Origin of the sequence: [Clostridium] scindens, from assembly GCF_019597925.1 — a bacterium.
In the GTDB taxonomy this organism is placed as follows: domain Bacteria; phylum Bacillota; class Clostridia; order Lachnospirales; family Lachnospiraceae; genus Clostridium_AP.
Genome location: NZ_CP080442.1, coordinates 1145416 through 1203086 on the forward strand (window position 1 = coordinate 1145416; position 57671 = coordinate 1203086).

Sequence of the window (57671 nt, forward strand, 5' to 3'; positions counted from 1 at the left end):
AGGAAGAAACCGTTACATAGGCTACCTGATCTCCCTGGCTACCCGGTCATTTGAAGATAAGAAGGTGGGCCTGGACTGTTCCAATGGAAGCGCGTTTGCCATTGCAAAGAGCGTTTACGATGCATTGGGGGCAAAGACTTTTGTGATCAACTGCGAGCCGGATGGCACCAATATTAATACGAACTGCGGCTCCACCCATATCGAGGTGCTGAGGGAGTATGTAAAGGAGAATCATCTGGATGTGGGATTCGCCTTTGATGGAGACGCGGACCGCTGCATCGCGGTGGATGAGAACGGCAATGTGATAGACGGAGATTTGATCTTATATGTATGCGGCAAGTATATGAAGGAGAACGGACGTCTCAACGGAGATACCATTGTCACTACGATCATGTCCAACCTGGGGTTATACAAAGCCTGTGACAAGGTAGGCCTGAAATATGAGAAGACTGCGGTGGGCGATAAGTACGTCTATGAAAATATGGTTCAGAATAACTTCTCTCTTGGAGGGGAACAGTCTGGACATATCATTTTCAGCAAGCATGCAACCACGGGAGACGGCATCCTCACCTCCCTTATGATCATGGAAGTCATGCTGGAGAAGAAGTTAAGCCTCTCCAAGCTTGCCGAGGATGTGAAGATCTATCCGCAATTGCTTCAGAACGTGCGGGTGGCAGATAAGAAGACGGCACGGGAGAATCCAGAGGTCATGAAAGCAGTTGACGCAGTGGCAGAGGCACTGGGAGATGACGGACGCATCCTGGTAAGGGAGAGCGGAACCGAGCCGGTGATCCGGGTAATGGTAGAAGCGGCCACGGATGAACTTTGCGCCAAATATGTGGGCCAGGTCGTCGATGTGATCAAATCGCAAGGCCTTGTTGCTGAGTAGGATATGAAAGCATAAAAAGTGAACAAATAAGTGAACAAATAAGGGTTCCGCTCTAGATAGAGTGGAACCCTTTTCCTATGATCTCGCTGGTATTGGAGATAAGAAGGAACGCGTCCGGCGCATTTTCCTTAATAAAATTCCTGAGTTTGACGGCCTCGATCCGATTAAGCGCCGTAAAGATGATATATTTGTCCTCGCCGGAGAACGCGCCTTGGGCCAGGACAATGGTGGCGCTTCGATGCAAGTCATCCTTGATAAAGTCGCAGATCGGCTTGGGACTTGTGCACACTACGTTAAAATACTTGGATAGATTCAAACTTTCAATAAAGCCGTCAATCATAAAGGAGCGGACGGCTAGTCCCAGAAAAGAATAAAGCCCGGTCTCGATATCGAATACGAAGCAGCCTGCAAGGGTAATAATAAAGTCAGTGATCAAAAGCGCCTTTCCAATATCCGTGCTGGTATATTTTTTCATGATCATGGCAATGATATCCGTTCCCCCGCTGGACGCGCCGATATTAAAGAGCACGGCAGAGCCAAGGGAAGGAAGCGCGATGGCAAAAGCCAGTTCCAGCACCGGCTGATCGGTAAGCGGCTGGTTCAGTGGATACAGCCGTTCCAATACGGATAAGGTGACAGACAAAAGGATGCTGCAGTAGGCTGTCTTTTCCGCAAATTTCTTGCCAAGGACCACGAAGCCGATGGCAAGAAGCACCATGTTGGCAATGAACGTAAAGTCGCTGGCGGAGATTCGGCCTGTCTTCGCTACCAGGACCGCAAGTCCTGTGATTCCGCCAAACGTAAAGTTGTTGGCGAATTTAAAGAAGTAGATGCCTACTGCCATTATTATGGTACTGAAGGTTAATAAGAAGAAACTTTTTAATTTCGTTTTCATAATTCCCTCCTTTGTCTGCATTGTAAATCTGCCGTGTAGAAATGTCAACGGATTCATGCTATATTGGAAGAAGAATAATGTAAGCAAGGAGATGCGAAGAGATGAAAATATTTCAGCAGAAATCAAGAATTCAGAAGTTTGAAGATGTACGGCAATTTGTGGAAGAGTATCAGTTAGGAAAGGATGATTTCATTCTGGCGAGCAAAAGCATTTACGAACGGTATTTTGCGCCGCTTTCGCTGGAGGCGCATGTAGTATACAAAAGCCAGTATGGAAAAGGCGAACCCACGGATGCCATGGTAGACGGGCTGATGGAAGATTTCGCGAAGACACAGTGTAAGAGGATTGTAGCCATCGGAGGCGGCGCGGTCATCGATATGGCAAAGATCCTGGTGCTTGAGGGGACATATAAGACGGAAGATATTTTTCTTAGGAAAGTGCCGCTTAAGAAGGCGCGCCCGCTGATCGCGGTTCCAACTACCTGCGGCGCTGGATCAGAGGTATCCAATGTATCCATTGCAGAACTGACGAATCTACATACCAAGCTTGGGCTGGCAGTGGATGAGATCTATGCGGATGAGGCAGTGCTGATCCCGGAACTTTTGCGGGAACTTCCATACTCGTTCTTTGCCACAAGCGCGATTGACGCTTTCATCCATGCGATAGAGTCTTACGTTTCTCCGAAGGCGAATCTGTATACGGAGATGTTCAGCATGAAGGCCATGGAGATGATCGTGGGAGGCTTTCGCAAGATGGCCGAACACGGGAAGGAATACCGCATGGAACTGCTGGATGATTTCCTGACGGCCAGCAACCTGGCGGGAATCGCATTTGGGAATGCGGGTACTGGCGCGGTCCACGCTATGTCCTATCCGCTGAGCGGCGTCTACCATGTGACGCATGGGGAGGCCAATTATCAGTTCCTGGTGGCCGTGTTCGAGACCTATCAGCAGTTGAATCCGGATGGGAAGATCAGGCAGTTAAACCATTTCCTTGGAGGCCTGCTTGGCTGCGATGAGAGCCTGGCATACCAGGAACTGGAAAAATTATTGAATGTGATCATCGCCCGCAGGCAGCTCCGTGAATATGGAATGAAAGAAGGAGAGATAGAAGAATTCGCGAAAAGCGTGGAAAAGAGCCAGACCAGGCTTCTGAACCAGAGTTATGTCAAGTTTTCCTGGCAGCAGATGGCAGAAATATACAGAAGGCTATATTAGTCCATTATTGCATTAGAAAAACATTAATTACACATAATATCCTCCACGAAGGAGGAGATAAGCGATGTATAAGTATTTACCGATTACGGATGTATACGCAAGAGAAATCTTAGATTCCCGTGGGAATCCGACTATAGAAGTGGAAGTGCTGGCAGGGGACGAATACCTAGGGAGGGCCAGCGTGCCGTCCGGCGCCTCTACCGGACAGTATGAGGCAGTAGAACTCAGGGATAAGGAAGAGCGGTATGGCGGCCTTGGAGTGGAGAGGGCGGTAGACCATGTGAATGCCAAGATCGCACCGGCAGTGATTGGCGTGAACGTATTTGAACAGCCGGCCCTTGACGCCATCCTGCTGCAGCTGGATGGTACCCAGAATAAGTCTCATCTCGGTGCCAATGCCATGCTGGGAGTGTCCATGGCAGCGGCCAGGGCGGCAGCAGGCGCGCTGCATATGCCGCTGTATGCTTATCTGGGCGGTACCAATGCCAAGAAGATGCCGGTGCCAATGATGAACATCATGAATGGCGGCAAGCATGCGGATAATACCATTGATATCCAGGAATTCATGATCATGCCCACTGGCGCCTGCTGCTTCAAGGAAGGCCTTAGAATGTGCGCAGAGATATACCACGTGTTGAAGAAACTCTTAAAAGACCAGGGATACGGCACGGCGGTGGGAGATGAGGGCGGATTCGCGCCGAATCTTCCGGATGCCAAGGAAGCCCTGCGATTCATCACGGAAGCCATCACAAAGGCCGGATATAAGCCGGGAGAAGACATCGTCATTGCGCTGGACGTAGCAGCCACGGAATTATACGATAAGAGTTTCAAGAAATACGTGTTTGAAGGCGAAGGCAGGATGCACGGCCATAAAGTTATCCGATCAGTGGAAGAACTGATCGATTATTATGAAGAACTTGCGGAAGAATTCCCGATTGCCTCCATCGAAGATCCTTTGGATGAAGAGGACTGGGAAGGATGGGAACTACTGACCACCAGGATGGGCTTGGATACGCAGCTGGTGGGGGATGACCTGTTTGTCACCAACACCAGAAGGCTTAAGAAGGGAATTGAACGGGAAGTGGCCAATGCCATCCTGATCAAGGTCAATCAGATTGGAACGCTCACAGAAGCTTTCGATGCGATTGAGATGGCTCAGAAGGCAGGCTACAAAACGATCATATCCCACCGTTCCGGCGAGACCGCTGATCCTATCATAGCGGATATCGCGGTCGCGTTTAATGCCGGACAGATCAAGACCGGGGCTCCGTGCCGTTCGGAGCGGGTGTCCAAATACAACCAGCTGCTCAGGATTGAAGAGCGTCTGGGAGATATCGCAGTATATGAAGATCCTTTTGGAACTTTGGATGCGCTGTAAGATTTTCAGCTTTCTTTAGAAATCTAAAGAAATATTTTGTTTATCATAAAGAGAATCTTAAGATTTAAGGCGTAAGATGAGAACCAGGAGGTGGTAATATGCATACGATTTCGGTTATCATACCATGTTTTAATGAAGAAGAGGCGCTGCCGGTCTATTATGAAGCCATGACCAAGGTTATGGAGCAGATGGATATGGCAGAATTCGAATTGCTATTTGTAGATGACGGTTCTACCGACCGCACGCTTGGAATATTAAAGAGTTTGAATGAAAGGGATGAACGGTGCAGGTATCTGTCCTTTTCCAGAAATTTTGGAAAAGAGGCGGCTATCTATGCCGGCCTTGGCAATGCGAAGGGGGACTATGTGGCCATCATGGATGTGGACTTGCAGGACCCTCCGTCGCTGCTGCCCAAGATGTACGGGATTCTGGAAAATGAAGAATATGACAGTGTGGCAACGAAGCGTTCCACTCGGACAGGAGAGCCAAAGATCCGGTCTTTCCTGTCCGAAAGTTTTTATAAGTTTATCAACCGGATCTCCAAGACGGAGATTGTAAATGGCGCGCGGGATTATCGGCTGATGAAGCGCAAGATGGTGGATGCGGTGTTGGAAATGAGCGAGTACAACCGTTTTTCGAAAGGCATCTTCCAATGGGTAGGATTTCGTACCAAGTGGCTGGAATATGAGAATGTCGAACGGGCGGCAGGGGAGACTAAATGGTCCGTGCGCAAGCTGTTCCTGTATTCGCTGGAAGGAATTACCGGGTTCTCGGTGGCGCCGCTCTCCCTGGCCTCGATCGCGGGAGTGCTGTTCTGCCTGATATCATTTTTGATGATCGTAGTAATAGTTGTCCGGACGCTGATCTGGGGAGACCCTGTATCAGGCTGGCCGTCCTTGGTGTGCATTATTTTTATGGTAGGCGGCATCCAGTTATTCTGCACAGGCATCGTAGGGCAGTATCTGTCCAAGACGTATCTGGAGACGAAGCGCCGCCCTATATTCATTTTAAAGGATTCCAGCGATGACAAGGATGGAGGGGAGTTATGATCCGCTCCAGGCTGAAATGGTACGTGCTGTTCGCGGGAATCTCGCTGCTTCTGTGCTGGCTGTTTGTAGGGCAGTATGGGATATTCGGCTCGAAAGTAGACTGGATCAGCCAGCACAGCGTAATACCGGACTATTTCCGCCAGCAGTTTTATGAGACCGGCAGTCTATTTCCGGAATTTGCCATGAACCTTGGCGGAGGCCAGAACATATACAATTTTGCGTATTATGGGCTGTACAATCCTGTAATACTTCTATCTTATGCGCTTCCCTTTGTGAAGATGGGCGATTATGTGATGGCAGCCAGCATTATCAGCCTGATGGCGGCAGTCTGCCTTCTCTATGAATGGCTGGATAAAAGAGGATTTCAAAAAAGCGTCTGTGTTACGGTATCGATGTTGTATCTGCTTGCTTCCCCTATGATATTTCATTCTTACAGCCAGGTAATGTTCGTCAGTTATATGCCCTTTTTATGCATGGCATTTCTGGGGGTTGATGCTTATTTTGAGAAGAAAAGATGCGGGCTTTATATTGCAGGGGTATTCCTGATGATTATGAACAGTTTCTACTTTAGCATCGGGGGAATGCTCTCTCTGGCAATCTATGGGATGCATAGATATTTTGAGACAAAGAGATTTGGATTACGGACGTTCCTTACGGACGGCATCCGGTTCCTCATGCCGATGCTGTCAGCCGTGCTTCTGGGCGGCCTCCTTTTGGTTCCGGCGGCGATGGCCCTTGGCGGAGGCAGGGGAGGAAAGGAAAGCATGAGTCTGGCATCCCTGCTGATACCACAGGCTCCGATATTCCGTTTCGTATATACGCCTTATGGCATGGGCCTTGCAACCATTGCCATAACCATGCTGATAACCAGCCTGACCTATAGGAAAACCAGCGAGCGAGTGCTCTCTTATGGATGCGCCCTGGTGTTTGCCATACCAATGTTCGCGTATCTGCTGAACGGTGGCCTGTATATACGGGACAAAGTATTCATTCCGTTTCTTCCGCTGATCTGCTATATGATGGCTGTCTACCTGAAGAAACTTGGAAATAGAGAGATTTCTTTTCTCAAAGGGATGGCTCCTTACCTGATCACAATCCTGCTTTTATATCTGGGAAGAGGACAGGAAGAATACGAAGGATACTGGCAGTTTGTCATGGCGGATGGAATACTTATGGCGGTCCTGTTCGCTTTTTATTATTACAAGGACAGGAGGCTGCCGCCAGTATTAATCCTGATACCGTCGCTTGCGTTCCTGATCCTGTTTAACGGAGTATTTCATAAGATATCCAGGCAGATTGAAGATGGGGATTTCTATCAGAAGGTTACGGATTCTAAGATTGCCCGGGAGATCGAGGAGATCCAAAAGGATGATCCGGGCTTTTACCGGATTGAGCAGGCGGGAGATGAAGAGGAGAATGCGGCGGACCTTAACCGGATCCAAAGTATGGGGCAGAACATTTCCTCCATCTATTCTTCGGCATATAACGCCGCTTATGATGAATTCCGTAAGAAGACGTATCAGGTGGAGCAGCCCTATAGGAACAGCCTGATGCAGTCTGTTTCCCGGAATCCGCTATATCGTTCCTTTATGGGCGTCAGATATGTAATCGGGGATCAGGCGCCGTTAGGATATGAACTGGCGAAGTCATCGGAAGGAGTGAAGATTTACCGGAACACCAAGGTCTCGCCTGTTGCCTATGCTACGAACCGCTATATATCCAGGAAGGAGTATGATAAGCTGGCATTTCCGTATAACCAGACGGCGCTTGCAGAATATGCAGTGGTGGAACAAGGCATAGGAGAGCAGGAAGCCAGGGAGGCGGGACAGATGGCAGAAGGGGCCAATGAGAAAGAATTTGCCATACCGGAACTGAAAAGAGAATATCTAAAGATTAAGAAAAATGCCAGCGGCTACCACATAGAGGCGGATCAGGCAGCCACGATAAAGGTTCCCATATCCGGGCTGGAAGGGGGAGATAACATCCTCTTTCTCCAATTCAAAGTAAACAATGGCCGACCCAATAAGGACGTGGCGATCTGGCTGGAAGGCGTAAGGAATAAGTTGTCTTCCAGAGAGCATGTCTACTATAATGGAAATACGACCTTTACCTACACGGTAGAACTGGCCCAAGGGCAGCAGGAAGCCTCTTTGAAATTAGGAAAAGGGGATTACGATATCTCAGATATTTCCTGCTATGGAACAAACTGGGATGAAGGGGCCGGGGAGACTCTGTATCAGTCTGTGTTCGAGGCTGACAAGAAACAGACGAAAGGGAATCAGATTGCGGGAACGATCCAGGTGAAGGAAGATGGATATTTCATCACTACGATTCCATATGACAAGAACTTCGATATTACGGTGGACGGGAAGAAGACCAGGGCCAGGAAGGTCAATACGGCATTTCTCGGATTTCCCATAAGCGAAGGACGCCATCAGGTTGAGATTGTCTATCATGCCCCAGGCGCTGGCTTTGGAAAACTCCTGTCCCTTTTGGGGGCTTTCATGGCAGCAGCCCTGGTGATCGCATCCAGAAAAAGGAGCGCCCAGGGCATCCAGAATCTTCCTTAAATAGCCTAGATTTTCCTTGCTATATCTTGTCTCCTGTGCTAGAATAAATATGGTTTATCCGCAGGAGGTGTAAAAAGTGGAGATATTAAAGACGATTTTAATGATCATATTTGCAATAGACTGCATCGCGTTAACGGCAATCGTGTTAATGCAGGAAGGTAAGTCAGCGGGGCTTGGTACCATCAGCGGTATGGCTGATACTTACTGGGGGCAGAACAAAGGCCGTTCTATGGAGGGCGCGCTGGTGAAGTCAACGAAGTTCCTGGCGATTCTGTTTATTGTACTGGCAGCAGTGTTGAATTTAAAAGTATTTGCATAAGATAAAGCATATTTTTATGAGAATGGTGGGACACTCCTGTATGGGAGTGTCTCTTTGTGTATAAGATGGAGGACTTGTAAGAGATGGACAAGACAATTGAAAAAAGAAAAAAGGTCATCTATGACTTGATCTGTGATGATTTATACGTGCCAATGAAGTTCAAAGAACTTGCCATGCTTCTGCAGGTTCCAAAAGATCAGAGGAATGAACTCAGGGAGATCCTTGAGGCGCTGGAGGCAGAGGGCAAGATCTATCTTTCGCAGAAAGGAAAGTACTTAAAAGGCGAGGCTAAGAGGATTCAAGGCGTTTATCGCGCCAGCCTGAAAGGGTTTGGATTCGTTACGGTTCCCGGCGAGGCTTCGGATATATTCGTGGCGGAAGAAGATGCGGGCGGAGCTTTTGAAGGCGACCAGGTAGAACTCGTCATAACAAAGGAGCCTCAGGGCAGAAGCCGGGAAGGCAAGATCGTAAGAATCCTATCGAGAGGAATCACCCATCTGGTTGGACTGTATCAGGGGAACCCGAATAAGAGTTTTGGATTCGTCAAGCCTGATAACCAGAAGTTTCCGCATGATATCTTTGTGCCAGTGGAAAAGGCCAATGGCGCTGTGCAAGGGCATAAAGTCGTGGTGGAATTGACTTCCTACGGCGGACCGCAAAAGAAGCCTGAGGGGAAAGTAGTAGAAATCATCGGCCATATCAATGATCCTGGCACAGACATCCTGTCGATCGTGAAGGGATATGATCTGCCGGTGGAATTCTCGGAAAAGATATTAAACCAGGCGCAGCGTGCGGCCAGAGACGTATCCGATGCCGACAGGGCAGGGAGAAAGGATATCCGGGACTGGCAGATGGTGACGATCGACGGAGAGGATGCCAAGGATCTGGATGACGCAGTATCCGTGGTTAAGAATGGGGAGAACTATATCCTGGGGGTTCATATCGCAGATGTGACCAACTATGTCCAGGAGAACAGCGCAATCGACCGGGAGGCGCTTGAGCGGGGCACCAGCGTGTATCTGGTAGACCGGGTAATCCCGATGCTGCCCCATGCCCTTTCCAATGGCATCTGCTCTTTGAACGCAGGAGAGGACAGGCTGGCCCTCAGTTGCATCATGACGGTAAATCCCAAGGGCATGGTGATAGCCCATGAGATAGCGGAGACCGTCATTCATGTGGACGAAAGAATGAGTTATACAAGCGTCAAGAAGATTCTGGAAGACCGGGACGCAAACGAGATAAAAAGGTATGAGAAGCTGGTGCCTATGTTTGAACAGATGCAGGAACTTTCTGGCATCCTGCGGGAACAGAGGAAAAGGCGGGGATCGATTGATTTCGACTTCCCGGAGACGAAGATGGTGCTGGATGAGAATGGAAAGCCGGTAGAAATCCGTCCATACGAGCGTAATGTAGCAACCAAGATGATTGAGGATTTCATGCTTCTTGCCAACGAGACGGTGGCGGAAGATTATTTCTGGCAGGAACTTCCTTTCGTTTACCGTACCCATGAGGCGCCGGATGATGATAAGATCCGCACGCTGGCGACATTTATCAATAATTTTGGATATTCCATGCATGTGGGAGCCAACGAAGTAAAGCCTAAGGAAGTGCAGAAACTGCTGGGCAAGGTGGAGGGGACTCCAGAGGAGGCCCTGATCAGCAGGCTGGCGCTTCGTTCTATGAAGCAGGCCAGATATACGCCGGAGAATACCGGGCATTTTGGCCTTGCTGCTAATTATTATACGCATTTCACCTCGCCCATCAGGCGTTATCCGGATCTTCAGATCCACCGGATCATCAAGGATAATCTGCGGGGGCGGATGGACGCAAAGAGAATAGAGCATTACCAGGGGATACTCCCGGAAGTGACCAAGCACTCCAGCGAGATGGAGCGCAGGGCAGACGAGGCCGAGCGTGAAACCATCAAGCTTAAAAAGGTAGAGTATATGCAGGCGCATATCGGAGAAGTGTTTGAAGGCGTGATATCCAGCATTACGAAATGGGGAATGTATGTAGAACTCCCTAATACGGTCGAAGGCCTGGTTCATGTCATCAACATGGTGGATGACCATTACGAGTATCAGCAGGAACGGTACGAGATGGTGGGAACCCGCAGGCATAAGGTATATAAGCTGGGCCAGAAGATATCCGTCCGCGTAATGGATGCGGACAGGCTTCTTAGGACCATTGATTTTGAGATTGCAGATGAAGGAGAGTTGGAAGATGGCGAAGACGAATGGTAAGATGATAGCCAATAATAAGAAGGCATACCATGATTATTTCATTCTGGAGAACTATGAGGCCGGCATTGCCCTGCATGGGACTGAAGTAAAGTCCCTCCGCATGGGCAAATGCAGCATCAAAGAGGCATTTATCCGCGTTGAGAATGGCGAGGTATATATCTATGGAATGCATATCAGCCCTTATGAAAAGGGAAATATATTCAATAAAGATCCTTTGCGGGTACGCAAGCTTCTCTTACATAAGTCTGAGATCAATAAACTTCTTGGCAAGACTAAGGAGAAGGGTATTGCAATTGTGCCTCTTAAGGTGTACTTTAAAGGAAGCCTGGTAAAAGTCGAGATCGGGCTTGCAAAAGGCAAGAAATTATATGACAAGAGACAAGATATTGCCAGGAAGGACCAGCAAAGGGAAGCACAGAGAGACTTCAAGGTCCGGAATCTGGGTTAGGAGGAAGAAGATGGTACCAAGAAGCAAGGAAGAATTAAGAAATATGGTTTCTCAGACGACAATAGAGACTTACGAAGAACTGACTCCCCAGCTGATACAATTGATCGACCAGACCAAGCATGATGAATCATTGACGGAGGCCCAGAAGCAGGACGAGATATCCCTGCACATGATGGGATATATAAAGTCATGCACCAATGAAATCATAATCGAAGTTCTTGCTGAGATATTGGGATTGGAAGATTCACAATAAATATACTAGAAGAAAAAGGAGAAATAGAAATGGCTTATTGTGTAAAATGTGGAGCGAAAGTGAACGACGGTGTGCAATACTGCCCGCAGTGCGGCGCAAAGATTCCGGTGATGCCGGGGGCAGGCCAGCAGCAGGACAGCCAGCAAGGCTATACATACCAGCAGAACGGCCAGCAGGATTATACATACCAGCAGAATAGCCAGCAGGGCTATACATACCAGCAGAACAATCAGCAAGGTTATTCGGGCCAGCAGCAGAACGGAAGGGCAGGAGAATTCTTCCAGCAGGACGATGTAAGCCAGAATAAGGTAATGGGGGTCTTGTCATATCTAGGGATTCTGGTATTCGTACCACTTATTGCGGGAAACAAGCAGTCTCCCTATGTAAAGTTCCATACCAATCAAGGGCTGGTGCTTTTTATAGCATCCATACTCGTAGATCTGCTGGACGGCAGATGGCTCTGGGGCTTCCATTCTATGATTAATTTTGGAGGCAGCTGGTTCTCATGGATCTTTGATATCTGCAGCCTGGTGCTGTTTGTGTTTATGATCGTCGGGATCGTGTATGCATGCAAAGGGGAAAGAAAAGAATTGCCGGTGATCGGCCAGATAAAAATATTAAAGAATTAAGGCTTGAAAATCAAGGCAGCCGCCATCAATCAGATGATGCGCGGCTGCCTTTTTATATTAATATTCAGGATGTTTATATGAAAAAGGGGAAATTCCCCTGAGAGCGTGGGACCTGGTCCCTCTATATTAAAAGTTATTCAATCGTAATTAATTTTGGCTGCTCTTCCTGCTTCTGAATCTCTTTTGGGAACTGAAGCCTGAGGATTCCATCTTTAAATGCTGCTTTAATGTCCTCCTGAGTCAGGGCATCGCCTACATAGAAACTTCTGTTGCAAGTTCCGGTATAGCGTTCCTTGTGGATGCAATTACCTTTGGCATCCTTTTCTTCCTTGGACTCGCTCTTATTAGCGGTGATTGTAAGATAACCGTCCTTTAAGTCTGCCTTGATGTCTTCTTTGGCATATCCCGGAAGTTCCATTTCAATAATGTAATTGCCGTCCTTGTCATGAATGTCCGTCTTCATAATCTGTGAAGATGAGTTGTCGTATGGACGGGTAAAGAATGGATCCTTGAACATATCATCGAATAAATTGTTAAAACCTCTGTTTGCAAGTAACATAAGTCATTCCTCCTTGATTTATCTTTATTTTTGATTTGTTTTATTTGTTATAGTTATTATATAACACAAATTATTAGCACTGTCAATAGGTGAGTGCTAATAATTTTAAAATTATTAGACAGGCGCATCTCTCTTAGATATTCTATAAATTTATATTATTCATCCTGTATTCCTTTAATTAAAAATAGCATATGTCGTTTTGACATATGCCTTTAATCTGTACATTTTATTGCTATCAATAAAATGGAATTTGTAGGTTACGTAAATTCAACGATTACTACTTCGTTTTCGTCAGGATCCTTTAAGCGGACTTCATAGGTTCCCCAATCATATCTAATGGGATCAGATAGCGTAACTCCTTTTTCTTTTAAGCATACCATCGTGGAATCGAGATTTTCTGCTTGAAAAACAAATGATTGATATCCAGTTGGCGGCGCATTAAATGCTTTACAATCCCATATACAAAGAGTGGGCGCGTTTTCTATAAAGCCAAGATAAACCCCATTTGTACTGTCCACATCAGTCCTGATAAAAGGTATTTCTAATATATCCCTATAGAATTCAATAAGTTCTTGTGCCTGCTCAGAAAAAATATTTGTACAATAGTATCCCGTTATCATCTTCTCACCTCTTCAAATTAACCTCAACAGTTTCTTTCTCTTTTATCTATTAACTATATTCTAGCATAAGTATAATGTATAGTCATTTCTTTCCATGTGCACGATAGTAACTATTATTTTCCATATTTATATAGCAATCTAAGTCAAGACATTTTTTCCATAAAGTGATAAACTCAATAAAAACTGTACATATTATGCTGTGGAATACAGGAGGAAAATCATGGAAAACTGGGAACAAATCAATGCCGTTCAACAAATGCAAAGTTATATTGAAGAACATCTAGACGAGCCTATCACGCTGCATGCGCTTGCCAAAAACGCAGGCTACTCGCCATGGCATTGCGCGAAGATTTTTAAGGAACTTACGGGCAAGACTCCGTTTGAGTACATCCGCATGTACAGACTCTCGAAAGCAGCAATGGAACTGCGTGATAAAGATCTGAAAGTTGTAGATGTTGCAATGGATTTCGTCTTTGACAGTCACGAAGGATTTACCAGAGCATTTCGCAAGCAGTTTGGCATGACTCCCAACGAATATAAGAAGGCCACGCCGCCCATTTATCTTTTTCATCCATGGCCTATACGAGATTATTATTATTGGCTAAGAGATGTTCAAGAGGAAGCAAAGCCACTTGCTAAAGAACTTTTTATTCAGGTCCGCAACTTCCCAAAACGAAAACTACTGTTGAGACGGAGCGTAAGCGGTCATGATTATTTTTCCTACTGCGAAGAAGTTGGCTGCGATATCTGGGGGCTGCTTTGCAGCGTGAAGGAAGCATTGTATGAACCGATCGGCTTATGGCTCCCGGAGTCTTTGCGTCTGCCGGGCACGTCAAGTTATGCCCAGGGAGTTGAAGTGCCTGCGGATTACAAAGGCCAAATACCGGAGGGCTTTGATCTCATTGATCTGCCAGAATGTATGATGATGATATTCCAAAGCGCGCCTTATGATGACATTCACTTTCAAGAGGTGATCACCGGGATGTCAGAAGCCATAGATCATTATGACCCGGGACAGTCAGGCTATGAGTGGGCTGATGAAGCTGCGCCGCGTTTTCAGCTGGATCCCCAAGGATGGAGAGGATATATCGAGGCCAGGCCTGTCAGGGAGATTTAATCACGCCGCAAGGAAAGTCAAGCGCTGCTTTATTCCTTTTGTTATGATGGTGACAACAATAAAACAGGAGGATGTGAATATGGAGATGAAAAAAAGAATGGAAGGGCACTTACGAATGCTTTGTGAAGAAATCGGCGCTCGCCCGACCGGATCAGAGGCGAATCGTGCGGCAGTAGAATATGCCTGTGGGGAATTCGAGCGATTTGGACTTAGTGTCTCAAAACAGGAATTTGACTGCATGGATTGGAGAGAAGATGGAGGGACTCTTACGGTGGAAGGACAGGATATCCCTATGGCCCCTGCCCCATATTCCCTTAACTGTGACTTGCAGGGAGAATTGATCCGTATCCATTCTCTGGAAGAACTTCGGACGGCGGAAATCAAAGGGAAAATCGTCTTGCTGTGCGATGCCTTGGCTTCGGAGCCGCTTATGCCAAAGAGTTTTGTGTTCTGGAACCCGGATGAGCATAAAGAAACAATATCCCTGCTGGAAAATGGAAGGGCGCTGGCAGTACTTACGGTCAGCCTTTTTCCGGAACGCTTTGTGCCGATGATTGAGGATGGAGATTTTGAAGTCCCATGCGCGGTCGTTCTGCCAGAGAGCCTGCCCGAACTTCGCAGCGGTGATTATGCTGCCCTTACGCTAAAAACAAAAAGATGTCCGGCAAAAGCGGCCAACGTTATTGCCACCTATGGAAACGGGGAACATAAAGTCTGCATTTCGGCGCATATTGATACCAAGCCGGGAACGCCAGGCGCTCTGGACAATGCTTCAGGCGTAGCCGTATTGCTTGCACTGGCGGAGAAATTGTCAGGAAGAGAGTTTCCGTATCGCATCGAATTTGTTTTATTTAACGGAGAAGATTATTATTCCAATCCAGGAGAGATGCTGTATCTGAGCACTCATCTTTCCAATCCGGAGGAATACGTCTGCGCTTATAATATTGACGGCGTAGGCATCAAGGAAAATAATATCACATACTCCTTTTATGAATGTCCTGAAAAACTGGCAGACAATATATCATCGCTTGCCGAAAAAACAGGAGGTTTTGAACAGATAGAGCCATGGCCTCAAGGGGATCATACGTTGTTTGCCTTTTCTGGAGTCCCGGCAATTGCTGTTACCTCCAGTGGAATATTTGAATTGACAGACCATGTGCTCCATACGGAAAATGACACATTAAAATGGATTGATATAGAAAAACTTGAGATACTGGTAAATTTTCTATTCGATTCACTTTAAGAAAGATTCCATGCTCTCTGCTTTGTGCGGCAGAAGATGACAAGCCATAGCCGGCGGATGCAGCCCACACAGTGTGCCTGGGCTGCATCCGCCGCTCATCTTATTATTGCTCTATGAGTCCATATAAAAACAATCTGTGGATATACTTGATTTTTTTCAGGCATATCATCATCCGGCTTCCACCTTTTCCCAGTATTATTAAATAGATCTCATTTTTGCTTTCATTTAGCCTGGTATTGTAAAGTGGAAGTAAAAGCAAGTTATAACTATATCGCATTTATTTGTACCAAATAGTTTTACAATTAAGAGTCTGCATATCATAATCAAAAATTTCTGGTTTTATTGATTACAGACATTAAAAGTTTGACAATAATAATTGATTTAGATATATTATTGAAAAATTAGCAGATAATATTGTGAATAAATAGAAAATATATTATAATATAAAAGCAAAATACTGCTACAGTATTTTAAATAGTGGATGTTTTAAGAAAGGAGGAACGGGAAATGAAACGATGCATATATATCAATATTCTTCTTTGGTCCGCAATTCTTTTATGCGGCTGTGCAGGAAAGGCTCAGGAGAAAAAAACGTCGGACGCGCCAGAATGGATCATGGAAGAAATAAACCGGTACAATAACGAAGACATGAGGCAGATAGATATTAAGGAAGACACAACGGTTTCAGAAGGAAAACTGGTTAAGGATGAGACTGTCATCATGGACAAAAAGAATCATTTAGCCAGCAATATTGGAACGAAGGAGGGACCAGGAGATAACAGGGACGAGTATTCTATGTTTTTTGGAATGGAAGGCGCAAAGGCTTTTGAGATTTACAAATATAAAGAACAGGATCAATTTTATAAAGAAACTGTTTCAGAGGATCTGGCAAATCTATATATAGACGGCAGAAAACTGGAAATCTCGGATAAGGCCAAAATCAAAGAGGAGGGAGAAGAGACCCTGGATGGGCAAAAGGCGATCAAAGTAAAAGTAACGGACCCAGGCTTTGAAAGGCTAACAGACCGAGCGGACTATAAGGAAATGATAGATGACGCGAAAGTGGCGGACGCGGATACATACCAGGAAGAACTGGATAAATATATGGAACTAAAAGAAAAGGAATGGACTTTATGGTTTGACGCGGAGTCCCACCTGCTTAAAAAAGTCTTTTTTTGACAGTTCCGTAGAAGACAATTTTACCTTATATCTACTATCAGCCCAGGATCCTGAATCCGACTTTGCAAAGCAGCGGCCAAAAAAGGGCACCACAATATGGAATATCAAGATGGGCGACGAATGTGATACCATAAATCTGCCGGAAGAATATAAAGAATTCTAAGCGATATAGGATCCTGCATGCAGGCAGGAAGAAGAATATGCGTCATTGGGCTAGGCGAAGGCGGAGGAGTATGATAGAATGCAAGCAGTATCATCTTTGCCGGAGGGAAATAGAATGTTTAACACGATTCCATTTTTGACGTATGTAGTCGTTGCCAATATATCGCCGGGGCCCAATGCAATTTTATCCTTATCCAATGCCAGCCGATATCCGTTAAGAAAGGCGATCCGCTTTAATTTGGGTATTGCGGTGGGCGTGTTTGCGGTAATGCTGCTTTGCGGCATATTTGGCCTGGCTGTGCTGGAAGTGTTTCCGCCGATACAGAAGATCCTGGTATGGGTAGGCGCGGCTTATATCCTTTGGCTTGCTTTCCAGACGCTGAAAGATGAAGGAAAAGAAGAGGAAGCGGGAGAAAAGGAGCCCGGGAACCTTTTTGTGAAGGGGATAGTACTCCAGTTTGTCAATCCAAACACCATCTTATATGGCGTAACGGCGTTCACGACGTTTATTCTTCCTTACTATAAAAAACCGATGTATCTAATCGCCTTTTCTGTCTTTTTGTCATGGATGGCATTTGTGGAGAATGGATGCTGGACGGTGTTCGGCTCTTTGTTCCAGAAGATCATCGTGCGCTACAGGCGTGCGGTGAACGTGTTTCTTGCGCTGCTTCTTGCATATTGCGCGGTTTCGCTGGTGATATAAGGAAATTGGGATTAAGATTTGACATTTGGGGCAATGCTATATATAATGATAACGACAAGAGATGTCTGCGAGCCAGTAGTACAGCGAATGATCAGGGCTTGTACTGGTTTCGACGGGGGTCTGGAAGTTGGAGAAGCCATCCGTAGCGGGACACTACGTTAAAAGTTCCAATTAAATATAAACGCAGACAATAGAGAATTAGCGTACGCTGCCTAATTAGGCGGCAGTCGGCCCCGGATCTTCCGCCGTCTGGGTCACCGGCTTCAAACAGGCGGAGCACTTCGTTTCCAAAGCTTTGAGGGAATGGAAGAACTTATGAAGCTACTAAAGTCGGCAGCCTGTCATTAGGCGGCTGATGGAGGGAATGTCAATATAATGACTGTGATGGGAGATGCTTTGATGGATGGGCTTTCGGACGCGGGTTCAACTCCCGCCAGGTCCACTAAAAAAACGCCGTAGTTACGGCGCTTTTTTTATGTAATAATATAAGCATTAAATCTGTGCCAAGAAATCGCTAAAGATCTTGCAATGCAGTTCCTCATCAAGCGACAGCCTGGCAAGCATCTTCGATACAAGCGGATCCTTGATTTCTTGTGCCTGGTCTGCATACGCCTTAGCGGCAAATCGTTCGGACTCGGCATTTATTGATAGCAGCGTCCGAACGTCGCAGCTATAGTTTACCATATCGCCACACCAGTACGATTCAGGTTCTGAAGAGCGGCATTCCGGCTGGGCCCCAAGCAGGGTGATGAGTTGGCCGAGTATGGAGAAATGATGCTGTTCCACTACGGCCATCCGTTGGATCAGCCGCCGGATGCCTTGATAATCGTTGCTGATCGTCCAGGACTGGAACAGGTATTGGTGCACGGTCGTCATCTCGCTGGCAGCAGAGGCAAAGTCAGGCATAAGAATATGCGCATAACGCAGGTTCTTTTCCGAGACAGCGACGTTAGGATACCAATTGGAGTGAATGACTGGAATAGAGTTGGGATTTGCGTGGATATTGTATCGAATATTGCTCATAATACATCCTCCTAAAAATCTATTGATATAATTACCACTTTATGAAATATGGCGTGAGTATAGAACCGGCCGGCCAACACCATTAGAAAAGGTATAAGAGGGCTTTCGGTTGAAGAATGTCGGAATAAGGGATATTATGATAATAAGTTTATCAATGTTGGTCTTGGGGAATGGGATGGAGGAATTATGAAAAAAAACGAAATCAAATTCGGAAAGAATCGCTATGTTAAGTATTTATATGGAAGAATGGAAGTATAGGGATCAGACAATGCTGGCAACGCTGTATAAGACATCATTTATATCATTTGTGATTATTATGCTGCCTTATCTGAAGACGTATTTTGGAATCAGCCAGGAACTACCATTTAAGGATTGGATGTTTTCACTTTGCGGCATTATATTGGCACTGATATTTGTCCCTGTAAATATAGGAAATCTGGCCAGGCAAAAGAAGAGTTCGGAAACGATAAGGAAGATTATAGATTTGTTGCCCGAAGAACTTCAAAGAGAAGGAATAGATGGTTTTTCCTTAGCTCATATGCGGGTTGCGCAATATCTCGTATTTGTATTGCAGTTAGCGGTATTTGTGCTGGGAATCGTTGTTATCCATGTAAGAGTTTAATATATAAGGCACCCTTCGGGTTGCTTTTCTAATATGGGTGTAACATTATAGATATTGATACGTTAATAGTACAAAGGGGGTGGCAGAAGATCTGATACAGGAGACATTTCTGAAAGCCTTATGTTCAATGGAACTGTCACAGGATGCAGTGCTTCCCTGGCTCTTAAGGGTGGCAAAAAATCTGTATATCGATGCATGGCGAAGGCAGAGGCATCATACAGAAGCAAAGGGCGGTCGTGCTGTATTACTTTGCGGGGCTTTCCCAGGCAGATATCGCAAGGCAGCTGGGAATGAGTCATGGAAATGTGCGGGTCATGCTGCACCGTGCGAAACAGAGACTAAGGAACCTATTAGAGGATTGATAAAGAAGGTGGGCCTATGAAGTATGAAGAAAGATTTCAAAGATATCTGGACGGAGACGCAGATGAACATGAGAGTGTCCAGATAGAAGAAGACCTGGAAAAAATGCGGATATTGTCATCCTATCTTGACAGCAGGCTGGATGCCCAACTGTTCGCGGAGGAAGAAGGAGGAGACCAGGCAGGCAAAGATGACGGGCTGAGCCGGCAGGTATCCAGGGCGGTAGGGCGGAAGCTTAGGAGATATGCGATAGCCGCCAGCATTATTATCGTGCTGGTCATCGTGCCTCTCATCATTTATGGCCTATCGCCCCTGATGGACAGAGTATTCTATAATCCATCAAAACAAGTGACGGTGGAGGCGCCTGATGGTAACAGCGCGGTAGTCTATTCCGTATTTCCGCTAGCAATGAGAACCTATATGGAATTGTTCTGTGCAGATAAGGGAAGGGCTGATGTAGCAGTCCGGCCGGAAGGGTATGGACGATATTCGCTGGATGTACGGACCCAGGTCAATGGAGAGATTACCCATCATTCTCTGGAACTGACGAGAAATCATCTGTATCGATTGGATATGAACTGGAATCAGCCAGATGTTCCGGGAAACGCGTTTACTTACTGTGTGGAGGAGGAAGAGATGTACTGCGGGGACAGTCTGGAGGAAACGGCAAGCAAATTGAAAGATGTGCCGGAGGCATTGAAGATCCGCGCGGCAGTTTCCTTTAAGAAGCCGAAAAACGCAGAAGAATTGTCCGCATTTATGAAAGCCTACGATTCCCAATATCTTTCTATTCCATTTATATCCTGTGAGAAACAGGAAGGGATCATGACGGATGGCTTTGGATTCTGTCCGGAGATTATCGGTACGGATCTTACAGATTGTTATGATCAGGCGAAATATCCATATCTTGGGCTTGAAGAGTATCAGGAAGGAGAGATTCCGGCAGAAGTCTATACGAGTCATGTGGAATCGATGCTTCAATACATGCTTGACAGTCCTGACTTCTTGAGAATCTTTGATTCGGGGGCGCCCGGGGTCAATCTGCTGAATGATGCGAAGTACAAGACGGCTCTTGCATATGTCAGGGAGCATGGGGTGTACGGATATGGGGCTGTTGTCAATGCGACGAAGCAGGAACTTCTGGCTATGCTTGAGGATCCATCTGTAGACGGCGCATATATGATGGACAGTTTTCTGGATCTTAGGTTCTGACGGTGCGGCGATTACATTTAGATTGGAATTTTATGGGATTCAGGGTATACTATAGATAGGAACAATAAACGGTGTAGCAGGATTGAGGAAGGGAGTGGGCAGTATGACAGAAAATGTAATTATTACGATTGGACGCCAGTACGGAAGCGGAGGACGGGAGATTGGAATCCGGCTTGCCAAGAAACTGGAGATTCCTCTCTACGACCACAATCTGGTGGCAATGGCGGCAAAAGAGCTGGGTATCAGCGAGAAGGAAGCCAAAGAAGCGGATGAGACGGCACTGGAAGGATTTCTGTCATCCTATATTGTAGGCCCTGGCGACTATGCAGTCTATATGAATGCAGAAGACGACATGCGCCCCTTGACAGACCGGGTTTATCGGGCCCAGTCTGAGATCATAAAGAGGCTGGCAGATAGAAGCCCTTGCGTCATCGTCGGACGGTGTGCGGATTATATCTTAAGTGACTGCCCCAAATGCATCAGCGTATTTATCTGCGCGGATAAAGAAGACAGAATCCACAGAATAGCGGCCCTCAGAGATCTGCCTGAGAGAAAGGCGGCAGAGAAGATTAAGAAGGTTGACAGGGAGAGAAGATATTATTACGAGTCCAATACCGGAGAAGAGTGGGGCAAATCGGGAACATACCAGGTGATATTGAATGTAAGCCGGACCGGTATCGAAAAAGCAGTGGATATGCTGGCTGCCCTGTTTAATGGGCTATGTGATTAGAAGATATAAAATGGCGCCTGCCGCTTGCTTAAGGCGGATGTCATGCAAAAAGGAACTGCTGCTTATTCTGCGGCAGTTCCTTTTGCAGTTGTGAATGGAATGCTAACCAAAAAGTTTCTTATCGAACTCCGGATTTGCATAATAATAATTCTTTGCATCCAGTTTGTCTTTGGTCTTTTCCAATGCTTCTCCGAAACGCTGGAAGTGAACCACCTCTCTTGCGCGTAAGAACCGGATGGGATCTTTGATCTCCGGGTCATCAACGACTCTTAAGATGTTGTCATAAGTGGTCCTTGCCTTCTGCTCGGCAGCCAGGTCTTCGAACAAGTCAGTGATTGCATCGCCTTTGGATTGGAATTCACAGGCATTAAATGGAATTCCGCCTGCAGCCTGCGGCCATAATCCGGAAGTGTGGTCGATGTAATAAGCATCAAATCCAGCTGTCTTTGCATCTTCCGGAGACATATCCTTGGTCAGCTGATAGATGATCGCGCAGACAATCTCCAGATGTGCCAGTTCCTCCGTACCAATATCGGTCAGAAGTCCGGCTACTTCCTTGCATGGCATGGTGTAACGTTGGGAAAGATATCTCATAGAGGCGGCCAATTCGCCGTCAGGCCCGCCAAACTGGCTGATGATCAATTGTGCTGTCTTAGGGCAGGTCTTTGATATCTTAACCGGGTATTGCAGTCGTTTTTCATAAGTCCACATTAAATATGCCCTCCTTCCCAAGGAGTCGGCCCTTCCGCCCAGGAATGATATTCACATGAGCAGTCCAGAGTCAGAGGTCCGAATTCCTTCGCGTATTTCTGCATCAGTTCCTTCCTCTTGGATGCGGCCTGCTGGAAATCAGACTTGGCGATTGAATCCATCGGATGGGTATCCAGATACAGGGTCAGATCATTGAATACGAAGCTGATCTCGTTGATCTTCTGCAGTAATGCATGTCTATCTTCCATCAGTGCCACCTCCCATAAAGAAAGGAAGGTCCAGTTCCTTGAAGACCGTTCCTCTTGCTAAAGCCTCTTCAGGTTCATACAGCTGTCCATATATCTGCATGGGAATAGCAGCCATTGCCAGGACGCAAGTACATTCCTGACGGGTGTTCTGCTGGTTTTTGTCCATATAGATCGACTCCTTTCTAGCCAAAGTGGCTTGTATATTGCTATACACTACTATTATCCCCGACGCAAGGCATGATTTATGTTATAATATAAATGGTAATTTCACAAAGACGACATATTTCTTTGGTATGATTTAAGAAAAGTATTGGAACATCTTTGGATGGAGGTTATGTCATATGGAAAAAATTAAAATTTTGATCGTAGATGATGAGAGCAGGATGCGCAAGCTGGTAAAAGATTTCCTTGGGCGGGAAGGCTATCTCGTCCGGGAGGCGGGAGATGGCATGGAGGCCTTGGAAATCTTCTACGAGGAGAAGGATATTGCGCTGATCATCCTGGATGTCATGATGCCAAGGATGGACGGATGGCAGACTTGCAGGGAGATCCGGCAGTCTTCCCAAGTGCCGATCATCATGCTGACGGCCAGATCAGAGGAGCATGACGAATTGCAAGGATTCGAGCTGGGTGTGGATGAATATATCTCTAAGCCTTTCAGCCCGAAGATTCTGGTTGCCAGGGTAGAAGCAATCCTAAGGAGGTCCCACGCGATTGGAACCGGGGATGTGATCGATGCGGGTGGAATCATGATAGACAAGGCGGCCCATCAGGTTAAGATTGACGACACAGAGATTGATTTAAGTTTTAAAGAATTCGAGCTTCTGGCCTACTTTGTGGAAAACCAGGGAATCGCCCTGTCCCGGGAGAAGATATTGAACAATGTGTGGAATTATGACTATTTCGGGGATGCAAGGACGATCGACACCCATGTGAAGAAGTTAAGAAGCAAGCTGGGCGACAAGGGAAACTATATCAAGACAATCTGGGGCATGGGCTATAAATTCGAGGTAGAGGCATGATGAAGCATTCAATCAAGCGGCAGATGATCACGGTCTTTATAGGCCTGCTGGCATCCATGGTCCTGCTGCTTCTGATCATTAACGTCAGTTTTCTGGAACCATATTATATCAGCAACAAAGAGACGCAATTTATAGATATGTATGAAAAACTAAGCCAGTGTATGGACAAAGGCACGATGGAGGACAAGGAAGTGTCTGTGAAAATGATCCATTTGGCGGAGAAGAATAATATCTCATTCCTGATCGTAAATGATGCCACAGGAAAAGGATATACCAATGTCTATGACTCGGATATGCTGGTAAACCAGCTGCGAGGATATTCGCTGAACCAGGCGCAGAAGGGGAGCAAGATTCTGGAAAGCACAAAGGAGTATCAGATCAGCCAGTCTTTCGACCCGTGGAACCAGACGGACTATATAGAGATGTGGGGAAGTTTTGACGACGGAAGCAGATTCCTGCTGCGCAGCCCGCTGGAAAGCATCAAAGAAAGCGCCGCCGTCTCCAACCGGTTCCTGATCTATATTGGCAGCCTTCTGATTCTGATATCCGTGGTTCTTGTATGGTACTTTTCAAAGCGGCTTACAGATCCGATTCTGGAACTGGCGGTCCTGTCCGAGAAGATGGCAGATCTGGATTTTGACGCCAAGTATGCCAGTGGAGGCAGCAATGAGATTGGGGAATTAGGAGCCAATTTTAACAGAATGTCAGAGCGGCTTGAGAGCACGATATCTGAACTGAAAAAGGCAAATAACCGTTTGCTGGAAGATATTGAGCAGAAGGACAAACTGGAGAAGATGCGTAACGAGTTCCTGGGAAATGTCTCCCATGAATTAAAGACGCCTATCGCCCTGATCCAGGGATATGCGGAAGGACTGAAGGAAGGAGTCAATGAAGACGCGGCAGGCAGGGAATTCTACTGCGACGTCATCATGGATGAGGCAGCCAAGATGAACCAGATGGTAAAGAATCTGCTGACGCTGAACCAGCTGGAGTTTGGCGACGAAGACATCGTGTTCGAGCGGTTTAACCTGACGGAACTTGTAAGAGGCGTGATTCAGAGTATGGAGATCCTTGCCCAGCAGGCGGAGGCGAAGGTCATCTTCCGACAGCAGGAGCCAGTATATGTGTGGGCGGATGAATTCAAGGCAGAGCAGGTGGTGCGCAACTATATGAGCAATGCCTTCCATCATGTGGGAGGGGAGAAGGTAGTAGAGGTCAAGATCCTCTCGGATGGAGAGAAGGCAAGAGTGAGCGTATTTAATACAGGAGCTCCGATCCCGGAGGAAGATGTGGCGCATATCTGGGACAAGTTTTATAAAGTAGATAAGGCGCATACCAGGGAATATGGGGGGAATGGCATCGGCTTGTCAATCGTAAAGGCAATTATGGAGTCTCTTCATCAGAAGTATGGATTGAATAATTATGACAATGGTGTTGAATTCTGGTTCGAACTTGATGTAAAATAAAACGATACACTATACCGTACCAAAGAAAGGCAGGTCAGTACATTGATAGCAATAATAGATTATGATGCCGGCAATATTAAGAGCGTGGAAAAAGCGCTGCAGCTTTTGAACCAGGAAGTAGTCATCACCAGGGACAGGGATGCGATTTTAAAGGCAGACAAGGTAATTCTTCCGGGAGTGGGCTCCTTTGGAGACGCGATGGGGAAACTGCGCCAGTATGGGCTGGTGGAAGTGATAGAGGAAGTAGTAAGGCGCGGGACGCCGTTTCTCGGCATCTGCCTGGGGCTCCAGCTGTTATTTGAGAGAAGCGACGAGGCGCCGCAGATAGAAGGCCTTGGCATTCTGAAGGGGGAGATTCTTCGCATTCCGGATGGCGATGGGCTTAAGATTCCGCATATGGGATGGAATTCCCTGAGATTCCCGAATCAGGGAAGGCTATTCAAAGGCCTGACCGAAGAGCCGTACGTATATTTCGTACATTCTTACTATCTTAAGGCAAAAGAGGAGGAGATCGTGACGGCTACCACCGAGTATGGAACTTTGATTCACGCTTCTGTGGAGAAGGGCAATATATTCGCCTGCCAGTTCCATCCGGAGAAAAGCAGCGATACAGGAATCCAGATACTTAAGAATTTTGTGGAACTATAGACGGAGGAGAGAGTATGCATACAAAAAGAATCATTCCCTGCCTGGACGTGAATAACGGACGCGTAGTAAAGGGCGTAAATTTTGTGGATTTGAAGGATGCCGGAGACCCGGTGGAGATTGGAAAAGCCTATGATAAGGCGGGGGCGGATGAACTGGTATTTTTGGATATCACGGCAACTTCCGATGCAAGGGGAACGGTCGTGGACATGGTACGCAAAGTGGCGGAGACGGTGTTTATACCTTTTACCGTAGGAGGGGGAATCCGTACGGTCGAGGATTTCAAGATGCTGCTCAGGGAAGGAGCAGATAAGATTTCTATCAATTCTTCAGCCATCAATACTCCAAGGCTTATCTCGGACGCGGCAGACAAGTTCGGCAGCCAGTGCGTGGTGGTGGCGATCGATGCCAAGAAAAGACCCGATAACAGCGGCTGGAACATCTATAAAAATGGGGGACGTATTGATGTGGGCATCGATGCGCTGGAATGGGCAAGGAAGGTCGAGAGCCTGGGAGCCGGAGAGATTCTTCTTACCAGTATGGACTGTGACGGGACTAAGGCTGGATACGATCTGGAACTGACCAGAGCCATTGCCGAGGCGGTTTCCATCCCGGTTATCGCGTCCGGCGGCGCAGGAACCATGGAACACTTTTATGAGGCTCTGACGCAAGGGAAAGCAGATGCGGCTCTTGCCGCTTCCCTGTTCCATTATAAAGAACTGGAGATCCGGGAGGTGAAAGAATATCTGCGGAATAAGGGCGTATCCGTACGCCTGTAGCATGGAAGGAATTAGAATATGGCAGCGATTAATAATGACTGGCTCGAGGCTCTGAATGATGAGTTTAAGAAGCCGTATTACAAGAAGTTATTTGCGACAGTAAACCAGGAGTATAAGACCAGGCTGATTTTCCCGCCGGCAGACGATGTCTTCAATGCATTTCATCTGACGCCGCTACATAAAGTAAAGGTAGTGATTCTGGGACAGGATCCCTACCATAACAATGGACAGGCCCATGGGCTGTGCTTTTCCGTGAAAAAAGGTGTGGAGACCCCGCCATCCCTGGTGAATATCTATCAGGAACTTCATGATGATCTTGGATGCGCCATCCCAGAACATGGATGCCTGACGAAGTGGGCCGAGCAGGGCGTCCTTATGCTGAATACGGTGCTGACCGTACGCGCCCATCAGGCCAATTCACACAGGGGAATCGGCTGGGAAGAATTTACAGATGCCGCGATCATGGCTTTAAATGGCCAGGACAGGCCTATCGTATTTATTCTATGGGGGAGCCCGGCTCAGCAGAAGGCAAGAATGCTTAATAATCCGAAACATTTGATCCTAAAAGCGCCCCATCCAAGCCCATTATCCGCATTCAGAGGATTCTTTGGAAGCAGGCCATTCAGCAAGACCAACGCATTCCTTGAAGAACATGGGATAGAACCAATTGACTGGCAGATTGATTAGTAAAAAGGGAGGTATGTCATGGGAAAGCAATTTGATCTGATCATTATCGGAGCCGGCCCAGGCGGGTATGTTGCCGCGAAGAAGGCGGCGAAGCTTGGAATGTCGGTAGTAATTATTGACAAAGGGGATGTGGGGGGAACCTGTATCAACAGAGGATGCATTCCCACGAAAGCCCTGGTGCACGCGGCGATGCTGTACCGGGAGATGACAGAATGCGAAAAGTTCGGGCTGTCAGCAGAAAAGGTCGGGTTCGACCTGCAGAAGATATATGAGTATAAGGATCTTTCCGCGGCCCGGATGCGGGAGGAACTGGAAAAAGAGTTTAAAGAGCTTGGGGTAGTCAGCGTAAGGGGAACCGCAACGATCCAGAGCGACAAAAAGGTCAGGGTAGTTACGCCGAATAAGGAAGAAGAGTACTATTATGGCAAGCATATCCTGATTGCTACCGGGGCTAGGGCCCGCACGATCGATATTCCGGGTCTGGACCTTCCCGGAGTCATGACCAGCGAAGAATTGCTGACGTCCAATGAGAGTCAGTATCGCAGGCTGCTGATACTGGGCGGAGGCGTTATCGGAATCGAGCTGGCGACCGTATTCAATGCGCTTGGAAGCGATGTGACGATCGTAGAAGTATCAGACAGGCTGCTTCCCAATATGGACAGCGAATTTTCATCTGCTTTGGAGGAAATCCTTACGAACCGCGGAATCAGCATTTATAGGGAAAGCATACTGGAAAGAGTGACGCAGCAGGAGGATGGCGTAGGATGCCATTTCGTGTATAAGGGGGAAAATCAGCAGGTTGATGTGGATGCTGTCCTGGTATCCGTAGGAAGGGTTGCGAATACGGAAGGGCTCTTCGATCCGGATGTCCGCGTCAAGATGGAGAATGGAAGGATTATCGTAGATGATTTTTACATGACCAATATTCCGGGGATCTATGCCATCGGCGATGTCACCGGAGGAATCCAGCTGGCCCATGTGGCTTCGGCTCAGGCAACCTATGTAGTGGAACGGATGAACGATGTAGAGCCGTCCGTTATTATCGAGATGGTACCTAGCTGCCTGTTTACCTCTATTTCTATCGTGCCCAGCTGTCTGTATACGGATCCGGAGATCGCGTCTGTGGGGATTACGGAAGAAGAGGCCCGGAGAAAGGGGATTTCTCTACGCTGTGGCAAATATATCATGAATGTAAATGGACAGTCTATTATTTCCAAGGAAGAGCAGGGATTCATAAAAGTACTGTTCGCAGCCGACAGCGATGTGCTTTTGGGCGCCCAGCTGATGTGCCAGAGGGCGACCGACATGATTGGAGAATTGGCTACGGCCATAGCGAACGGCCTGACTTCTTCCCAGTTAATGTATGCGATGCGCGCCCATCCGACGTTCAACGAGGCCATTTCCTGCGCAGTTGAGAACAGCAGGGAGCAGGCTCCCAGATGGTAACGGACTTGGGACGGGGTCCGTTTTAATAGCGTTTTTAAGATTGGCGCCATGGATGAAAATCCATGGTGCTTTTTCATTTCTTTTTTCAAGATTATATATTGACAATCCATAACGGAGTGCATATAATATAAATGAACATATGAATAACTGTTCATATGTTCAGGCGAAATCACAACATTCATTCAGGAGGATTTGAGATATGAAAGAAGCAGAAAGAGTGAGGGTAGCACATGAGCACGAAGCGTGTGGATGCGGCCACGACCATCATCATGAGCACGTGCATGAAGAGCATGAGCACCATCATCATGAGCACGAAGCGTGTGGATGCGGCCATGAGCACCATCATGAACATGGGCATGAAGAGCATGAACACCATCACCATGAGCATGAAGCAGCGGCATCCCGGGAGACGCTTCCAATGCCGGAGGGTGTTGAAAAGAGAGTGTATATACTTGAGAATCTGGGCTGTGCCAACTGTGCCGCCAAGATGGAGCGCATGATCGGGGAACTTCCAGGGGTAAAGATGGCTACCATTACATATGCCACAAAGCAGCTGGCAGTAGCGGCAGACCACCAGGAGGCATTGCTTCCGGAATTCAGAAGGATATGCGCATCCATCGAGGAGGATGTTACGGTAACGCCCAGGGACAGCGCACCAGTAAAAAAGCAGGAAAAGACCAGCACTGTCCAGGATAAAAAGGCGGATATCCTGGCCATAGCCGTGGGGGCGGTGATGTTTGTGGCTGGAGAGGTGATCGAGCATCTTTATCCGGCATCTTTGATTAGCACGGTACTGTTTATAGCGGCATATGTGATTCTGGGTCTTGGCATTGTGTGGACGGCAGTTAAGAATCTGGCAAAGGGGCATGTGTTTGATGAGAATTTTCTAATGAGCGTGGCAACGCTGGCGGCATTTGCCATTGGTGACTTTGCGGAAGCGGTAGGCGTCATGCTGTTCTACCGGGTTGGAGAATTGTTTGAAGACATTGCAGTAAGCCGCAGCAGATCCCAGATCATGGAAGCAGTTGATCTGAGGCCGGAAGTTGTAAACCTTGTCCGTGGAGACGAAACGAAGAGCATCCCGGCCCAGGAGGCAAAGGTGGGGGATATGATCCTGATCCGTCCGGGCGACCGAATTCCACTAGATGGCGTCATCGTTGAAGGAAGAAGTCAGATCGATACCTCGCCGGTCACCGGGGAGCCAGTTCCGGTAAACGTATACCCGGGAACCGAAGTCTACTCCGGATGTGTAAATGACCAGGGGGTTCTGAAGATGGAGGTAAGAAAGCCGCTCAGCGAGTCTATGGTAACCCGGATATTGGATTCCGTAGAAAATGCGGCTGCCAGCAAGCCGAAGATCGACCGCTTCATTACCAAGTTTGCCAGGATCTATACTCCGGTGGTCGTAGCAGTCGCAGCTGCTACGGCAGTGATTCCTTCCCTGGTTACCGGCGAATGGAATCACTGGATCTATACGGCGATTACGTTTCTGGTAATCAGCTGTCCATGCGCTCTGGTACTCAGCGTTCCTCTGGCTTTCTTCTCTGGAATCGGCGCAGGCTCTAAGAGGGGAATCCTATTTAAAGGAGGAGTAGCCATTGAAGCGCTTAAGGATGTAAAGGCCATCGTTATGGATAAGACAGGAACCATAACGAAGGGAAACTTTGTCGTACAGCAGGTGGTTTCTTTGAAACGATTGACGCAGAAGCAGATCCTCACAATCGCTGCGGACTGCGAGCTTAGTTCGACGCACCCTATCGGCACCAGCATCGTGTCGGCGGCAAGGGAAAAGAATCTGGAACTATCCAGTCCGAAAGAAGCGGAGGAAATCTCAGGCAAAGGGATTCGTGCCGTGTTCCCGGAAGGAACCGTGCTGTGCGGAAGCAAGGGACTTCTGGAAAAATACGGAGTGGATGTCAGCGGATATCAGTCGGATCTGTATGGCACAGAAGTGCTGATAGCGGTAGATGGCGAACTGGAAGGCTATCTGGTGGTCGCAGATGTAATCAAGCCGGAAGCAGGAGCGTCCGTGAAGCGTATGAAGTCACAGAACCTGATCACGGCTATGCTGACGGGAGATGCCAGGGACAATGCGATGGCGGTTGCAAAAGAGACCGGAATTGACGAAGTCCATGCCCAGCTTCTGCCGGAAGATAAATTAAGCCATTTAAAGCAGATCCGTAAGAAGCATGGCTCCGTCATGTTCGTAGGCGATGGCATCAATGATGCGCCGGTTCTTGCCGGGGCAGATGTAGGCGCTGCCATGGGGAACGGGGCGGATGCCGCGATCGAGGCGGCGGATGTGGTATTCATGACATCCTCGGTGGACGCCATACCGGAAGCAGTTTCCATTGCAAGGAAGACCGGGAAAATCGCCATGCAGAATGTAGTATTCGCGCTGGCCATCAAATTCCTTGTCATGATTCTTGGATTCACAGGCTATGCCAATATGTGGATGGCGGTATTTGCCGACACAGGCGTTGCAATGCTTTGCGTGCTGAATTCAATCCGGATACTGTATGCCGGTCAAAATAGTGGCAATGCATAAGAAAATGCATAAGAAATAGTTACGAAAATATTAATTTTAATTCATTTAATGCCAAATGGTTGAAATAACAATCACCATTTGGCATAATTAATAAATGAGTGAATATTCATACCTATTGGGGCATGCCGCGATAGGGTTTATCATGCTGAAAGGAAGGAATGTATGAAGAAGACAGAAGTAGAGTGCTGCGATATTACATGCATTCATGATGATAAAGTCCGTGCGGTCCGGCAGAGGATGCCGGAGGAAGAACGGTTAAAAGAACTGGCGGATTTTTACAAAGTGTTTGCGGATGCTACCAGAATCAAGATTTTGTGGATTCTGCTGGAATCAGAGATGTGCGTCTGCGACCTGGCAGAGATTCTGGGGATGACCCAGTCGGCCATCTCGCATCAGCTTAGAGTCTTAAAGCAGATGAAACTGGTAAAGAACAGAAGAGAAGGGAAGACGGTATACTATTCATTGGCCGATGGCCATATCCAGACGATAATCAGTCAGGGAATGGAGCATATCGCGGAATAGTTTTCATATAGTTATCAAAAAGGACAATATTATGACCGAGGAATTGAAGAAAAGGTGTATCATTTATGCGGTGGGGGTGTTTGTGTACGTATGCGGGATAGCGGTGACCATCCAGTATACGATGTCCGACCGGGCAAAGTTCATATGGTTTCTGGCAGCATACCTGATTATAGGCTTTGATGCCTTTAAGGTGCTGGAAGAGAAGCTGGCGCAGAAGAAGTTCCTGACAGAGTATACGCTGATTATACTTGCTACGATAGGGGCTTTTGGCGTGGCGAGATATGTAGAGGGCGTACTTGTTATGCTCTTATTTGAATTGGGGATGATGTTTGAAGCCTATTCCACGGACAGCGCCAAGCGTTCCATCAAAGAACTGATCGATATCCGGCCGGAATACGCGACCCGCAAGGTACACGGAAAAGAATTCAAGGTGGATCCTTCCGCGCTGAAACTAGGACATATTATTGTAATCAAGCCGGGAGAGCGCATCCCTGTGGATGCGGTTGTCGTCTCCGGCACTACAAGCATTGATACAAAGGCTTTGACAGGAGAAGCCATGCCCCAGTCCGCATGGCCGGGAGACCGGATATATAGCGGATGCATCAACCTCAATGGGGTGATCGAGGCAAAGGTCACGGCGCTGTATGTTGACTCCACCGTAACCAAGATTATGGAGATGGTAGAAGAGGCTCAGGAGAAAAGGGCGGAAAGCGAAGATTTTATTACGAGGTTCTCAAGAATCTATACGCCGGTTATGCTGGTGTGCGCCTTGCTCGTCATGATCTATCCGCCCCTTACATTTTCCTATGGGAATTGGGATACCTGGATCTACAGAGGATTGATCTTCCTCGTAGTAGCGTGCCCCTGCGGACTGGTCATGTCCATTCCGATTGCTTTCCTTGGCGGCATTGCGTCAGCAGCCAGACAGGGGATCGTGATCAAGGGCGGCAACTATCTGGAGGACCTTTCCAAGGCAGATACCTTCGTGTTTGACAAGACTGGAACGCTGACGGAAGGCATATTCAAGGTAAAGGAAGTAAAAGCGGTGGGGATGGACAATGACGAGCTGCTTCGTATCGCAGCCCATGTGGAGAGTTATTCCAACCACCCGATCGCCCAGTCCCTGTCAGAAGCCTACGGGAAAGAGATCCATAAGAACAAGGTATACCGGATGCGGGAACTGCCGGGCTATGGCGTCAATGCGACTTTTGAAGGCGAGCGGGTCTATGTGGGTAATAAGCGGCTGATGGATCGGCAGAAGGTTCTCTGCGATGAAGTGAGCCGTGATGGAACGGTCGTCTATGTTGCCATCGGCAAGAAATATGCCGGCTATATCGTGATCGCCGATTCTGTCAAGGAAGATGCAAAGACGACACTCCAATACTTGAAGGAAAAGTGCAAGGCAGTACTGGTAATGCTTACCGGAGATACCAAGAGCAGCAGCCTGGAAGTAGCCAGGAAGCTGAAGATAGACTATGCGTACGCAGAACTGATGCCAGAGGATAAATTAGAGCAGCTGGAGGACTTTTTAGATCTTCAGGATTCTACGGAGCGTCTGGTATGCGTTGGAGACGGAATCAATGACGCGCCGGTCCTTGCAAGAGCTGACGTAGGAATCGCTATGGGCGCGCTGGGCTCGGCGGCAGCAATTGAGGCGGCTGATATTATATTGATGGAAGATGAATTGCCAAGAATCGTGGACGCGATCAAGATTGCGAAGGAGACCTTAAGAGTAGTCAGCCAGAATATTTCTTTTGCATTGATTGTGAAGGTGCTGATCCTGATACTTGCCACAATTGGCTATTTTGGAATGTGGGAAGCAATTCTGGCTGAAGTCGGCGTAATGTTCGCGGCAATCCTGAATGCCGTCTGGGTTGTCCGTTATACTGTTTAGGAGGATATATGAAGTATAGGAAGATAGCCCTGTCTGTGATGGCTGCTGCCATTGTATTGACAGGCTGTGTAAAAAATCCATCTGAAAAAGGAGTAGAATACCTGGAAGATGGAAAATATAAAGAAGCGATCGAACAGTTCCAGGATGCAATCGATTCGGAGGTGAATATAGGAGATGCCTACAGAGGAATCGGGATTGCAAAATGGGAGCAGGAAGATTATGAGGGAGCAAAAGAAGCGTTTCAGAACGCGCTTGATAATGGTGCCAAGAAGACTGGCACCATCTATAATTTTATGGGAAACTGCGATATGAAGCTCTCCAGGCCGGAATCTGCCCTTAACTATTACCGCCTTGGCGTCGGCCAGGAGGATAGCAGCGAGGAACTCAAAAAAGAGATGCACTTTAACATGATCGTAGCATATGAACAGATGAAGGATTGGGAAAGTGCGAAGGCCAAACTAAAGGAATACCTGGCAGAGTATCCGGACGATGAAGCAGCAAAAAAAGAATTGGAATTTCTGGAGACAAGATAATATATGGGAAATATGATTGATTTGGAAAAAGAGACCGAACGGGTCATCCTGGTAGGCGTCAGCGTAACGGATGAGGATGACACCCAGAAGTCGTTAGAGGAATTAAAGGATCTGGCTTCCACAGCCGGAGCGGATACTGTGGGCGTGGTGATTCAAAACCGGGAGCAGGTCCATCCGGGCACTTATGTAGGCAAGGGAAAGATTGAAGAGATCAAAGATCTGCTGTGGGAATTGGAAGCAACCGGGATTATCTGTGATGATGAACTATCCCCGGCGCAGATGAAGAACCTTCAGGATGAGCTAGACGCGAAGGTGATGGACCGGACGCTGGTCATACTCGATATATTTGCGTCACGGGCTTCTACCAGCGAAGGCAAGATTCAGGTAGAACTGGCCCAGTTAAAATACCGTCAGTCTAGGCTTACCGGATTTGGCACGGCGCTTTCCAGGCTGGGAGGCGGCATAGGTACCAGAGGGCCGGGAGAGAAGAAGCTGGAGATGGACCGAAGGCTGATCAAGGGACGGATTGCCCAGCTGAACCGGGAATTGAAAGACGTGAAGCGTCACCGGGAGGTCACAAGAGAGCAGAGAAGCCGCAACCGGATTCCGGTGGCGGCCATCGTAGGGTATACCAATGCAGGAAAGTCTACGCTTCTTAATACGCTGACCGGGGCAGGTATCCTGGCAGAAGATAAGCTGTTTGCAACCCTTGACCCCACCACCAGGGAATTGAAGCTTCCCAGCGGACAGGAGATACTGCTTACGGATACGGTAGGATTCATCCGCAAGCTGCCGCATCATCTGATAGAGGCTTTTCGAAGCACGCTGGAAGAAGCCAGGTATGCGGATATCATTCTTCATGTAGTAGATGCGGCCAATCCCCAGATGGACGAGCAGATGTATATCGTATATGAGACGCTTCAGAATCTTGGAGTAACCGATAAGCCGATCATTACTATATTCAACAAGCAGGACAAGGCACAGGACGATGCCATCGTCCGGGACTTTCATGCAGATTATACGGTCAAGATCTCCGCAAAGACAAGGGGAGGAATACCGGAACTTCTCAAGACTATAGAGGCAGTACTCAGGCAGCAGAAGGTTGCCATTGAGAATCTCTATCCTTACCAGGATGCGGCGAAGATCCAGATGATCCGAAGATTCGGGGAACTGCAGGAAGAAGAATACCGAGAGGACGGCATCTTTGTCAGGGCTTATGTACCTGTGGAAATCTATGACAAAGTCAAGGTTTCCCGGGGGGATTCGCCAAAAAGCCCCTTATAAGAGCGGGAGAACGTGGAGTAATCCTTGAATCCGCAGTCAAAACAGGCCTGCGTGCTGGGCACGCCGGATAATATCAAGTCTTTTGCAAGCAGGAGCCGCTTCTGGGAGATATAGCGTCCCATAGTATAGCCGGTCTCCTGCTTGAATAGTCTCATCATATAATATTTGCTGATGTAGAAAGTGTCCGCCAGATGGTCTATGGTCAGATCCCTGCCAAGATTCTCGTTGATATAGCGCAGGATATCCAGAACCTTCACATTGCAATTGGCGGTATCGATAAATTCCAGCCGGTTCTTTCTCGCGGCGCGGTTCAGATGTATCATGAATTCCAGGAATAGGACCTGGCGGTATAATCCGGCTGCATATCCGTCGTCGGAAAAGGATTTTTCCAGCTGGGTGATGGAGCGGAATAGAGAACTTCTCTCAAGAGATGGGATGCGAAGAACGTTGGAATGCTCTTCTTCGGCTTTCTGAAAGCAGTAGCTAAGATCATAGGAATCCGTCTGATAGGCATTGATGAAATTGGGCGATATATATACGATGATCCGTTCATATACGGTAGAATTATCTACAATCAGGCGGTGGATATCATTGTGCTTTACCAGCACGATATCATAAGGGATGAGCTCATATGATTTTCCCTCCACCATGTAATTGACATTTCCTTTGATAAATATGGTGATCTTGTCAAAGTCGTGATAATGGTATTCCACCTCCCGAGTCTCCTGATCCGTAAGGTGGAACAGTCGGAATTCGCTATTTAAGTATCCTTTTTTTACATATTGTTCCATAAGGGCGCCTCCTTCTTAGAGTTTATCTTATAGCAAGAGAGCATTATTTGCAATATGCTAAGCACGATTTGTGTTGAAATGGGAAATAATGCCTGATATGATAGAGATATAATAACGGGGAGCAATAAGGACAATCCCAATGGAAAGACGGAGGTATGTTATGAAGGTTGTGTTGGAACGTTATCATGGGCTGGGAAATGATTATGTTGTATTTGACCCTAATAAGAATGAACTGGAACTTACACCGAAGAATGTAAAGATGATCTGCGACCGTAATGAAGGGCTTGGCTCGGACGGCGTGCTGGAAGGACCTATCCTGAAAGAAGATGGAATGCATGTAAAGGTCTGGAATCCGGATGGAAGCGAGTCGGAGACCAGCGGAAACGGGGTCAGGATATTCGCAAAGTACCTGAAAGACGCAAGCTACGTACAGAAGAAAAACTTTAAACTCTATACAGGCAATGGGCCAGTGGAAGTTACATTCCTCAATGAAGACGGCAGCCGCCTTCGCGTATCCATGGGAAAACTGTCTTTTTGGAGCGATGATATCCCGGTGACAGGAGAGCGCAGGGAGGTCATCAATGAAGATATGGTATTTGGAAGAACCTTGTATCCGGTTACTTGCGTATCCATCGGCAATCCGCACTGCGTTATTCCGATGCGGGAGATCTCGAAGCCGCTGGTATGCAAGATTGGCGATTACGCAGAACTGGCAAGATACTTCCCCAAACGGATCAATACGCAGATTATGAAGGTGATCGATAAAGAGCATGTGGCGATCGAGATCTATGAACGAGGTGCAGGCTATACGCTGGCTTCCGGAACCGGCGCATGCGCTGCCGCCGGAGTCGCCTATAAACTGGGAATGACCAACAACAAGGTCATAGTACAGATGCCGGGAGGCGAGCTTCAGGTCGAGATTGAAGAAGACTGGAACGTATTTATGACAGGCGACGTGTTCTATGTGGCAAAGATTACCCTGAGCAATGAGTTTGTTGAAAAATTAAGAGCGATATAATATACTAAGGCATAGGGAGGAAAACCTATGCCTTTACAATTTATATTCGGGCCGTCGGGCTCGGGAAAATCATATCACCTATACCATCAGATAATTGACGAATCTAGGCTCCATCAGGAGCAGAATTATATCGTCCTTGTGCCGGAGCAGTTTACGATGCAGACGCAGAAGGATCTGGTCAATATGCACCCCTGCCATGGAATCATGAATATTGATGTGTTAAGTTTTGTCAGGCTGTCTTACCGCGTGTTCGAAGAGACGGGCGGAGGGACGCTGCCCGTTCTGGACGATGAAGGCAAGAACCTGATTCTGAGAAAGATAGCCGGAGACTACGAAGGGGAACTCAAGGTTCTGGGGGGAAATATGAAGAAGCTTGGGTACATCAGCGAGGTGAAGTCAGTCATCTCCGAGTTTGCCCAATATGACATTACGGAAGAAGAACTCGAACGCGTCATGGAGACGGCGGGAGAGGAATCCAGGCTATACTACAAGCTGAAAGACATCCAGGTGCTTTACAGAGGATTCATGGAGTATCTGGAAAAGAAATATATTACAAAAGAGGAACTGCTGGATGTTCTAAGCCAGATGGTCTGCAAGTCTGATATGCTCAAGAACAGCACGGTAGTGCTGGATGGGTTTACCGGCTTTACGCCGGTGCAGAACAGGCTGCTTCTGGAACTTATGACCCATTGCCGCAAAGTAGTGATTACGGTGACCATGGATGACCGGGAAGATCCTTACGTCTATCAGCACCCATACCAGCTCTTCGGGCTTGGAAAGCATATGGTGACCACGCTGATGCGGCTTGCCAGAGATCATAACATAGCGGTTGACGAGCCGGTCTGCCTGTATGGCAGGCCTCCTTATCGTTTTAAGGATCATGATTCCCTGGCTTTTCTGGAAAGAAACCTGTTCCGCTATCATGGGAAGGGATTCGGAAAAGAGCCGGAGTCGATCGGAATTCATGTGACAAGAAATCCGAAGGAGGAGGCCATGGCCGTGGCAGGAGCAATTCGGGCGCTGGTGAGGAAGGAAGGATACCGCTACCGGGAGATCGGCGTCATCGTAAGCAATATGGACGTGTACGGCGACGATCTGGAGCAGGCCTTTGCCATGTATGAGATTCCGGCTTTTATGGATCATAAGAGAAGCATTCTTCTAAATTCTTTTGTCGAGTATATCAGGAGCCTGCTTGACATGGCAGAACAGAATTTTACTTATGAAAGCGTGTTCCGGTTTCTTCGGACCAACCTGGCAGGGTTTAGCTTTGATGAAGTGGACAGGTTAGAGAACTATGTCATTGGCCTGGGGATCAAAGGCTATAAAAGGTGGCAGGAGAAATGGGTACGCCGCTTGAAGGGGATGGAAGAAGAGGAATTGGAGGCGTTGAACCACTGCCGCGTAATCCTGGTAGAGAAGGTAGACGGCCTGCTCTATGTACTGAAGCAGAGAAGCAAGACGGTTCGTGACATTACTATGGCTCTGTATGAATTCATGGTGCGCGAGGACCTGCAGGTGAAACTGGCGGCTTTGGAAGAACGGTTCCAGGCAGAAGGGGAACTGGCGCTTGCAAAAGAATACGCCCAAGTATACAGGATAGTAATAGAACTGTTCGACAAATTCGTAGAACTTCTGGGGGATGAGAAGGTCAGCCTGAATGAATACTGCAAGCTGCTGGATGCCGGCCTGGAAGAAGCGAGGGTAGGCGTAATCCCACCCAGCGTTGACCAGGTGGTGGCGGGAGACGTGCAGCGGACCAGGCTTAAGGATATCAAGGCGCTGTTCTTCGTGGGAGCCAATGACACATATCTTCCGGGGCCATTGCTTCGAACCGGGCTTCTGTCCGAAAGGGATCGGGAAAAATTTGCCAGGGAGAGGCTTTCTCTGTCGCCGGGAGGCAAGGAACAGGCCTATATCCAGAAGTTTTATCTCTATATGAATCTTACAAAGCCGTCCGAACAGCTGAATATCTATTACAGCAAGGTGTCTGCGGACGGCAAGAGTATCCGTCCGTCTTATCTGATACAGGAATTGAGACGGCTATTTCCATTGCTTCCGGTGCAGGATGAGGAAGGCATGGCGCTTCCGCTGCGGGAGATTACGGAGAAGATGGGAATTAGCTATCTGATTCGCGGTTTTCAGGGAAATGGGGAAGGCATGGACGCGGCGTGGAAAGAACTCTATACCTGGTACAAGAAGAGCCCTAAGTGGCAGAGCAAGGTGGAGAGCCTGTTAAAAGCCGGGTATTACCGCCGGCCTATGGATGGATTGACCGAGGCCGTTGCCAAAAGGCTTTATGGGGAAGAATTTGAAGACAGCATTACCAGAATGGAAAGGTTCCAGACTTGCGCGTTTGCCCATTTCCTGACCTATGGGCTGAATCTTCAGGAAAGACAGGAGTATGATTTCCAGGCAGTGGATATGGGAAATGTGTGCCATAACGCGCTGGAGCGCTTTTCCCGTAAGGTTGAAAGGGAAGGCTGCGGCTGGGTTGGATTAAAAGAGGAGAAGCGGGCTTCCTTCATTGACGAAAGCGTGGAAGAGGCGATCACGGACTATGGCAATTCGGTATTGTATAGTTCTGCAAGGAATGAATATATGATCGTGCGCATGAAGCGCATGCTGGAGCGTACGGTGTGGGCGCTTACCAAGCAGCTGTCTGCCGGAGACTTCCAGCCTTCTGCCTATGAATTCCGGTTTGCGAACGGCAAGATCGACCGGATCGATACCTGCGAGGATGGGGATAAGGTCTATGTAAAGGTGCTGGATTACAAGACCGGGAGCAAGGCGTTCGATGTGGTCGCCCTGTATCATGGTCTCCAACTGCAGCTGATGGTGTATATGGACGCGGCGGTAAAAGCGGAGCAGAAAAAGCATAAGGAGCAGGAAGTCATTCCGGCTGGCGTGTTCTATTATCGGATCCAGGATCCGCTTGTTGACAAGCAGGAAGAGGCCTCGGTGGAAGAGGCCCTATTGAAGGAATTGAAGCCGGATGGAATGATCAACCTCAAAGATGAGGTGCTCCATCATCTGGAACACCGGACGGAGGGGGAATCCCTGGCAGTTCCGGTGAAGTTCAACAAAAACGGAAGCCTGGCAAAGAGTTCCAAGGCCGTGCCGGAGGAAGAATTCCAGATCATGATGCGGCATGCGGCAAGAAAAGTAGAAGAAACCCACCAGAGCATCTTAAGAGGAGAGACGAAGGCCTCGCCATACAGAAGAGGTCAGGAGACCGGCTGTGATTACTGCAAGTACCGGCACGTATGCGGATTTGATGTGAAGGTTCCGGGATACGCTTACCGGGATATCGGGAAGATGAGCAAAGAAGAAGCGATCGCTGCCATGCAAGCCGCTTCGAAAGGAGAAGAATAGGTCATGAAAGTTACGTGGACAAAGGAACAGCAGAAAGTCATAGACCTGAGAAACAGGAATATTCTCGTATCAGCTGCGGCAGGCTCTGGCAAGACGGCCGTCCTGGTGGAACGCATTATTACTATGCTCACGGAGGATGAAAGCCCGGTAGATGTAGATCGTCTGCTGATCGTAACATTTACGGAGGCAGCGGCGGCGGAGATGAAGGAACGTATCCGCAATGCCATTGAGAAGAAACTGGAAGAATACCCGGGCAACGAGCATCTTAAGCAGCAGGCCACTTTGATACACAATGCGCAGATTACGACGATTCACAGTTTCTGCCTGTCGGTGATCCGGGATCATTTTCACGCGATTGACATGGATCCTGGATTTCGGATTGGAGAGGAAGGCGAGTTGAAACTTCTGCGCCATGACGTGCTGGAAGAGATGCTGGAGGACCGGTACCAGCGGGGAGAACAGAGATTCCTGGACTTCGCTGCTGCTTATGGCGGCGGGAGAAGCGATAAGAAGATGGAAGAACTGGTGCTGAAAATCTATGAGTATTCCAGGAGTTACCCGGACAGTGAAGGATGGCTGTCCTCCTGCTTGGAGGCCTATAACGCGGACAGCCTTTCGGAATTGGAGGAAAGCGGCTATATTCTTCTGGTGATGGATAATGTGAGACGGTACCTTTATGATGCCGGAAGGCTTCTTCATGAGGGGCTGGATATCTGCAATGACCCGGATGGGCCTGCGGCCTATGATACAGCTCTTCGAAGCGACATCCAGATGATCGAGGAATTGAGGGGGACGGGCGCGTTTACGGAACTTGGAGTAAAGATGAACAGCGTAAAGTGGATGAGGCTTGCAGCCAACCGGGATAAGACGGTGTCGGAGGAAAAGACAGCCAAGGTAAAGGCAATCCGGGAGGAGGTAAAAGGGCTGGTCAAAGATCTGGCCGGCCAGTATTTTTATCAGGATGCGCCGGGAATTCTTGAAGACCTTCAGATCTGCCGTCCTGCGATGGAGGAACTGGCAAGCCTTGTCCGGGAGTTCGCCGAAAGATTCGAAGAAAAGAAGCGCTCCAAAAATATGATTGACTTTTCTGATATGGAACAGTACGCGCTGAGGATTCTTACTGATAAGACGGACGAAGGATTTGCCCCTTCGGTCATCGCCAGGGAGTACCAGCAGCAGTTCCTGGAAATCATGATTGATGAATATCAGGACAGCAATCTGATCCAGGAAGCTATCCTAACCAGCATCTCTACCGTGTCTGAGGGACGTTATAACATATTCATGGTCGGGGATGTAAAGCAGAGCATCTATCGATTCCGCTTATCCAGGCCGGAACTTTTTATGGAGAAATTCGATACTTATGATACGGATGACAGCAAGACGCAGAGAATCGACCTTCATAAGAACTTCCGCAGCCGGCGGGAAGTGCTGGAAGGAGTCAACTATATCTTCCGCCAGATCATGACCCGGGAACTGGGGGGCATCGTCTATGACGACCAGGCAGCGCTGTATGTGGGCGCGGATTATAAAGATGGAGAAAATATGGAGACAGAGGTGCTGGTCATTGACAGCAACGTGGATGCATGGGAAGATGAGGCGCAGTCAGTTCAGGGAATTACGGAACGAGAATTGGAGGCCAGGGCGATCGCCGGGCGTATCCGGGAATTAATCCATCACCAGCAGGTGACGGACAAGAAGACCGGGGAATTCCGGCTGGCGCGCTATTCGGATATTGTCATACTGACCCGCAGCATAAAAGGATTTGCGGATGTGTTTACGGAGGTGTTGAGCAAAGAAGGGATTCCGACCTATGCAGGCACCAGAGAGGGATATTTTGCAACCCAGGAAATTGGGGTGATTCTGGATTACCTGCGTGTCCTGGATAACCAGAGGCAGGACATCCCGCTGGCAGCGGTGCTGGCCTCGCCGATTGGCGCTATGACGGAGGAAGAACTAGCGATTATAAGAAGCAGTTATAAAGAACGGCCCTTCTTCCAGGCAGTGTCAGACTATCTTGCGGGAGGCGAAGATGAGTCTATTCGTGGCAAGCTGGGCCGGTGCCTGGGCCAGATGGAGGCATTTCGCAAGGTGGTTCCTTATACGCCTATGCATGAGTTGCTGCATATGGTGCTGGAGAAGACCGGCTACGGCGACTATGCCTGCGCCATGCCGGGAGGCGAGCAGAGAAAGGCCAATCTTGACATGCTGGCAGAGAAGGCAAGGGTTTTTGAATCTACCAGTTATAAGGGGCTGTTCCATTTTATACGCTATATAGAACAATTGCAGAAGTATGACGTGGATTATGGGGAAGCGAGTATTGAAGATGAGCAGTCTGACACGGTGCGTATTATGACCATTCACAAGAGCAAAGGACTGGAATTTCCCATTGTGTTCGTAGCCGGAATGGGGAAACGGTTCAATATGCAGGATGCCAGAAGCAGCGTGGTTCTTCATTCAAAAATGGGCGTGGGCCTGGACGCGATTCATATTGCCAACAGGACGAAAAGTCCAAGCCTTGTAAAAAAGATTATCCAGAAGGAAGAAGCATTGGACAGCCTGGGCGAAGAATTAAGGGTCCTCTATGTGGCATTAACTAGGGCTAAGGAGAAATTGATCATTACGGGAACTATTCCAAATCTGGAGAAGAAGATGCCGCTCTATGAGATGGGGATTACATTTGGCCGTCTTAGCAAGGCATCTACTTATTGGGACTGGATTCTTCCGGCAGTATCCAGCGTGCCGCCCGAGGTTCCTATCGCAGTAAAAAGGATAGCATTTGACGATATTGTAAAAGAAGAAGTCATAGAAGAGACTGCCGGAAGGATGACCAGGGCGATGCTGGAAGCATGGAATACCAGCCAGGTCTATGATCCGGCCATGCATGAGGCGATAAAAGAGCAGTTTGGATATCAGTATCCATATGCCGGAAGCGGAATGCAGAAATTAAAATTTACCGTTTCCGAACTTAAGAAGAGAATCTATCTGAAGGAAAGCCTGGGCGAGGAATTAGACGAAAGAGGCGAATTATTGTATGAAGAGCCTGAAGTGGTTCCGCTCATTCCAAGATTCCTTAAGGAAGAGGAAGAACTGACAGGGGCTTCCAGAGGTACGGCATACCACCGCCTGATGGAACTTCTGGATCTTGCACAGGATTATGGGGAAGCGGAACTGGCGGACGCGGTGAGCGCATATGTGGAAGAAGGAAAGATGGACGCGGATATGGCTGCCTGCATACGGCACGGCGATATCCTGGGCTTTTTAAATGGCGGGGCAGGACAGCGAATGAAAGCGGCTGCCCGGGCAGGCGCCCTATGGAGAGAGCAGCCCTTCGTGCTAGGGGTGGACGCCAGAGAAATGTACCCCGAAGAACAGGAAGGCGAGCTGATCCTGGTACAGGGAATCATAGATGCTTACTTTGAAGAGGCGGACGGGCTGGTAGTCCTGGACTATAAGACAGACCAGATATACACGCCGGAAGGGCTGATAGAACGGTACCATTCCCAGCTGGACTACTATGCGAAGGCGCTGGAGCAGCTGACACAGAAAAAGGTTAAGGAGAAGATTATCTATTCCTTTACTATAAAGAAAGAGATTCGATTGCCATGACACAGATATTAGCTGTATATATAATACTCATAAATATTGTTACATTCTGGGTGTTCGGACATGACAAGCGCCAGGCCAGGAACAAAGGCTGGCGCGTGCCGGAGAAGACCCTCTTCCTTTTGGCGGCAGCTGGAGGGAGCATTGGCGCTATAGCAGGAATGCAGATATTCCGCCATAAGACCAGACACTGGAAGTTCCGCTTGGGAATGCCGCTGATATTGGGAGCGCAGTGTGTGGCGGGGTGGTGGATTTTTTGGGCGTAGGCTTGTGATTGTTAAGGAGGACGGCGTAGGGAGGGGCTGTGGCTTGCAGCGGCTCCGACTCGCTTCGCCGGGAAAGTATAAGCAGAAAAACCTGATTTACAGATAACCGGACATATTCGGCGTGAAATTCTGAAAGAATTTCGCACCTCAGATGTCCTCGAAGATTTTGTTTGAGACAAAATCTTCGTATCTGGAAATCAGGTTTTTTTGCTAACACTTTCCTACGGCTCCCTCGACGGACCACCGCAAGCCACAGCCCCTCCCTACGCCTGCTTTCTAAGAAGCCACGATGCTGCGCCGTGGGGGAGAAATCGCCAGGAAGCCGCAAGAAGTACATATTCGTATCATTTTGCTCAATGCTGCGTTGAGGCTAAAGTCTAAAGATTTCTATTGCTAAACTTCCGCGACTAAAATAAATCCGGTGAAAAGTGTAATTTAACGCAGGCACACCACGCAGAATTGCCAACAAATTGCCGGTAGCCGGGGAGGGCGGGGAGGCTGTTTCGCAGGGAAGCGGAGGCGTCCGGAATATCCATGCCCGGAATGTTAGGCCGCGGGAGAGGAGTCAGCCGACGACTCTCCCGCAGACTTACATCCCGGTGCATGAGATGCAGGCGCCGAAGCGTCGAAGAAACAGCCTCCCCGCCCTCCCCGGCGTACCACAATCCCCAATTCCTCAATTTCCATAAAAATATTCTCGCAAAAAATATAATATGTGTTGACAAATCATATTATACGACATATAATATAACCATCAAAACAATATTGTAATGAAAGATATATTATAAAATTCCAGCAAAGGAGTGAGAATATGGTATTTAACACCGGAGCCGCTCTTCTGGACGCCATAGTACTGGCGGTCGTATCCAGGGAGAAGGAAGGGACTTACGGATATAAGATTACCCAAGACGTAAGAAAGGCCATTGACGTATCAGAATCAACATTATATCCTGTGCTAAGGAGGCTGCAGAAAGACGAATGTCTGGAAGTATATGATAAGCAGTTTGACGGACGCAACCGGCGCTACTACAAGGTGACGGAAAAAGGTATGGCGCAGTTGAATCTATATCGGGTAGAATGGAAAAATTATTCTTTGAAGATTAATGAATTGTTTGAGGGAGGTGTGACTGCATGAACCGCATAGAGTTTATGACAGAATTAGCCGCATTATTACAGGATGTGCCAGTAGAAGAACGCAGAGAGGCGATGCAGTATTATAACGATTATTTTGATGATGCGGGAGAAGAGAATGAAGAGCAGGTGATATCTGAATTAGGAAGCCCTGCAAAGGTGGCGGCCACGATCAAGGCCGATCTGGGAAGCCAGGCCGGCGATTACGCGGAGTATTCGGAGAATGGATATACCGACTCCAGGTTTGACCAGAAGGAGATGCCGGCGGGCAGGGACTATCAGAGGAAGGAAGAAAAAGAGCCTCCGAAGACCAGCAGGGCGTTGAAGATCGTACTGATTATCGCGATCATTCTGGTTGGTGCGCCAGTTCTGATTCCGCTGGGAGTTGGAATAACGCTGGCGGTACTTGGATGCATAATTGCGTTGTTCTGCGCGTTTATAGCGCTGGTAATTGCATCCGTGGCAGTAGCGATTGCAGGAATCGTGGTATTCTGTGTTGGAATCGCTACATTGATTCCGGAACTTGCCGTAGGATTAGCGCTGGTAGGAACAGGACTGATATTGACGGTACTGGGCGTGATAGCAACCGTAGCAAGCGTGAAGCTTTGCCTGGTAGTATTCCCGGGGATCTGTAGAGGAATCGTATGGATCTGCCGCAGGCCGTTTCAAGGAAAGGCGGTGGCATAAGCATGAAAAAGGGATGGAAGATATTCTGGATAGTATGCGCGGCAACGGCAGCGATTGGCTTTGTGTGCTGTGTGATCGCCAAGGTACTGGGTGTTACGACAGATATGATAGAAGGACGCTTTCCGCATGGCATAGGGGTGTTTTCCTACAATTATACGGTGGATGATTATATCAATGACGATGATGACATCCCCCTTGCGGATGATATGAAAAATAGTTATAGCAACATAACCGAAATAGATGTAGACATCTTCGCGGGACAGGTGAAGGTCGTGCTTTCCGACGATGCAAAAGATGTAACAGTCGAGACAAGAGGCATCAACAAGCGTCTGGGACTTAAGTGCTATCAGGACGGCGACGAATTAAAGATAAAGTCTAAGGAAAGGATATGGCATGTCAACAATGTGGGGTCAGGAACGATTACGATTACCCTGCCCAGGGACTTAAGGCTGAATGAGGCATCCTTTGACATTGGAGCCGGTACGCTGGATATAGAAAAGATTTTTGCCCAGGATCTGTATGTGGGCGTGGGAGCGGGCGATGCGAATCTTACGCATTTTGAAGCAGGCGAGGTAGAATTTGACTGTGGAGCCGGAAGCATCCATGCGAATGGAGATGCAAGGTCAGAGATCGATATTGACGGCGGAGTGGGCGAGATTATCCTGACGGTTTCCGGAGAAGAATCCTCTTACAATTATGATATCGACTGCGGAGTAGGAGAAGTCATCTGTGGAAATACTACTTATTCAGGCTTAGCCAACGAAAAGAATATTGACAATGGGGCTTCAAGAGATATTAAGGTAGATTGTGGAGTGGGGACCATTACGATTAATTTTGGAAATGCATTATAACGGGGACGTCCAAGAAAACCGGACGCGTGAATGAAAGGAGAATTATTAAATGGAACAGAAAAGACTATATAGATCACGGGAAAACCGCATGATATGCGGGGTATGCGGAGGCATAGCCGATTATTTCAATGTAGACCCGACGCTGATTCGTCTGGGACTTGTGTTATTAGCTTGTACTGGTTCAGGAATCCTGGCTTATTTTATAGCGGCTATTATAATTCCGGACCAACCAAGAACATATTAATCTTCAAAGAGGGAGAAGCATCCGTACAGGGTGCTTTTTCCGCGTATAAGGAAGGCGGGAGGGGCTGCCAGTATATTCCATCCAAAAGGTGTCAATACTTACTAAAAAATGAAAGGGGTATTGTGCTATGGCTGGAAAGAAGAATAAACCGATCAAGCTGGATGAACTGACACAGGAAGAAAAGATGAAATACGAGATCGCGGAGGAACTGGGACTGCTGGACAAGGTAATGCAGGAGGGATGGAGATCGCTGTCATCCAAGGAGACAGGCAGAATCGGAGGCCTGATGACGAAGAAAAGGCGGGAAGCCGAGAAAAAGTAACAAAAATATTACGAATATTAATTAGTGTGAACAATTGGTCATAAAGGTTGAAAAGAGGGTATCCATTTGCTATAATCGAAAAACTGGTAAAAACATTAGCAGGTGAAGTTATGAGCGATAAGATTAAAGTTTTAGATATTGATATAGATAACTGCACGGCCAAGGAAGCCATGAAGGAAACCATGGAGTATCTGAAGTCCGAGCCGGTAAGCGTGATAGAGATGGTTACAGTGGATGGATTGATGCAGATGGACGAATTGCCGGAACTCAAAGAGAATATGCAGGAATTCGATCTTGTACTGGCTGGGGATAAGACAATCCTGGAGGCAGCAGATATCACAGACCGCAAGTTCCTTCAGGAGACAGAAGGCCATTTGTTCCTGAAGATGTTTATGCGATACCTTCATAAGAACCATAAGAGAATCTATCTTCTGGTGGAGACGGAAGAGGAGGGCCAGGAGTTCTATGACTACCTTCAGAGATACTATAGCGGACTCCAGATTATCGGACTGGCAAAGGTATCGGCAAGGAACCGGGCGGATGATATGCTGGTCAATGCGATCAACGGCGGCGAGGTGGACTGTATCTTCGCGGCGCTGTCGGCGCCTCTTCAGGAGGACTTTATTATGAAGAACCGGAGTCTTCTGGATGCCCGCGTCTTTATCGGGCTGGGGAAGGAAAGCCTTCCGGTAAAGAAGGCAGGCCTCGGGCAGAGCAGGATTGGACAGTTCCTTATCCGGCGCATTTTCAAGAAAGAGATTGAGAAGCGCAAGCGCAGCGAGCCGAATCAATTCTCCCCCGCAAAATAAATAAGAAAATTATAAGATTTGACTTTTCGTCACTATGTACATGGCCAAAAACTGAATATTTTATTAAAATCTTGAGGAAATTAACAAAAATATGTGATTTCCTCTTTATTTTTTTGTTGATATATATTAAGATAGAATTCAGTAGTATGCATTTTGGCTACTTTTTCAAGTAATTTGTTGTGAAAAATGCATATTGAAATGAGTGGAGGAGATGGAATATGATATCTAATCAAATACTTCAAAATACGATTGAAGGATTGAAAGGGATTACACGAATTGACTTCTGCGTAATGGACACCGACGGTAAATCTCTTGCAAGTACATTTTCAGAACAGGACAACTATGAAGAAGAGGCAGTCTCCTTCGTAGAATCCCCGGCAGACAGTCAGGTTGTACAGGGATATCAGTTCTTTAAGATTTTTGACGAGCATCAGCTGGAATACATCCTGCTTGCCAATGGAGGCAGCGATGATGTATATATGGTAGGAAAGATTGCCGCGTTCCAGATTCAGAATCTTTTAGTGGCTTATAAAGAACGATTTGACAAGGACAATTTCATTAAGAACTTGCTGCTTGACAACCTGCTCTTAGTGGACATTTACAACCGTGCCAAAAAATTACATATTGACACAGAAGTGAGACGTGTTATCTTTATTATTGAGACAAAGCACGAAAAGGACAGCAATGCTCTCGACAATGTGCGCAATCTGCTGGGCAACCGGACGAAGGATTTCGTAACGGCAGTTGATGAGAAGAATATCATTGTCGTAAAGGAACTGGAGCCTGGCGACGGGCACGAGGAACTGGAGAAGATCGCGCAGAATTTGTATGTGCTCCTGAAGGAAGATGGAGAAGAAGAGATCCTGATCGCCTATGGAACCATAGTCAATGACATTAAGGAAGTGTCTAAGTCTTATAAGGAAGCGAAGCTTGCCCTGGACGTGGGCAAGATATTCTTCGGGGAGCGAAGCGTAATCGCTTACAGTGCTTTGGGAATCGGACGCCTGATATACCAGTTGCCGATTCCGCTATGCAAGATGTTCATACGTGAGATTTTTGAGGGGAAATCGCCAGATGATTTCGATGAAGAGACGTTGACTACCATTAACAAATTCTTCGAGAATAATCTGAACGTATCAGAAACATCCAGACAATTATATATTCACCGTAACACATTAGTATACCGGCTGGATAAGCTTCAGAAGAGCACGGGGCTAGATCTGCGCGTGTTTGAAGATGCCATTACATTCAAGATCGCACTTATGGTCGTGAAGTATATGAAGTACATGGAATCACTGGAGTATTAATAATCAGGAGGAAAGTATGATTGAATTAAAAGAAGTAACGAAAGAGTACTCGAAAGGGGTTGCAGCCCTGAACGGCGTTAACCTGAAGGTTGAGCAGGGCGAATTTGTATTTATCGTAGGGGACAGCGGATCAGGAAAGTCTACGCTGATTCGTTTGATCATGAAGGAACTGGACCCTACCTCAGGAACGATTATCGTAAACGGACAGAACCTGAACCGGATGAAGCACAGGAAGATTCCGATGTACAGAAGAGGAATCGGAGTCGTATTCCAGGATTTCCGGCTTTTGAAGGACAGGAATATCTATGATAATATAGCATTTGCACAGCGCGTTACAGAGACGCCTACCCGAATCATCAAGAAAAAGGTGCCGGCGGCATTATCGCTGGTAGGGCTGGCCCAGAAGTACAAATCATATCCAAAGGAACTCTCCGGAGGAGAGCAGCAGCGTGTTGCCATCGCAAGAGCGATCGTGAATGAACCGGCAATCCTGCTGGCAGATGAGCCTACTGGCAACCTGGACCCGACAAATTCATGGGAGATTATGAAACTGTTGGAAGAGGCGAACGACAGGGGAACAACCGTATTGGTTGTTACGCATAACCAGGAGATTGTAAACGAGATGAAAAAGCGAGTTGTTACAATGAAGAAGGGAGTCATTGTAAGCGACGAGAAAAAAGGTGGGTATAATAATGAGAATTAGTACAGTAGGATATTCGATGAAACAAGGGGTGAAGAACATTGGAAGAAACAAGATGTTCTCTATCGCATCCATTGCGACGATGGCAGCGTGTATCTTCCTGTTCGGCTTGTTCTACTCCATTGTCATCAACTTTAACTATATCGTGGAAAAAGCAGAAGAAGGGGTGGCGATCACCGTATTCTTTGAAGAGGATGCTACCCAGAGCCAGAAGGATAAGATTGGCGATGAGCTTAAGACGGCCGATGGCGTTCTTGAAGTAAACTATATCAGCGCGGATGAAGCGTGGGATAAGTTCAAGGGCGATTATTTCGGAGAGTCAGGAGATCTTGCGGAAGGATTCAAGAGCGACAATCCGCTGGCTAATTCTGACAACTATGAAGTCTATATGGAAGACGTATCCAAGCAGAAGGATGTCGTTGCATTTGCGGAAGGCCTGGAAGGGGTCCGCAAGGTCAACAAGTCGGATGTCGTGGCAAAGACGCTGACAAGCGTGAATAAATTAGTGGGCTACGTTTCCGTGGCAATCATTGCAATCCTGCTGGCAGTATCCATATTCCTGATCAGCAATACGGTCACCATGGGTATTACGGTAAGGCGCGAGGAGATAGCGATTATGAAATACATAGGCGCGAAGGATGGATTCGTCCGGGCGCCGTTCGTGATAGAAGGTCTGATCATCGGAGCGGTGGGGGCCGTGATTCCGCTGGTGATGCTGTACTTTATGTATGACAAGGCGATTTCCTACATCATGACCAGATTCAGCCTTCTGAATAATATTGTAGACTTCCTTCCAGTGGCAACCGTCTATAAGACACTGCTTCCGGTGGGAATCGTACTGGGAGTCGGTATCGGTTTCCTTGGAAGTTTCTTTACCATCCGTAAGCACTTGAAAGTATAATTTTTAAGGGGGATACATATGATACGAGGGAAGAGGTTGATAAGCCTTCTGCTGGCGCTTATGCTATGCTTAGGCCTGGCTATCCAGGCGAATGCGGCTGATCTTAGCGACACGAAGAAAAAGGCGCAGGAACTGGAAGAAAAAAAGAAAGCGGCGGAGGGCGAGAAGGCGTCTCTGGAGGCACAGTTAAGTTCGATTGTCTCGGAGATGGAGGATACCAAGACAAAGATCGACGAGAAAGAGTCTGAGATAACAGAGAAGGAAGACGAACTGATCCAGGCCAAAGTCGATGAGAACGACCAGTATGAAAGCATGAAGAAGAGAATCAAATATATGTATGAGAACGGCAATTCTCAGTTTATCGAGATATTGTGCGAGTCTAAGAGCATAGGGGATTTTCTTAACAATGCGGAGTATATTACGACCATTTCGGAATATGACCGGAATATGCTGGTAGAATTCCAGGAGGTCGTAAAGAAGGTGGAAGACCAGGAGGCTGCGCTCAAAGAAGAGTACGCAGAACTGGAGACGATGCAGAATGACCTGATCGCGAAGCAGGATGAAGTATCCGGCCTTATGGCCAGCAAAGAGGACGAGATCAGCAAGCTGGACAGCGAGCTGGGAGACACCAAGGATAAATTGTCCCAGCTGGAGGCGGCAGCGGCGGCAGCGCAGCGCAAGCAGAAAGAAGCGTCCGGAGGCGGAGGCGGTTCAGCCGGCGCGGCTGTAGTGACTGGCAATGGAACCTTTACCCATCCATGTCCGGGATATTCTTATATATCCAGTCCGTTTGGTTACAGGGAACAGCCACTGGCAGGCGCAAGCACAAACCATAAAGGCATCGATTACGCGGCAGGAACCGGAACCCCGATCTATGCGGCGGCAGCAGGGACGGTTGTCTCAGCAGGATACAGCGGGAATGCAGGAAAGATGATCGTTATCAACCATGGGAACGGATTGACGACGTATTACATGCATTGCAATGACCTGTATGTAAGCGCGGGGCAGTCAGTCAGCAAAGGACAGAACATTGCGGCTGTAGGAACAACCGGCAATTCTACTGGACCGCATCTTCATTTCCAGGTAAACTTAAATGGCACACCGGTTAATCCGGCAAATTATCTATAAGAACAGGATTTAATTAGATGAAAAACAAAAAAGGATTTTTGCAGGGGGCGCTTTGTGGCGCCCTTGCTATGTTATTGGTGGCAGGGCTTGTATCCTGCGGATTAAAAATGAAGGATAGCGGCAGCGGGAAAGACGCTGTCGATAGCAGCACGCAGAAGAAAGTATCGGAACTAAAGGAGTTGATCGATCAGAATTACATGGGCGATGTAGATGAAAAGCAATTGGAAGAAGGCATCTACAAAGGCTTCATCAGTGGACTGGATGATCCCTATTCCGTATACTATGACGAGGAAGAGACCAAATCCCTTTATGAGACCACCGAGGGAGAGTATCAGGGAATCGGCGCAGTGCTGAGCCAGAATATGAACACCGGCATCATCACCTTGGTGCAGATCTATGATGATTCTCCTGCGATGAAGGCAGGGCTTAAGGATAACGATATTCTCTACAAGGTAAATGGGGAGGAAGTTACCGGCGTAGAACTGACGGAGGTCGTCTCCCATATAAAGGGGGAAAAGGGTACGACGGTAGAGATGACGGTGCTGCGAGGCGCTGACAATGAAGAAGTGACGGTAACCGCTACCCGGGATACGGTCGAGGCCCAGACGGTCAAGTACCGGATGATGGATGGCCAGATCGGGTATGTATCGGTCTCTGAATTTGACAGCGTCACCTATGACCAGTATCAGAAGGCTCTTAAAGACTTAGAAGGCCAGGGGATGAAGGGGCTGGTAGTGGATCTGCGCAACAATCCCGGAGGCAATCTGAATACCGTCTGCGACATGCTGGATTTGATGCTGCCCAAAGGGCTGATCGTATACACGGAAGATAAGGACGGCAATCGGCAGGAGGCCTCATCCGATGATGAGAACCAGTTCACGCTGCCGCTGGCAGTATTGGTAAATGGCAATAGCGCCAGCGCTTCCGAAATCTATGCAGGCGCCATTCAGGATTACGGAATCGGAGATATTGTTGGAACCCAGACGTACGGAAAGGGCGTGGTACAGCAGATCTTTGACCTGAAGGATGATACTTGCGTGAAACTGACCATTGCAAAATACTTTACGCCTAAGGGGAGAAGTATTAACGGTAAAGGAATCACCCCCGACGTAGAGGTTGAGTATGAGGCGGATGAGAATAATCCGGAAGCCGACAATCAGCTGGATAAGGCCGTGGAAACGATAAAAAACAAACTGTAAAGAGCCAAAAATCCAAAGGGAATGCCAAATGGGGCATTCCCTTTTATTATTCCATGTGATAAAATAAACTACAGTATGGAATTCTATGCCCCATGGGCATGCTGTCGTGCCAAGGCAGGGACAGCGGAAAGGAAAGCATATATGACGATATTAATTAAAAATGGACATGTCGTTGATCCGCTTACAAGGATGGACGGAGACTACGATGTGCTGATTGAAGATAACCGAATCAAGAAGGTTGCGGCAACGATAGAGGAAGAGGCAGGGCAGGTCATCGACGCGGAGGGCTGCTATGTTATGCCAGGGTTCATAGACTTGCATGTGCACTTCAGAGATCCGGGACTGGAGTATAAAGAGACGCTCAAGACCGGGGGCGCGGCGGCCGTAAGAGGCGGCGTCACGACGGTGTGCGCCATGCCCAACACTAAGCCTGTCATTGACGATGGAGCCAAAGTCAGAGATGTGCATGAAAGGGCAAAAAAGGACTCTCTTGCAAATGTGATTCAGATCGGCGCAGTGACAAAAGAGCAGAAGGGGAAGGAACTGGCGGATATTGAGGGGATGGCGAGGGAAGGATGCCATGCCATCAGCGAAGATGGGAAGTCGGTAATGGATGCCTCCCTCTACAGAAAGGGAATGAAGGCAGCCAAAGCATGTGGAATCTCGGTTTTTGCCCACTGTGAGGATATCAACATGGTGGAAGGCGGCGTGATGAACGCGGATGAGAATGCGAGACGTCTGGGAATGAAAGGAATCACCAACTCCGTGGAGGATGTGATCGTGGCAAGGGATATCCTGCTGGCGAAGGAGACCGGCGTGCGGCTTCATCTGTGCCACTGCTCTACAGCGGACAGCGTGGAGATGATCCGCCTGGCCAAGGAAGAGGGGCTGCCGGTTACCGGCGAAGTGTGCCCGCATCATTTTACCTTGTGCACAGATGATATCAAGGAAGATGATGGAAATTATAAGATGAATCCGCCGCTTAGAAGCAAAAAGGATGTGGAAGCATTGAGAAAAGGGCTGGCGGACGGCGTTATGGATGTCATAGCTACCGATCATGCCCCCCACTCGGAGGAAGAGAAGAACCAGTCCATGGAAAAGGCATTCTTTGGAATCGTTGGGCTGGAGACGTCTGCGGCGCTGACTTATACGGAATTAGTAAAGCCGGGCATTCTTAGCATCATGGATATGGCGGAAAAGATGAGTTTCAATCCGGCGAAGATACTGGGGCTTGAGGAGAAAGGCTCTGTATCCGAGGGGAAGATTGCGGATATTGTGATCTTTGATCCGGACAAGTCCTACGCCATTGATAAGAATACCTTTGCGTCCAAAGGAAAGAATACGCCGTTTGACGGCTATCCAGTGACAGGGAAAGTAAGGTATACGCTGGTCGATGGCAGAATCGTGTACAAAGATGAGAAAAACTAGGAGGTAGAAGAGTTGATTAACCAGTTGATTGCAAATATAAAAAAGACGGAAGCCCCCATCGTTGTCGGGCTGGATCCAATGCTAAATTATATCCCGGAACAGGTACAGAAGAAAGCCTTCGCAGAATTCGGCGAGACGCTTGAGGGGGCAGCGGAAGCGATCTGGCAGTTTAATAAGGAGATCGTTGATAAGACCTATGACCTGATACCGGCGGTAAAGCCGCAGATCGCCATGTATGAGCAGTTCGGGATCCCGGGGCTTGCGGCTTTTAAAAAGACGGTAGATTACTGTAAGGAAAAGGGCCTGGTCGTCATCGGCGATATCAAGAGAGGCGATATCGGCTCCACATCAGCCGCTTATGCCACGGGACATATTGGCAGGGTGCAGGTTGGGGACAAGGCCTATGCGCCGTTTGATGAGGATTTCGTGACGGTAAATCCGTATCTTGGATCGGATGGAGTGAATCCGTTCCTGGATGTATGCAAGAAAGAGAAAAAGGGCATCTTCGTGCTGGTCAAGACGTCCAATCCTTCCAGCGGAGAGTTCCAGGATCAGCTGATCGATGGCCGCCCGCTCTATGAACTCGTGGGCGAGAAAGTGGCAGCATGGGGTGAAGAAGTCATGGGAGATGCTTACAGTTATGTGGGCGCCGTAGTAGGGGCAACCTATCCCGAGATGGGAAAGGTGCTCAGAAAGATCATGCCGAAAGCCTATATCCTCGTGCCGGGGTATGGCGCGCAGGGCGGAAAAGGAAAGGACCTGGTACATTTCTTTAATGAAGATGGGCTGGGAGCAATCGTCAACTCCTCCAGGGGAATCATAGCCGCCTATAAGCAGGAGAAATATCAATCCTTCGGTCCGGAGAACTTCGGGGATGCCTCCAGGGCAGCCGTGGAGGACATGGTAAAGGATATCAAGGGTGCCTTGGAGAGCCGCGCATAAGCAAAGATTGGATGAAGGGGATAGGAGGACAAAGATGAGCAAGTATAAAGAACAGGCGACCGTCGTCTCGCAGGAGAGAATCGCGACAGATATCTACAGCCTGTGGATTCAGACGGAGAATATTGCCGCAGAGGCAGGACCGGGACAATTTCTGTCCGTATATACCAGAGATGAGAGCAAGCTGCTTCCCCGTCCCATCAGTATCTGCGAGATTGATAAGGCTAAGGGCTATATCCGGCTGGTATACCGGGTGACCGGTAAAGGAACAGGGACGCAGCAGTTTGCGGCACTGAAGGAAGGCGACCAGGTTTCAGTCATGGGACCTCTGGGAAATGGATTCTTAACGGATTGCACGAAGAAGGCATTTCTGATCGGCGGAGGAATTGGAATACCGCCGATGCTGGAACTGGCAAAGCAGCTAGACTGCGAGAAACAGATTGTAGCAGGATACCGGGACGAATTATTCCTGACAGAAGAACTAAAAGAATACGGCAGCGTCTATGTGGCTACGGAAGACGGAAGTTCTGGGACCAAGGGAAATGTACTGGATGCCATCCGTGAGAACGGGCTGGATGCAGAGATTATCTATGCCTGCGGACCGACGCCAATGCTCCGGGCACTGAAGGCGTATGCCGAGGAAAAGAATATTCCATGCTATCTATCTTTGGAAGAACGGATGGCCTGCGGCATCGGCGCTTGTCTTGCATGCGTGTGCCAGTCCAAGGAAGTGGATGGCCACAGCCATGTGCATAATAAGCGGGTCTGCAAGGACGGGCCGGTATTCTTGTCTACGGAGGTGGAATTATAATGGATACGAGAATTAATCTTGCTGGTGTAGAGTTTAAGAATCCGGTCATGACAGCATCCGGAACCTTTGGATCCGGGGAAGAGTATAGCGAATTCGTAGATCTTAACAGGCTGGGAGCCGTTGTCACCAAAGGCGTGGCCAATGTGCCATGGCCGGGAAATGCCACGCCCAGGATCGCGGAGACAAAATGCGGCATGATGAATGCCATCGGACTGCAGAATCCGGGAATCGACGTATTCTGCCAGCGGGACATCCCGTTCCTTAAGCAGTTTGACACCAGGATCATCGTGAATGTCTGCGGACGGACAACGGAAGATTATTGCGAAGTGGTGGAACGCCTTGCCGATGAAGCAGTGGATATGCTGGAGATCAACATTTCCTGCCCGAATGTAAAAGAAGGAGGCATTGCTTTCGGACAGAATCCCAAGGCGGTCGAGGCAATTACCGCGGAGGTGAAGAAACGGGCCAGGCAGCCGGTGATCATGAAGCTTAGCCCCAATGTAACAGACATTACAGAGACTGCAAAAGCAGCAGAGGCAGGCGGAGCAGACGCACTTTCCCTGATCAACACGCTGACCGGGATGAAGATTGACATTCATAAGCGGGCATTTGCCCTGGCCAACAAGACCGGGGGACTATCGGGTCCGGCGATCAAGCCGATTGCCGTCAGAATGGTCTATCAGGTGGCCAATGCGGTGAAGCTTCCGATCATCGGAATGGGCGGAATTGCTACGGCTGAAGATGCAATAGAATTCCTTCTTGCAGGGGCCACGGCGGTTTCCGTGGGAACAGCCAATTTCTTCAATCCTGCCGCGACCATAGAAGTGACGGAAGGAATAAAGCAGTATATGAAGCAGTATGGATTTGCCCGTGTTGAGGATATGGTTGGCATTGTTAAATAGTTGAAGAAGCGGCCGGTGAAAAGGCTGCCGGGGGAGAACTTCCACAGGAGGGTCTCC

The 57671-nt window shown here is 48.0% G+C and carries 56 protein-coding genes and 1 other RNA gene (1 of these 57 running past the window's edge); 49 read left to right on the forward strand and 8 right to left on the reverse strand.

Going from position 1 to position 57671, the window contains the following annotated elements; translation table 11 throughout:
* Nucleotides 1-889: the 3' portion of a phosphoglucosamine mutase gene (glmM, locus tag K0036_RS05480; RefSeq protein WP_025644711.1), read on the forward strand. It extends 458 nt beyond the left edge of the window; 889 of the gene's 1347 nt are visible here — the last part of the coding sequence; the start codon falls outside the window, past its left edge; its stop codon occupies nt 887-889.
* 52 nt (nt 890-941) lie between these two features.
* On the opposite strand, the gene K0036_RS05485 is transcribed toward glmM, so the two are convergent.
* Entirely contained in the window at nt 942-1784 is an 843-nt protein-coding gene (locus K0036_RS05485) for a YitT family protein (protein ID WP_025644709.1), read from the reverse strand.
* A 101-nt stretch (nt 1785-1885) separates the two neighbouring features.
* Between K0036_RS05485 and K0036_RS05490 the strand changes: the two genes are divergently transcribed.
* The 9 genes from K0036_RS05490 to K0036_RS05530 all read left to right on the forward strand — a co-directional run bounded on the left by K0036_RS05490 (nt 1886) and on the right by K0036_RS05530 (nt 11890).
* On the forward strand, nt 1886-3001 hold the full coding sequence (locus K0036_RS05490; protein ID WP_025644707.1) for a 4-hydroxybutyrate dehydrogenase: 1116 nt from the start codon (nt 1886-1888) through the stop codon (nt 2999-3001).
* A gap of 64 nt (nt 3002-3065) precedes the next feature.
* A complete protein-coding gene (gene eno / locus K0036_RS05495; protein ID WP_220430919.1) occupies nt 3066-4379 on the forward strand; it encodes a phosphopyruvate hydratase in 1314 nt (437 codons plus the stop codon).
* 98 nt (nt 4380-4477) lie between these two features.
* Entirely contained in the window at nt 4478-5428 is a 951-nt protein-coding gene (locus K0036_RS05500; protein ID WP_025644703.1) for a glycosyltransferase family 2 protein, read from the forward strand.
* Entirely contained in the window at nt 5425-7998 is a 2574-nt protein-coding gene (locus tag K0036_RS05505) for a YfhO family protein (protein WP_220430920.1), read from the forward strand. Before K0036_RS05500 ends, K0036_RS05505 begins: the two co-directional genes overlap by 4 nt.
* Nucleotides 7999-8074: 76 nt before the next feature.
* A complete protein-coding gene (gene secG / locus K0036_RS05510; protein WP_025644700.1) occupies nt 8075-8317 on the forward strand; it encodes a preprotein translocase subunit SecG in 243 nt (80 codons plus the stop codon).
* 83 nt (nt 8318-8400) lie between these two features.
* A complete protein-coding gene (gene rnr / locus K0036_RS05515; protein WP_173694765.1) occupies nt 8401-10560 on the forward strand; it encodes a ribonuclease R in 2160 nt (719 codons plus the stop codon).
* Nucleotides 10541-11008 carry an SsrA-binding protein SmpB gene (gene smpB, locus K0036_RS05520; RefSeq protein WP_154322358.1) on the forward strand — a complete coding sequence of 156 codons (468 nt, stop codon included), beginning with the start codon at nt 10541-10543 and terminating at the stop codon, nt 11006-11008. The genes rnr and smpB overlap by 20 nt, the downstream gene beginning before the upstream one ends.
* Before the next feature lie 10 nt (nt 11009-11018).
* Nucleotides 11019-11261, forward strand: coding sequence for a hypothetical protein (locus K0036_RS05525; protein ID WP_004605632.1), 243 nt, complete (start codon nt 11019-11021; stop codon nt 11259-11261).
* A 29-nt stretch (nt 11262-11290) separates the two neighbouring features.
* Nucleotides 11291-11890: a zinc-ribbon domain-containing protein gene (locus K0036_RS05530; protein WP_025644695.1), complete on the forward strand. Its 600-nt coding sequence runs from the start codon at nt 11291-11293 to the stop codon at nt 11888-11890.
* Between the two features lie 133 nt (nt 11891-12023).
* Here the strand turns inward: K0036_RS05530 and K0036_RS05535 are convergent, their stop codons facing one another.
* Nucleotides 12024-12449 (reverse strand): Hsp20/alpha crystallin family protein, encoded by a 426-nt coding sequence (locus K0036_RS05535; RefSeq protein WP_025644693.1) that lies wholly within the window; start codon nt 12447-12449, stop codon nt 12024-12026.
* Between the two features lie 257 nt (nt 12450-12706).
* The gene (locus tag K0036_RS05540) at nt 12707-13069 is read right to left on the reverse strand and encodes a VOC family protein (RefSeq protein ID WP_025644691.1); all 363 of its coding nucleotides are present in this window, start codon (nt 13067-13069) and stop codon (nt 12707-12709) included.
* Between the two features lie 220 nt (nt 13070-13289).
* Between K0036_RS05540 and K0036_RS05545 the strand changes: the two genes are divergently transcribed.
* The 5 genes from K0036_RS05545 (at nt 13290) to ssrA (ending at nt 17918) form a co-directional block, all read left to right on the forward strand.
* Nucleotides 13290-14186, forward strand: coding sequence for a helix-turn-helix transcriptional regulator (locus K0036_RS05545; RefSeq protein ID WP_025644689.1), 897 nt, complete (start codon nt 13290-13292; stop codon nt 14184-14186).
* 79 nt (nt 14187-14265) lie between these two features.
* Nucleotides 14266-15429 (forward strand): M28 family peptidase, encoded by a 1164-nt coding sequence (locus tag K0036_RS05550; RefSeq protein WP_220430921.1) that lies wholly within the window; start codon nt 14266-14268, stop codon nt 15427-15429.
* Between the two features lie 507 nt (nt 15430-15936).
* Nucleotides 15937-16608: a hypothetical protein gene (locus K0036_RS05555; protein WP_220430922.1), complete on the forward strand. Its 672-nt coding sequence runs from the start codon at nt 15937-15939 to the stop codon at nt 16606-16608.
* A 241-nt stretch (nt 16609-16849) separates the two neighbouring features.
* A complete protein-coding gene (locus tag K0036_RS05560) occupies nt 16850-17473 on the forward strand; it encodes a LysE family transporter (RefSeq protein WP_227056882.1) in 624 nt (207 codons plus the stop codon).
* A gap of 94 nt (nt 17474-17567) precedes the next feature.
* Nucleotides 17568-17918, forward strand: a transfer-messenger RNA (tmRNA) gene (ssrA, locus tag K0036_RS05565).
* A gap of 47 nt (nt 17919-17965) precedes the next feature.
* On the opposite strand, the gene K0036_RS05570 is transcribed toward ssrA, so the two are convergent.
* Nucleotides 17966-18379, reverse strand: a complete 414-nt coding sequence (locus tag K0036_RS05570; protein ID WP_244095276.1) for a ferritin-like domain-containing protein — start codon at nt 18377-18379, stop codon at nt 17966-17968.
* 340 nt (nt 18380-18719) lie between these two features.
* On the opposite strand from K0036_RS05570, the gene K0036_RS05575 reads away from it, so the two are divergent.
* The 4 genes from K0036_RS05575 to K0036_RS05595 all read left to right on the forward strand — a co-directional run bounded on the left by K0036_RS05575 (nt 18720) and on the right by K0036_RS05595 (nt 21420).
* Complete coding sequence (locus K0036_RS05575) at nt 18720-19118, forward strand: hypothetical protein (RefSeq protein ID WP_220430923.1); 399 nt, start codon at nt 18720-18722, stop codon at nt 19116-19118.
* Nucleotides 19119-19309: 191 nt separating this feature from the next.
* Nucleotides 19310-19480: an RNA polymerase sigma factor gene (locus K0036_RS05585; RefSeq protein ID WP_220430924.1), complete on the forward strand. Its 171-nt coding sequence runs from the start codon at nt 19310-19312 to the stop codon at nt 19478-19480.
* Nucleotides 19481-19496: 16 nt separating this feature from the next.
* Nucleotides 19497-20690 (forward strand): anti sigma factor C-terminal domain-containing protein, encoded by a 1194-nt coding sequence (locus K0036_RS05590; RefSeq protein ID WP_220430925.1) that lies wholly within the window; start codon nt 19497-19499, stop codon nt 20688-20690.
* Between the two features lie 103 nt (nt 20691-20793).
* Nucleotides 20794-21420 (forward strand): AAA family ATPase, encoded by a 627-nt coding sequence (locus K0036_RS05595; protein WP_025644559.1) that lies wholly within the window; start codon nt 20794-20796, stop codon nt 21418-21420.
* 102 nt (nt 21421-21522) lie between these two features.
* Here K0036_RS05595 and K0036_RS05600 read toward each other — a convergent pair whose 3' ends face one another.
* Genes K0036_RS05600 through K0036_RS05610 form a run of 3 tightly spaced genes read right to left on the reverse strand, consistent with a single transcriptional unit; the run spans nt 21523 to nt 22545 of the window.
* Complete coding sequence (locus K0036_RS05600) at nt 21523-22131, reverse strand: manganese catalase family protein (RefSeq protein WP_025644557.1); 609 nt, start codon at nt 22129-22131, stop codon at nt 21523-21525.
* Entirely contained in the window at nt 22131-22379 is a 249-nt protein-coding gene (locus K0036_RS05605; protein WP_004605638.1) for a spore coat protein CotJB, read from the reverse strand. Before K0036_RS05605 ends, K0036_RS05600 begins: the two co-directional genes overlap by 1 nt.
* Nucleotides 22369-22545, reverse strand: coding sequence for a spore coat associated protein CotJA (locus tag K0036_RS05610; RefSeq protein ID WP_081702121.1), 177 nt, complete (start codon nt 22543-22545; stop codon nt 22369-22371). The genes K0036_RS05605 and K0036_RS05610 overlap by 11 nt, the downstream gene beginning before the upstream one ends.
* Nucleotides 22546-22720: 175 nt before the next feature.
* Here K0036_RS05610 and K0036_RS05615 point away from each other — a divergent pair, with 175 nt between their 5' ends.
* The 11 genes from K0036_RS05615 to hflX all read left to right on the forward strand — a co-directional run bounded on the left by K0036_RS05615 (nt 22721) and on the right by hflX (nt 35205).
* Entirely contained in the window at nt 22721-23401 is a 681-nt protein-coding gene (locus K0036_RS05615) for a response regulator transcription factor (protein ID WP_025644555.1), read from the forward strand.
* A complete protein-coding gene (locus K0036_RS05620) occupies nt 23401-24867 on the forward strand; it encodes a sensor histidine kinase (protein ID WP_025644553.1) in 1467 nt (488 codons plus the stop codon). Before K0036_RS05615 ends, K0036_RS05620 begins: the two co-directional genes overlap by 1 nt.
* 42 nt (nt 24868-24909) lie before the next feature.
* Nucleotides 24910-25515, forward strand: a complete 606-nt coding sequence (gene hisH, locus K0036_RS05625) for an imidazole glycerol phosphate synthase subunit HisH (protein WP_025644551.1) — start codon at nt 24910-24912, stop codon at nt 25513-25515.
* A 14-nt stretch (nt 25516-25529) separates the two neighbouring features.
* Complete coding sequence (gene hisF, locus K0036_RS05630; protein WP_025644549.1) at nt 25530-26291, forward strand: imidazole glycerol phosphate synthase subunit HisF; 762 nt, start codon at nt 25530-25532, stop codon at nt 26289-26291.
* An 18-nt stretch (nt 26292-26309) separates the two neighbouring features.
* Nucleotides 26310-26978 (forward strand): uracil-DNA glycosylase, encoded by a 669-nt coding sequence (locus tag K0036_RS05635; RefSeq protein ID WP_025644547.1) that lies wholly within the window; start codon nt 26310-26312, stop codon nt 26976-26978.
* A gap of 18 nt (nt 26979-26996) precedes the next feature.
* Complete coding sequence (gene lpdA, locus K0036_RS05640; protein WP_173694759.1) at nt 26997-28424, forward strand: dihydrolipoyl dehydrogenase; 1428 nt, start codon at nt 26997-26999, stop codon at nt 28422-28424.
* A gap of 199 nt (nt 28425-28623) precedes the next feature.
* Nucleotides 28624-30972 (forward strand): heavy metal translocating P-type ATPase, encoded by a 2349-nt coding sequence (locus K0036_RS05645; protein WP_227036335.1) that lies wholly within the window; start codon nt 28624-28626, stop codon nt 30970-30972.
* A gap of 162 nt (nt 30973-31134) precedes the next feature.
* Nucleotides 31135-31494 carry an ArsR/SmtB family transcription factor gene (locus K0036_RS05650; RefSeq protein ID WP_025644540.1) on the forward strand — a complete coding sequence of 120 codons (360 nt, stop codon included), beginning with the start codon at nt 31135-31137 and terminating at the stop codon, nt 31492-31494.
* A gap of 31 nt (nt 31495-31525) precedes the next feature.
* Entirely contained in the window at nt 31526-33388 is a 1863-nt protein-coding gene (locus tag K0036_RS05655; RefSeq protein ID WP_025644539.1) for a heavy metal translocating P-type ATPase, read from the forward strand.
* A gap of 8 nt (nt 33389-33396) precedes the next feature.
* Entirely contained in the window at nt 33397-33921 is a 525-nt protein-coding gene (locus K0036_RS05660; RefSeq protein ID WP_025644537.1) for a tetratricopeptide repeat protein, read from the forward strand.
* A 3-nt stretch (nt 33922-33924) separates the two neighbouring features.
* On the forward strand, nt 33925-35205 hold the full coding sequence (hflX, locus tag K0036_RS05665; protein ID WP_220430926.1) for a GTPase HflX: 1281 nt from the start codon (nt 33925-33927) through the stop codon (nt 35203-35205).
* Here hflX and K0036_RS05670 read toward each other — a convergent pair.
* On the reverse strand, nt 35154-35996 hold the full coding sequence (locus tag K0036_RS05670; protein ID WP_025644533.1) for an AraC family transcriptional regulator: 843 nt from the start codon (nt 35994-35996) through the stop codon (nt 35154-35156). The two genes, hflX and K0036_RS05670, sit on opposite strands and share 52 nt — an antisense overlap.
* 160 nt (nt 35997-36156) lie before the next feature.
* On the opposite strand from K0036_RS05670, the gene dapF reads away from it, so the two are divergent.
* From dapF to K0036_RS05765, 19 genes are all read left to right on the forward strand, one after another.
* On the forward strand, nt 36157-37014 hold the full coding sequence (gene dapF, locus K0036_RS05675) for a diaminopimelate epimerase (protein ID WP_025644531.1): 858 nt from the start codon (nt 36157-36159) through the stop codon (nt 37012-37014).
* A gap of 27 nt (nt 37015-37041) precedes the next feature.
* A complete protein-coding gene (gene addB, locus K0036_RS05680; protein ID WP_220430927.1) occupies nt 37042-40386 on the forward strand; it encodes a helicase-exonuclease AddAB subunit AddB in 3345 nt (1114 codons plus the stop codon).
* A gap of 3 nt (nt 40387-40389) precedes the next feature.
* Nucleotides 40390-43992: a helicase-exonuclease AddAB subunit AddA gene (addA, locus tag K0036_RS05685; protein ID WP_220430928.1), complete on the forward strand. Its 3603-nt coding sequence runs from the start codon at nt 40390-40392 to the stop codon at nt 43990-43992.
* Complete coding sequence (locus tag K0036_RS05690) at nt 43989-44255, forward strand: DUF1294 domain-containing protein (protein WP_025644520.1); 267 nt, start codon at nt 43989-43991, stop codon at nt 44253-44255. The genes addA and K0036_RS05690 overlap by 4 nt, the downstream gene beginning before the upstream one ends.
* 811 nt (nt 44256-45066) lie before the next feature.
* Nucleotides 45067-45390 (forward strand): PadR family transcriptional regulator, encoded by a 324-nt coding sequence (locus K0036_RS05695; protein WP_025644518.1) that lies wholly within the window; start codon nt 45067-45069, stop codon nt 45388-45390.
* Entirely contained in the window at nt 45387-46073 is a 687-nt protein-coding gene (locus K0036_RS05700; RefSeq protein ID WP_025644516.1) for a DUF1700 domain-containing protein, read from the forward strand. Before K0036_RS05695 ends, K0036_RS05700 begins: the two co-directional genes overlap by 4 nt.
* Before the next feature lie 2 nt (nt 46074-46075).
* The gene (locus tag K0036_RS05705; RefSeq protein ID WP_220430929.1) at nt 46076-46924 is read left to right on the forward strand and encodes a DUF4097 family beta strand repeat-containing protein; all 849 of its coding nucleotides are present in this window, start codon (nt 46076-46078) and stop codon (nt 46922-46924) included.
* A 49-nt stretch (nt 46925-46973) separates the two neighbouring features.
* Nucleotides 46974-47168 (forward strand): PspC domain-containing protein, encoded by a 195-nt coding sequence (locus tag K0036_RS05710; protein ID WP_004605659.1) that lies wholly within the window; start codon nt 46974-46976, stop codon nt 47166-47168.
* Between the two features lie 127 nt (nt 47169-47295).
* Entirely contained in the window at nt 47296-47490 is a 195-nt protein-coding gene (locus tag K0036_RS05715) for a small, acid-soluble spore protein, alpha/beta type (protein WP_004605660.1), read from the forward strand.
* Nucleotides 47491-47600: 110 nt separating this feature from the next.
* Nucleotides 47601-48299 carry a WecB/TagA/CpsF family glycosyltransferase gene (locus tag K0036_RS05720; RefSeq protein WP_220430930.1) on the forward strand — a complete coding sequence of 233 codons (699 nt, stop codon included), beginning with the start codon at nt 47601-47603 and terminating at the stop codon, nt 48297-48299.
* A gap of 218 nt (nt 48300-48517) precedes the next feature.
* Nucleotides 48518-49606: a PucR family transcriptional regulator gene (locus K0036_RS05725; RefSeq protein WP_025644510.1), complete on the forward strand. Its 1089-nt coding sequence runs from the start codon at nt 48518-48520 to the stop codon at nt 49604-49606.
* A gap of 16 nt (nt 49607-49622) precedes the next feature.
* Nucleotides 49623-50309 (forward strand): cell division ATP-binding protein FtsE, encoded by a 687-nt coding sequence (ftsE, locus tag K0036_RS05730; RefSeq protein ID WP_025644508.1) that lies wholly within the window; start codon nt 49623-49625, stop codon nt 50307-50309.
* Complete coding sequence (ftsX, locus tag K0036_RS05735) at nt 50299-51207, forward strand: permease-like cell division protein FtsX (protein WP_025644506.1); 909 nt, start codon at nt 50299-50301, stop codon at nt 51205-51207. The genes ftsE and ftsX overlap by 11 nt, the downstream gene beginning before the upstream one ends.
* 18 nt (nt 51208-51225) lie before the next feature.
* Complete coding sequence (locus K0036_RS05740) at nt 51226-52335, forward strand: murein hydrolase activator EnvC family protein (RefSeq protein ID WP_025644504.1); 1110 nt, start codon at nt 51226-51228, stop codon at nt 52333-52335.
* A gap of 17 nt (nt 52336-52352) precedes the next feature.
* Nucleotides 52353-53534 carry a S41 family peptidase gene (locus K0036_RS05745; protein ID WP_220430931.1) on the forward strand — a complete coding sequence of 394 codons (1182 nt, stop codon included), beginning with the start codon at nt 52353-52355 and terminating at the stop codon, nt 53532-53534.
* Nucleotides 53535-53675: 141 nt separating this feature from the next.
* The gene (locus tag K0036_RS05750; protein ID WP_025644500.1) at nt 53676-54962 is read left to right on the forward strand and encodes a dihydroorotase; all 1287 of its coding nucleotides are present in this window, start codon (nt 53676-53678) and stop codon (nt 54960-54962) included.
* 12 nt (nt 54963-54974) lie between these two features.
* Nucleotides 54975-55904 (forward strand): orotidine-5'-phosphate decarboxylase, encoded by a 930-nt coding sequence (pyrF, locus tag K0036_RS05755; protein WP_025644498.1) that lies wholly within the window; start codon nt 54975-54977, stop codon nt 55902-55904.
* A gap of 34 nt (nt 55905-55938) precedes the next feature.
* The gene (locus tag K0036_RS05760) at nt 55939-56712 is read left to right on the forward strand and encodes a dihydroorotate dehydrogenase electron transfer subunit (RefSeq protein WP_025644496.1); all 774 of its coding nucleotides are present in this window, start codon (nt 55939-55941) and stop codon (nt 56710-56712) included.
* A complete protein-coding gene (locus tag K0036_RS05765) occupies nt 56712-57614 on the forward strand; it encodes a dihydroorotate dehydrogenase (RefSeq protein ID WP_220430932.1) in 903 nt (300 codons plus the stop codon). Before K0036_RS05760 ends, K0036_RS05765 begins: the two co-directional genes overlap by 1 nt.
* Nucleotides 57615-57671: the final 57 nt, after the last annotated feature.

Bases quoted from the DNA above. Each gene is read 5' to 3' on its own strand.
- dapF (WP_025644531.1), top strand. From the start codon at position 36,157: ATGAAGGTTGTGTTGGAACGTTATCATGGGCTGGGAAATGATTATGTT.
- K0036_RS05720 (WP_220430930.1), top strand. From the start codon at position 47,601: ATGAGCGATAAGATTAAAGTTTTAGATATTGATATAGATAACTGCACG.
- K0036_RS05615 (WP_025644555.1), top strand. From the start codon at position 22,721: ATGGAAAAAATTAAAATTTTGATCGTAGATGATGAGAGCAGGATGCGC.
- K0036_RS05525 (WP_004605632.1), top strand. From the start codon at position 11,019: ATGGTACCAAGAAGCAAGGAAGAATTAAGAAATATGGTTTCTCAGACG.
- lpdA (WP_173694759.1), top strand. From the start codon at position 26,997: ATGGGAAAGCAATTTGATCTGATCATTATCGGAGCCGGCCCAGGCGGG.
- K0036_RS05740 (WP_025644504.1), top strand. From the start codon at position 51,226: ATGATACGAGGGAAGAGGTTGATAAGCCTTCTGCTGGCGCTTATGCTA.
- K0036_RS05705 (WP_220430929.1), top strand. From the start codon at position 46,076: ATGAAAAAGGGATGGAAGATATTCTGGATAGTATGCGCGGCAACGGCA.
- K0036_RS05555 (WP_220430922.1), top strand. From the start codon at position 15,937: ATGAAACGATGCATATATATCAATATTCTTCTTTGGTCCGCAATTCTT.
- K0036_RS05575 (WP_220430923.1), top strand. From the start codon at position 18,720: ATGTTAAGTATTTATATGGAAGAATGGAAGTATAGGGATCAGACAATG.
- K0036_RS05540 (WP_025644691.1), bottom strand. From the start codon at position 13,069: ATGATAACGGGATACTATTGTACAAATATTTTTTCTGAGCAGGCACAA.
- K0036_RS05645 (WP_227036335.1), top strand. From the start codon at position 28,624: ATGAAAGAAGCAGAAAGAGTGAGGGTAGCACATGAGCACGAAGCGTGT.
- ftsX (WP_025644506.1), top strand. From the start codon at position 50,299: ATGAGAATTAGTACAGTAGGATATTCGATGAAACAAGGGGTGAAGAAC.
- K0036_RS05660 (WP_025644537.1), top strand. From the start codon at position 33,397: ATGAAGTATAGGAAGATAGCCCTGTCTGTGATGGCTGCTGCCATTGTA.
- hflX (WP_220430926.1), top strand. From the start codon at position 33,925: ATGGGAAATATGATTGATTTGGAAAAAGAGACCGAACGGGTCATCCTG.
- K0036_RS05635 (WP_025644547.1), top strand. From the start codon at position 26,310: ATGGCAGCGATTAATAATGACTGGCTCGAGGCTCTGAATGATGAGTTT.
- addB (WP_220430927.1), top strand. From the start codon at position 37,042: ATGCCTTTACAATTTATATTCGGGCCGTCGGGCTCGGGAAAATCATAT.
- K0036_RS05655 (WP_025644539.1), top strand. From the start codon at position 31,526: ATGACCGAGGAATTGAAGAAAAGGTGTATCATTTATGCGGTGGGGGTG.
- K0036_RS05610 (WP_081702121.1), bottom strand. From the start codon at position 22,545: ATGGACAAAAACCAGCAGAACACCCGTCAGGAATGTACTTGCGTCCTG.
- K0036_RS05600 (WP_025644557.1), bottom strand. From the start codon at position 22,131: ATGTGGACTTATGAAAAACGACTGCAATACCCGGTTAAGATATCAAAG.
- K0036_RS05500 (WP_025644703.1), top strand. From the start codon at position 4,478: ATGCATACGATTTCGGTTATCATACCATGTTTTAATGAAGAAGAGGCG.
- K0036_RS05545 (WP_025644689.1), top strand. From the start codon at position 13,290: ATGGAAAACTGGGAACAAATCAATGCCGTTCAACAAATGCAAAGTTAT.
- K0036_RS05530 (WP_025644695.1), top strand. From the start codon at position 11,291: ATGGCTTATTGTGTAAAATGTGGAGCGAAAGTGAACGACGGTGTGCAA.
- K0036_RS05700 (WP_025644516.1), top strand. From the start codon at position 45,387: ATGAACCGCATAGAGTTTATGACAGAATTAGCCGCATTATTACAGGAT.
- K0036_RS05605 (WP_004605638.1), bottom strand. From the start codon at position 22,379: ATGGAAGATAGACATGCATTACTGCAGAAGATCAACGAGATCAGCTTC.
- K0036_RS05505 (WP_220430920.1), top strand. From the start codon at position 5,425: ATGATCCGCTCCAGGCTGAAATGGTACGTGCTGTTCGCGGGAATCTCG.
- smpB (WP_154322358.1), top strand. From the start codon at position 10,541: ATGGCGAAGACGAATGGTAAGATGATAGCCAATAATAAGAAGGCATAC.
- K0036_RS05745 (WP_220430931.1), top strand. From the start codon at position 52,353: ATGAAAAACAAAAAAGGATTTTTGCAGGGGGCGCTTTGTGGCGCCCTT.
- K0036_RS05710 (WP_004605659.1), top strand. From the start codon at position 46,974: ATGGAACAGAAAAGACTATATAGATCACGGGAAAACCGCATGATATGC.
- ftsE (WP_025644508.1), top strand. From the start codon at position 49,623: ATGATTGAATTAAAAGAAGTAACGAAAGAGTACTCGAAAGGGGTTGCA.
- K0036_RS05650 (WP_025644540.1), top strand. From the start codon at position 31,135: ATGAAGAAGACAGAAGTAGAGTGCTGCGATATTACATGCATTCATGAT.
- K0036_RS05490 (WP_025644707.1), top strand. From the start codon at position 1,886: ATGAAAATATTTCAGCAGAAATCAAGAATTCAGAAGTTTGAAGATGTA.
- K0036_RS05560 (WP_227056882.1), top strand. From the start codon at position 16,850: ATGCAAGCAGTATCATCTTTGCCGGAGGGAAATAGAATGTTTAACACG.
- K0036_RS05760 (WP_025644496.1), top strand. From the start codon at position 55,939: ATGAGCAAGTATAAAGAACAGGCGACCGTCGTCTCGCAGGAGAGAATC.
- K0036_RS05590 (WP_220430925.1), top strand. From the start codon at position 19,497: ATGAAGTATGAAGAAAGATTTCAAAGATATCTGGACGGAGACGCAGAT.
- K0036_RS05595 (WP_025644559.1), top strand. From the start codon at position 20,794: ATGACAGAAAATGTAATTATTACGATTGGACGCCAGTACGGAAGCGGA.
- K0036_RS05485 (WP_025644709.1), bottom strand. From the start codon at position 1,784: ATGAAAACGAAATTAAAAAGTTTCTTCTTATTAACCTTCAGTACCATA.
- K0036_RS05670 (WP_025644533.1), bottom strand. From the start codon at position 35,996: ATGGAACAATATGTAAAAAAAGGATACTTAAATAGCGAATTCCGACTG.
- K0036_RS05585 (WP_220430924.1), top strand. From the start codon at position 19,310: ATGCATGGCGAAGGCAGAGGCATCATACAGAAGCAAAGGGCGGTCGTG.
- K0036_RS05715 (WP_004605660.1), top strand. From the start codon at position 47,296: ATGGCTGGAAAGAAGAATAAACCGATCAAGCTGGATGAACTGACACAG.
- K0036_RS05570 (WP_244095276.1), bottom strand. From the start codon at position 18,379: ATGCCTGACTTTGCCTCTGCTGCCAGCGAGATGACGACCGTGCACCAA.
- rnr (WP_173694765.1), top strand. From the start codon at position 8,401: ATGGACAAGACAATTGAAAAAAGAAAAAAGGTCATCTATGACTTGATC.
- K0036_RS05620 (WP_025644553.1), top strand. From the start codon at position 23,401: ATGAAGCATTCAATCAAGCGGCAGATGATCACGGTCTTTATAGGCCTG.
- eno (WP_220430919.1), top strand. From the start codon at position 3,066: ATGTATAAGTATTTACCGATTACGGATGTATACGCAAGAGAAATCTTA.
- hisF (WP_025644549.1), top strand. From the start codon at position 25,530: ATGCATACAAAAAGAATCATTCCCTGCCTGGACGTGAATAACGGACGC.
- K0036_RS05550 (WP_220430921.1), top strand. From the start codon at position 14,266: ATGGAGATGAAAAAAAGAATGGAAGGGCACTTACGAATGCTTTGTGAA.
- K0036_RS05535 (WP_025644693.1), bottom strand. From the start codon at position 12,449: ATGTTACTTGCAAACAGAGGTTTTAACAATTTATTCGATGATATGTTC.
- K0036_RS05695 (WP_025644518.1), top strand. From the start codon at position 45,067: ATGGTATTTAACACCGGAGCCGCTCTTCTGGACGCCATAGTACTGGCG.
- K0036_RS05750 (WP_025644500.1), top strand. From the start codon at position 53,676: ATGACGATATTAATTAAAAATGGACATGTCGTTGATCCGCTTACAAGG.
- K0036_RS05725 (WP_025644510.1), top strand. From the start codon at position 48,518: ATGATATCTAATCAAATACTTCAAAATACGATTGAAGGATTGAAAGGG.
- K0036_RS05690 (WP_025644520.1), top strand. From the start codon at position 43,989: ATGACACAGATATTAGCTGTATATATAATACTCATAAATATTGTTACA.
- addA (WP_220430928.1), top strand. From the start codon at position 40,390: ATGAAAGTTACGTGGACAAAGGAACAGCAGAAAGTCATAGACCTGAGA.
- K0036_RS05765 (WP_220430932.1), top strand. From the start codon at position 56,712: ATGGATACGAGAATTAATCTTGCTGGTGTAGAGTTTAAGAATCCGGTC.